Origin of the sequence: Actinoplanes sp. G11-F43 (genome assembly GCF_050589265.1) — a bacterium.
GTDB lineage: Bacteria > Actinomycetota > Actinomycetes > Mycobacteriales > Micromonosporaceae > Actinoplanes.
In genome coordinates this window covers 167257-207938 of the sequence record NZ_JBNZCE010000005.1, presented here as the reverse complement: position 1 = coordinate 207938, position 40682 = coordinate 167257, and the positions used below count along the sequence as shown (strand labels likewise).

41 protein-coding genes and 1 tRNA gene (1 of these 42 running past the window's edge) are annotated in these 40682 nt (G+C 70.5%); 18 read left to right on the top strand and 24 right to left on the bottom strand.

Features of this window, described 5'->3' with window-relative positions; all coding sequences use genetic code 11:
- Nucleotides 1-35 precede the first annotated feature (35 nt).
- Nucleotides 36-932 (bottom strand): TatD family hydrolase, encoded by an 897-nt coding sequence (locus ACQ0O7_RS06105; RefSeq protein WP_430780762.1) that lies wholly within the window; start codon nucleotides 930-932, stop codon nucleotides 36-38.
- Nucleotides 933-1008: 76 nt separating this feature from the next.
- Here ACQ0O7_RS06105 and ACQ0O7_RS06100 point away from each other — a divergent pair, with 76 nt between their 5' ends.
- The gene (locus ACQ0O7_RS06100; RefSeq protein WP_430780989.1) at nucleotides 1009-2037 is read left to right on the top strand and encodes a hypothetical protein; all 1029 of its coding nucleotides are present in this window, start codon (nucleotides 1009-1011) and stop codon (nucleotides 2035-2037) included.
- 59 nt (nucleotides 2038-2096) lie between these two features.
- Here ACQ0O7_RS06100 and ACQ0O7_RS06095 read toward each other — a convergent pair whose 3' ends face one another.
- Nucleotides 2097-3434, bottom strand: a complete 1338-nt coding sequence (locus ACQ0O7_RS06095; protein ID WP_430780761.1) for a PKD domain-containing protein — start codon at nucleotides 3432-3434, stop codon at nucleotides 2097-2099.
- A 220-nt stretch (nucleotides 3435-3654) separates the two neighbouring features.
- Nucleotides 3655-5460, bottom strand: a complete 1806-nt coding sequence (metG, locus tag ACQ0O7_RS06090; protein WP_430780760.1) for a methionine--tRNA ligase — start codon at nucleotides 5458-5460, stop codon at nucleotides 3655-3657.
- 186 nt (nucleotides 5461-5646) lie between these two features.
- On the opposite strand from metG, the gene ACQ0O7_RS06085 reads away from it, so the two are divergent.
- Nucleotides 5647-6321, top strand: coding sequence for a hypothetical protein (locus ACQ0O7_RS06085; RefSeq protein WP_430780759.1), 675 nt, complete (start codon nucleotides 5647-5649; stop codon nucleotides 6319-6321).
- Between the two features lie 383 nt (nucleotides 6322-6704).
- Here the strand turns inward: ACQ0O7_RS06085 and rsmI are convergent, their stop codons facing one another.
- Nucleotides 6705-7562: a 16S rRNA (cytidine(1402)-2'-O)-methyltransferase gene (gene rsmI / locus ACQ0O7_RS06080; protein ID WP_430780758.1), complete on the bottom strand. Its 858-nt coding sequence runs from the start codon at nucleotides 7560-7562 to the stop codon at nucleotides 6705-6707.
- Between the two features lie 75 nt (nucleotides 7563-7637).
- Here rsmI and ACQ0O7_RS06075 point away from each other — a divergent pair, with 75 nt between their 5' ends.
- The 3 genes from ACQ0O7_RS06075 (at nucleotide 7638) to ACQ0O7_RS06065 (ending at nucleotide 12550) form a co-directional block, all read left to right on the top strand.
- The gene (locus ACQ0O7_RS06075; protein WP_430780756.1) at nucleotides 7638-9218 is read left to right on the top strand and encodes a dolichyl-phosphate-mannose--protein mannosyltransferase; all 1581 of its coding nucleotides are present in this window, start codon (nucleotides 7638-7640) and stop codon (nucleotides 9216-9218) included.
- 441 nt (nucleotides 9219-9659) lie between these two features.
- Nucleotides 9660-10226, top strand: coding sequence for a hypothetical protein (locus tag ACQ0O7_RS06070; RefSeq protein WP_430780755.1), 567 nt, complete (start codon nucleotides 9660-9662; stop codon nucleotides 10224-10226).
- A complete protein-coding gene (locus ACQ0O7_RS06065; RefSeq protein WP_430780754.1) occupies nucleotides 10223-12550 on the top strand; it encodes a bifunctional polysaccharide deacetylase/glycosyltransferase family 2 protein in 2328 nt (775 codons plus the stop codon). The genes ACQ0O7_RS06070 and ACQ0O7_RS06065 overlap by 4 nt, the downstream gene beginning before the upstream one ends.
- Nucleotides 12551-12614: 64 nt before the next feature.
- Here ACQ0O7_RS06065 and ACQ0O7_RS06060 read toward each other — a convergent pair whose 3' ends face one another.
- On the bottom strand, nucleotides 12615-13862 hold the full coding sequence (locus tag ACQ0O7_RS06060; RefSeq protein ID WP_430780753.1) for a GAF domain-containing sensor histidine kinase: 1248 nt from the start codon (nucleotides 13860-13862) through the stop codon (nucleotides 12615-12617).
- A 131-nt stretch (nucleotides 13863-13993) separates the two neighbouring features.
- Between ACQ0O7_RS06060 and ACQ0O7_RS06055 the strand changes: the two genes are divergently transcribed.
- Both ACQ0O7_RS06055 and ACQ0O7_RS06050 read left to right on the top strand, forming a co-directional pair.
- Entirely contained in the window at nucleotides 13994-14497 is a 504-nt protein-coding gene (locus ACQ0O7_RS06055; RefSeq protein ID WP_430780752.1) for a DUF2199 domain-containing protein, read from the top strand.
- A gap of 9 nt (nucleotides 14498-14506) precedes the next feature.
- Entirely contained in the window at nucleotides 14507-14965 is a 459-nt protein-coding gene (locus ACQ0O7_RS06050; protein WP_430780751.1) for a GNAT family N-acetyltransferase, read from the top strand.
- A gap of 19 nt (nucleotides 14966-14984) precedes the next feature.
- On the opposite strand, the gene ACQ0O7_RS06045 is transcribed toward ACQ0O7_RS06050, so the two are convergent.
- The gene (locus tag ACQ0O7_RS06045; RefSeq protein WP_430780750.1) at nucleotides 14985-15959 is read right to left on the bottom strand and encodes a GlxA family transcriptional regulator; all 975 of its coding nucleotides are present in this window, start codon (nucleotides 15957-15959) and stop codon (nucleotides 14985-14987) included.
- A gap of 105 nt (nucleotides 15960-16064) precedes the next feature.
- On the opposite strand from ACQ0O7_RS06045, the gene ACQ0O7_RS06040 reads away from it, so the two are divergent.
- Nucleotides 16065-16445 (top strand): hypothetical protein, encoded by a 381-nt coding sequence (locus ACQ0O7_RS06040; RefSeq protein WP_430780749.1) that lies wholly within the window; start codon nucleotides 16065-16067, stop codon nucleotides 16443-16445.
- A gap of 123 nt (nucleotides 16446-16568) precedes the next feature.
- Here ACQ0O7_RS06040 and ACQ0O7_RS06035 read toward each other — a convergent pair whose 3' ends face one another.
- The 7 genes from ACQ0O7_RS06035 to ACQ0O7_RS06005 form a co-directional block, all read right to left on the bottom strand.
- On the bottom strand, nucleotides 16569-17039 hold the full coding sequence (locus ACQ0O7_RS06035) for a hypothetical protein (RefSeq protein ID WP_430780748.1): 471 nt from the start codon (nucleotides 17037-17039) through the stop codon (nucleotides 16569-16571).
- A 605-nt stretch (nucleotides 17040-17644) separates the two neighbouring features.
- Nucleotides 17645-17718: transfer RNA gene (locus ACQ0O7_RS06030), tRNA-Ala, on the bottom strand.
- 373 nt (nucleotides 17719-18091) lie between these two features.
- Complete coding sequence (gene sepX / locus ACQ0O7_RS06025) at nucleotides 18092-18850, bottom strand: divisome protein SepX/GlpR (protein ID WP_430780747.1); 759 nt, start codon at nucleotides 18848-18850, stop codon at nucleotides 18092-18094.
- A gap of 101 nt (nucleotides 18851-18951) precedes the next feature.
- On the bottom strand, nucleotides 18952-19590 hold the full coding sequence (locus ACQ0O7_RS06020) for a GNAT family N-acetyltransferase (protein ID WP_430780746.1): 639 nt from the start codon (nucleotides 19588-19590) through the stop codon (nucleotides 18952-18954).
- Nucleotides 19591-20904: a molybdopterin molybdotransferase MoeA gene (locus tag ACQ0O7_RS06015; RefSeq protein WP_430780745.1), complete on the bottom strand. Its 1314-nt coding sequence runs from the start codon at nucleotides 20902-20904 to the stop codon at nucleotides 19591-19593. It lies immediately after the preceding gene.
- Nucleotides 20901-21791: a UTP--glucose-1-phosphate uridylyltransferase gene (locus tag ACQ0O7_RS06010; RefSeq protein ID WP_430780744.1), complete on the bottom strand. Its 891-nt coding sequence runs from the start codon at nucleotides 21789-21791 to the stop codon at nucleotides 20901-20903. The genes ACQ0O7_RS06015 and ACQ0O7_RS06010 overlap by 4 nt, the downstream gene beginning before the upstream one ends.
- Before the next feature lie 63 nt (nucleotides 21792-21854).
- Nucleotides 21855-23951: a diguanylate cyclase gene (locus tag ACQ0O7_RS06005; protein WP_430780743.1), complete on the bottom strand. Its 2097-nt coding sequence runs from the start codon at nucleotides 23949-23951 to the stop codon at nucleotides 21855-21857.
- 81 nt (nucleotides 23952-24032) lie between these two features.
- Here ACQ0O7_RS06005 and ACQ0O7_RS06000 point away from each other — a divergent pair, with 81 nt between their 5' ends.
- From ACQ0O7_RS06000 to ACQ0O7_RS05990, 3 genes are all read left to right on the top strand, one after another.
- On the top strand, nucleotides 24033-24830 hold the full coding sequence (locus tag ACQ0O7_RS06000; protein WP_430780742.1) for a 5-formyltetrahydrofolate cyclo-ligase: 798 nt from the start codon (nucleotides 24033-24035) through the stop codon (nucleotides 24828-24830).
- Nucleotides 24831-25202: 372 nt separating this feature from the next.
- On the top strand, nucleotides 25203-25574 hold the full coding sequence (locus ACQ0O7_RS05995; protein ID WP_430780741.1) for an FmdB family zinc ribbon protein: 372 nt from the start codon (nucleotides 25203-25205) through the stop codon (nucleotides 25572-25574).
- 235 nt (nucleotides 25575-25809) lie between these two features.
- On the top strand, nucleotides 25810-26337 hold the full coding sequence (locus ACQ0O7_RS05990) for a hypothetical protein (protein ID WP_430780740.1): 528 nt from the start codon (nucleotides 25810-25812) through the stop codon (nucleotides 26335-26337).
- Nucleotides 26338-26664: 327 nt separating this feature from the next.
- Here the strand turns inward: ACQ0O7_RS05990 and ACQ0O7_RS05985 are convergent, their stop codons facing one another.
- Nucleotides 26665-26844: a hypothetical protein gene (locus tag ACQ0O7_RS05985; RefSeq protein ID WP_430780739.1), complete on the bottom strand. Its 180-nt coding sequence runs from the start codon at nucleotides 26842-26844 to the stop codon at nucleotides 26665-26667.
- A gap of 64 nt (nucleotides 26845-26908) precedes the next feature.
- Here ACQ0O7_RS05985 and ACQ0O7_RS05980 point away from each other — a divergent pair, with 64 nt between their 5' ends.
- Nucleotides 26909-27232: a translation initiation factor 2 gene (locus ACQ0O7_RS05980; protein WP_430780738.1), complete on the top strand. Its 324-nt coding sequence runs from the start codon at nucleotides 26909-26911 to the stop codon at nucleotides 27230-27232.
- A 264-nt stretch (nucleotides 27233-27496) separates the two neighbouring features.
- Here ACQ0O7_RS05980 and ACQ0O7_RS05975 read toward each other — a convergent pair whose 3' ends face one another.
- Complete coding sequence (locus tag ACQ0O7_RS05975) at nucleotides 27497-27946, bottom strand: DUF2231 domain-containing protein (RefSeq protein ID WP_430780737.1); 450 nt, start codon at nucleotides 27944-27946, stop codon at nucleotides 27497-27499.
- A 264-nt stretch (nucleotides 27947-28210) separates the two neighbouring features.
- Here ACQ0O7_RS05975 and ACQ0O7_RS05970 point away from each other — a divergent pair, with 264 nt between their 5' ends.
- Both ACQ0O7_RS05970 and ACQ0O7_RS05965 read left to right on the top strand, forming a co-directional pair.
- Nucleotides 28211-28648 carry a Fur family transcriptional regulator gene (locus ACQ0O7_RS05970; RefSeq protein ID WP_430780736.1) on the top strand — a complete coding sequence of 146 codons (438 nt, stop codon included), beginning with the start codon at nucleotides 28211-28213 and terminating at the stop codon, nucleotides 28646-28648.
- 39 nt (nucleotides 28649-28687) lie between these two features.
- The gene (locus ACQ0O7_RS05965) at nucleotides 28688-29536 is read left to right on the top strand and encodes an oxygenase MpaB family protein (protein WP_430780735.1); all 849 of its coding nucleotides are present in this window, start codon (nucleotides 28688-28690) and stop codon (nucleotides 29534-29536) included.
- Here ACQ0O7_RS05965 and ACQ0O7_RS05960 read toward each other — a convergent pair.
- The 7 genes from ACQ0O7_RS05960 to ACQ0O7_RS05930 form a co-directional block, all read right to left on the bottom strand.
- On the bottom strand, nucleotides 29498-30418 hold the full coding sequence (locus ACQ0O7_RS05960) for a RecB family exonuclease (RefSeq protein WP_430780734.1): 921 nt from the start codon (nucleotides 30416-30418) through the stop codon (nucleotides 29498-29500). The two genes, ACQ0O7_RS05965 and ACQ0O7_RS05960, sit on opposite strands and share 39 nt — an antisense overlap.
- 34 nt (nucleotides 30419-30452) lie before the next feature.
- Nucleotides 30453-31073, bottom strand: coding sequence for a MarC family protein (locus tag ACQ0O7_RS05955; RefSeq protein ID WP_430780733.1), 621 nt, complete (start codon nucleotides 31071-31073; stop codon nucleotides 30453-30455).
- A gap of 51 nt (nucleotides 31074-31124) precedes the next feature.
- Nucleotides 31125-31994, bottom strand: coding sequence for a PHP domain-containing protein (locus ACQ0O7_RS05950; protein WP_430780732.1), 870 nt, complete (start codon nucleotides 31992-31994; stop codon nucleotides 31125-31127).
- 30 nt (nucleotides 31995-32024) lie between these two features.
- Nucleotides 32025-32834: a PH domain-containing protein gene (locus tag ACQ0O7_RS05945; RefSeq protein WP_430780731.1), complete on the bottom strand. Its 810-nt coding sequence runs from the start codon at nucleotides 32832-32834 to the stop codon at nucleotides 32025-32027.
- 9 nt (nucleotides 32835-32843) lie between these two features.
- Nucleotides 32844-33002 carry a hypothetical protein gene (locus ACQ0O7_RS05940; RefSeq protein WP_430780730.1) on the bottom strand — a complete coding sequence of 53 codons (159 nt, stop codon included), beginning with the start codon at nucleotides 33000-33002 and terminating at the stop codon, nucleotides 32844-32846.
- A 130-nt stretch (nucleotides 33003-33132) separates the two neighbouring features.
- Nucleotides 33133-33795: a DUF6758 family protein gene (locus ACQ0O7_RS05935; protein ID WP_430780729.1), complete on the bottom strand. Its 663-nt coding sequence runs from the start codon at nucleotides 33793-33795 to the stop codon at nucleotides 33133-33135.
- 78 nt (nucleotides 33796-33873) lie between these two features.
- Nucleotides 33874-34521: a TrmH family RNA methyltransferase gene (locus ACQ0O7_RS05930; RefSeq protein WP_430780728.1), complete on the bottom strand. Its 648-nt coding sequence runs from the start codon at nucleotides 34519-34521 to the stop codon at nucleotides 33874-33876.
- 475 nt (nucleotides 34522-34996) lie between these two features.
- Here ACQ0O7_RS05930 and ACQ0O7_RS05925 point away from each other — a divergent pair, with 475 nt between their 5' ends.
- From ACQ0O7_RS05925 to ACQ0O7_RS05910, 4 genes are all read left to right on the top strand, one after another.
- Nucleotides 34997-35392: a thioredoxin family protein gene (locus ACQ0O7_RS05925; protein WP_430780727.1), complete on the top strand. Its 396-nt coding sequence runs from the start codon at nucleotides 34997-34999 to the stop codon at nucleotides 35390-35392.
- Nucleotides 35393-35474: 82 nt separating this feature from the next.
- Nucleotides 35475-37442: an intein-containing Rv2578c family radical SAM protein gene (locus tag ACQ0O7_RS05920; RefSeq protein ID WP_430780726.1), complete on the top strand. Its 1968-nt coding sequence runs from the start codon at nucleotides 35475-35477 to the stop codon at nucleotides 37440-37442.
- Between the two features lie 164 nt (nucleotides 37443-37606).
- Nucleotides 37607-38014 (top strand): CoA-binding protein, encoded by a 408-nt coding sequence (locus ACQ0O7_RS05915; protein ID WP_430780725.1) that lies wholly within the window; start codon nucleotides 37607-37609, stop codon nucleotides 38012-38014.
- A gap of 378 nt (nucleotides 38015-38392) precedes the next feature.
- Nucleotides 38393-39010, top strand: coding sequence for a DUF4190 domain-containing protein (locus ACQ0O7_RS05910; RefSeq protein WP_430780724.1), 618 nt, complete (start codon nucleotides 38393-38395; stop codon nucleotides 39008-39010).
- Between the two features lie 55 nt (nucleotides 39011-39065).
- On the opposite strand, the gene ACQ0O7_RS05905 is transcribed toward ACQ0O7_RS05910, so the two are convergent.
- Nucleotides 39066-40034 (bottom strand): SDR family NAD(P)-dependent oxidoreductase, encoded by a 969-nt coding sequence (locus tag ACQ0O7_RS05905; RefSeq protein WP_430780723.1) that lies wholly within the window; start codon nucleotides 40032-40034, stop codon nucleotides 39066-39068.
- Between the two features lie 78 nt (nucleotides 40035-40112).
- Nucleotides 40113-40682: the 3' portion of a hypothetical protein gene (locus ACQ0O7_RS05900; protein WP_430780722.1), read on the bottom strand. It continues 48 nt past the right edge of the window; the window shows 570 of its 618 coding nt (coding positions 49-618); the start codon falls outside the window, past its right edge; the stop codon is at nucleotides 40113-40115.

Below are 40682 nucleotides of genomic sequence, written 5' to 3'. Positions count from 1 at the left end.
CCCCCCCCCCCCGCGGCACACGGGCTGGCGGCCCCTCAGGCCCAGCCGCCGAAGACCTCGTCGCCGGTGGCGGAGACGGTGGCACAGAGGGTGTCCAGGTCCGCGCCGGCGGCGGTGGCCAGCGCCCGCATGGTCAGCGGCACCAGGTAGGACGCGTTCGGCCGGCCCCGGTACGGCGTGGGCGTCAGATACGGCGCGTCGGTCTCCACCATCATCTGCCCGGCCGGGGTGATCGCGGCCGCCGCCCGCAGGTTGTGCGCGCTGGCGAAGGTGACCGTGCCCGCGAAACTCAGGTAGTAGCCCCGGCGCACACACTCGGCGGCGAACTCGGCGTCACCGGAGAAGCAGTGCAGCACCACCCGGTCCGGCGCACCCTCCTCGTCGAGCACCCGCAGCACGTCGGCGTGGGCGTCCCGGTCGTGGATGATCAGCGCCTTCGAGTACCGTTTGGCGATCGCGATGTGCGCCCGGAAGCTGTGCTCCTGCGCGGCCCGGCCGTCCTCGCCGGTCCGGAAGGTGTCCAGCCCGGTCTCCCCGATGCCCCGGACCCGGGGCCGGGCGGCCAGCGACTCGATCACCCGCAGCGCCTCGTCCAGGTCGTCGAGCCGGGGCGCCTCGTTCGGGTGCAGGGCCACCGCGGCCAGCACCGCGCCGTTCCGCTCGGCCAGGTCGGCACCCCACCGGGAGGAGTCGACGTCCACTCCGACCTGGACCAGCCGGTCCACGCCACCCTTGGCCGCGGCGGCGATGAGCGCCTCGATCGGGTCGCCGGACCCGTCACCGGGCACCCCGGCCTCCTGAACGGTCAGGTCGAGGTGGGTGTGGCTGTCGAAGACCGGGACGGCGAGCGGTTCGGGCGCCGGCGGGAACTCTCCGGATCGACGGGAGTCCTTCTTCCGGCGCGAATCCGATGGTGAAGACATGTGAGACATTGTGCACGGCGGGTTTCTGCGTAACCGCGCGTTCACCCGCGGTCCACCACGGTCGCTTAGGTTGCGCCGCGTGACCATGACGGGCGAGGACAGTGAGATAGGCGCCGACCCGCTGGAACCACCGCTGACGGCTCCGCTGCGCCGGGACCTGAACTGGCATCAGGTGCAGGCGATGAGCCAGTCGGTGGGCTACCGGGACGATGCGGTGCTGCGCGGGATCCGGGCGACGGCGGCGATCCGCCGCGGCACCCGGATGACCAAGGTGATCTCGCCCGCCCAGGTCGCCGGACATCTCGGCGGCTGGCTGCCGTACGGGTTCTGCCACCGCTCCCGCGACATCGCCCACCTGCGCGAGCCCCGGGACCTGGCACTGTTGCGCACCGACGGGGCGACCGACGGCGAGGTGACGTTCTCGCTGCGCTGGCGGGCGGTGGACCCGCTGGACTACGAGATCCCGGGTGCGCCGGCCCACCCCGGGCTGTCCGCGCTGCCCGGGCACTCCCGGATCGGTGCGATGGTGCTCGGCACCGGGTTCACACCGAGCGCCGACGATCTGATCCCGGAGTACGTGACGGCCGGGTTCGCCGATCTGCCGCTGACCGCGAACGCCCAGATCCTGGCCAATGTGCCGGGTGGTGACGAGGTCATCCTCTACACGTACCAGCCGGAGCAGCACGGCTGGCTGCGGCTGGCCGGCCCGCGCTGGCGTGGCCTGCTCGCCGAGATCCCCGGCGGCAGCCCGGACCGGGAGTACGTCCCGTGCACCGCGGCCGGCACCGCGCGGCTGGTCGGCCGGATCGACGACAACGAGTACGAGGCGGTCGCCGACCCGCCGGGCGAGTTCCGGGTGCGGGCGCTGACCCGGGCCGCCCGCTATCCGGTGCAGACCCTGAGCCGCCGGGCCGAGCAGGCCCGCTGGCGCGGCGCCGCCTGCTGGGTGCTGCAACGGGACGAGACCTGGGCCCGGCTGCGGTTGCTCCGCCCGGACGCCGACACTCTCGCCGCGACCGGCGCCCGGTGCTACGAGCGGGGCATCTACGAGTCGTGGGCACCGGTCGACGAGCTGTCCGACCACCACATCGCCGACATCGCCTACCAGATCTAGAGAAACGGCGATGCCCGCCGGGCCGTCGGGCTCAGCGGGCAGCACACGGGAAGTGCGGGTCAGTTCCGGGTGAGCCAGGCCTTGCGGGTCTTGGTCCGGCCGTTGTCCGCGCCGTCCCAGGTCCACACGTAGGCCAGGACACCCTGGTTCTTGGTGACGCCGGACGGCACCTTGAACGAGTACTTGCCCTTGGAAACCTTCATCACGACCGGGTTCTGGAGGCAGAGCCGCCGCTGACCGGCCGGGCTGTAGTAGCGCTTCCACTGCTTCTTGCCGTTGAGGCAGTAGTCCTTGCCGCTGGCGGTCGTCCGGAGAATGGTGCCGTAGACATACCGGACCCCGGCGCCCTTGTCCGCAACCGTGCCCCTGATCGTGCGCCACGAGCTGGCCTTGTTGGCCGGGGACGGCTTGGTCATGGTCAGCGTCGGCTTCCAGGGGTCCTTCAGCAGGTTCACGGTGCCGACGGTTTGGTTGACGCTGTAGCCCTTGGCGTTGAACCAGGCGATCTTGATAGGCCGCTTGCCGCTCAGTTTGCCCTCGCCGACCTGAACGTATTCACCCTGGGCGGAATCCCACTTGTACCGGTAGAGAATCAGCCCGGTGATCGAGGTGCCGTTCGTGGCCTTGTGGCCCGACGCCCAGCCGTCACTCCAGTCGATCCGGAACCGGGTCGCCCCAGCCGGCACCTTCTTGACGTTGATAGTGAACAGCTGCCCCTGGTAGGCGGTCTTCCTGCTGATCGACACCGTGCCGGTCGCGGTGGTCACCGCAACCGTCTTGGCCGGAGTGACGAAGCGGTTGCCGGCCCGGTCGGTGACCGTGACGGTGACCTTGAAAGAGCCTTTCCGGCCGTACGTCTTCTGCACCGACTTCGTGCTCGGAGCGAGCTTGCTCGTGGTGCCGTCACCCCAGTTCACCACCCGGGTGAGTGTCGCCGGGTCGTCGGTGGGGTCGTTGACGTCCGACAGCGTCTGGGCGAACGTGATCTTCTGGCCGAGCCACACCGACGTGTGGTTCAGCTTGAAGTCGGCCTTGTCCGGGGCGGTGGTGTCCTTCGCCGGGGTCGAACTGACGCTCGGCGACGGCGACGCCGGCTCCTCGTCCTCATCCTCGGTCACCGACGGCGACGGGGAGGCCGAGGACGCGGACACCGACGGGGAGGCCGACGGCGACTCCGACGTGGAGCCGCTGGGCGACGGGCTGGACGACTCGGTCGAGTCGACGCCGGTGCCGGTGCCGGTGCCGGTGCCGGTGTCAGTGTCGGTGCCGGACTCGGTGCTGGCGCTGGCGGGCGTGGTCGGCTCGGCGGAGGCCGGGGCGGCGTAGACCGCGCCACCGGCGACGACCGCGCCGCTGATCAGGGCGACCATGGCCGGCCTGAGGAGGCGTGACTTCAACGGAGACTCCTTATGAGCGATGTGGAGCCACACGAAGAACCAGCGCCGTTACGAACCGGTACCGATGAAACGCCCCCGTTCCCCGTGGCGGAGTGACAGTACCCGGTCCACACACGACCATCAATACCTTTTTGATCACCCGAAGTGTTGTCCGCCACATCGACGACGATGCCCGCCGGCGCAAGTCGCGCCGGCGGGCATCGGGACGGATAACAGCAGGTCAGGACTCGTCGCCTCCGAGCCGGGCCAGCTCCTCCTCGACCACCGACGGGTCCAGCTTGCGGAACACCGGCTTCGGCGCGGCGAGCGGCGTCCCGGCCACCAGCGGCACCGACTCCCAGCGCGCACCCACCGTGTAGTCACCGGTGAGCACCGGGTAACCCGGGCCGCCGTCCAGGTCCTCGACCTCCTCGATCCGCGGCATCGGCGCGTGCACGCCCTCGCCGCCGAGCAGCTCGAACACCTTCTGCGCGGAATGCGGCAGGAACGGGGTCAGCAGCGTGTTCGCGTCACTGACCACCTGGAGCGCCACGTGCAGGATGGTCCCCTGACGCGGCTTGTCCTCCTCGGACTTCAGTTTCCACGGGGCCTGCTCGGACAGATATTTGTTGGCCTCGGCGACCACCCGCATCGCCTCACCGATCGCCGCCTTCTGCCGATGCTTGCCGATCAGCTCACCGACCGTGGCGAAACCGGCCTTGGCCACCGCCAGCACCGCGAGGTCCTCCGGCGTGAACTCGCCCGGCGTGGGGATCACCCCGAAGTTCTTCGCGGCCATCGAGACCGAGCGGTTGACCAGGTTGCCCCAGCCCGCCACCAGCTCGTCGTTGTTGCGCCGGACGAACTCGGCCCAGGTGAAATCGGTGTCGTTGGACTCCGGGCCGGCCGCGGCGATGAAGTAGCGCAGGGCGTCGGCGTCGTAGCGCTCCAGGAAGTCGCGCACGTAGATGACCACCCGGCGGGACGAGGAGAACTTCTTGCCCTCCATCGTCAGGTACTCGCTGGAGACCACCTCGGTCGGCAGGTTGAGCTTGCCGAACTCACCGGGCTGCCCGGCCTTGTCACCCTCGCCCGAGTAGCCGAGCAGCAGCGCCGGCCAGATCACCGAGTGGAAGACGATGTTGTCCTTGCCCATGAAGTAGTAGCCGAGCGCGTCCTTGCCCTGCGCGTCGGCCGACCACCACTGCCGCCAGGCCTCCGGGTCACCGCTGCGGCGGGCCCACTCGATCGAAGCCGACAGGTAACCGATCACCGCGTCGAACCACACATAGATCCGCTTGTCGGCGCGGTCCCGCCAGCCGTCCAGCGGGATCGGCACGCCCCACTCCAGATCCCGGGTGATCGCCCGGGGCTGGAGATCGTCCAGCAGGTTGCGGGAGAACTTCAGCACGTTGGGCCGCCAGTTCTCCCGGCGGTCCAGCCAGCCGCCGATCGCCTCGGCGAACGCCGGCAGGTCCAGGAAGAAGTGCTCGGTCTCGACGAACTGCGGGGTCTCGCCGTTGATCCGGGAGCGCGGGTTGACCAGTTGCTCCGGGTCGAGCTGGTTGCCGCAGTTGTCACACTGGTCGCCACGGGCGCCGTCGTAGCCGCAGATCGGGCAGGTGCCCTCGATGTAGCGGTCCGGCAGGGTGCGGCCGGTGGACGGGGAGATGGCGCCCAGCGTGGTCCGGGCCACGATGTAGCCGTTGCGGTGCAGGCCCTCGAACAGCTCCTGCACCACCGCGTAGTGGTTGCGGGTGGTGGTGCGGGTGAACAGGTCGTAGGAGAGGCCCAGCCCGTGCAGGTCCTCGACGATCACCCGGTTGTACCGGTCGGCGAGCTGACGCGGGGTGACCCCGTCCGCGTCGGCCTGCACCTGGATCGGGGTGCCGTGCTCGTCCGTGCCGGAGACCATGAGCACGTCGTGGCCGGACATCCGCATGAACCGGCTGAAAACGTCGGAGGGCACCCCGAAGCCGGAGACATGACCGATGTGGCGCGGGCCGTTGGCGTAGGGCCAGGCGACCGCGGCGAGAACGCGACTCATGGTGTACCAGCGTAGTGACCGCCCCGACCGGACCGCGAACGGATTGCCGCCCGGTCGAATTGTCCCGACACGCCCGATCAGTGACGTGCTCCCGACGGGTAGCGGGCGTTCAATGACCGAGTGACCGGAAACCTTCCACTACCAGGGGAAACACCGCCAGAGCCGGCGATCGTCACCGGTACGCCGGTGCCCGTCGAGCCCCGCCCGGGGATCACGCCCCTGCCGGAGGTGACCGCCTCGCCGGACGTGGAGGCCCGGCTGGAACGGATGGAGAACTCGCCGTTCTGGCTCACCGAGGAGGAACGCGCCGCCGTCACCGCCCGGATCGCCGAACCGCCACCGCACCGGCGCCGCCGCCCGCCACCACCCCGCAACCCGGTGACCGCGCTCGCCGCGCTGGTCCTGCTCAGCCTGGTGGCGGCCTTCTTCGGCTGGGTCAGCGCGGAACCGTTCTGGCTGGCCGTCGGGCACGGTGACCACGGGTACGCGACCACCGCCCGCTGCCAGGGCGACGGGCTCGCCCAGCGCTGCACCGGGCGGTTCACCACCGCGGACGGCAGCCTCATCGTCTCCCGGGTGACCCTGCTCGGCGTCTCCGGCGACGGACGGCAGCCGGGGGCGATCACCCCGGCCCGGATGGTCGGCCCGGAGAGCGATCAGGCCTACACCGCGCCGGCCGGGACGGTCATGCACCTGCGCTGGGGCCTCGGCTTCCTCCTGGTGCTGATCTGCGGATACGGCATCGCGGTCGCCACCGGCGCCCGCCGGATGCCGTCCCGCCCGGCCCGCCGGGGAGCCACCCTGGCCAGCTTCCTGTGCCCGCTCCTCCTGCTGGGCGGTTTCCTGGCCGCCGCCTACTGACGGTCCCCAACCCGTGTGCCGTCTTGTGGTGCGCTCCGCGCCACAAAACGGCACACGACCAGCAAATCCTGCCCGCGTGCCAACTTGCGGCGCGTTCCGCACCACAACGCGGCACACGAGCCGAGCCACCGCACTCCGTGCCGAACAACGGCGCACCCCGCGCCACAACGCGGCACACGAGCCGAGCCGCCGCACTCCGTGCCGAACAACGGCGCGGAACGCACCACAACGCGGCACGCGGGCTGCGGGGCGGGTGCGGCTTGGGCCGCGCAGGGTGCGGGGTGGCGGTGGGGGGACGCTCACGCCCGGCGGTCGCGGTGCGGTCTGGGCGGGCCGCCGGCCTCGCGGGGACGGGGCGGGACCGTTTTGTCGAGCGTACGAAATCAGGGTTTTTCGTGGACCAGCGTGTAGACCGCGCGTTTGCGCAGACCGTAAGCGTCGGCCACCGCCTGGATCGCGTCCCGCCGGGACTGCCCGCCGGCCTCCCGCTCGGCCACCGCCGCCCGCAGCTCGTCGTCGTCCGGCGCCGCCGGCGGACCGGCCGGCGCACCCGCCACCACCAGGGTGATCTCGCCGCGCGGCGGATCCTCGGCGGCCCCGGCGGCGAGCGCGCCCAGACCGTCCCGGCGGATCTCCTCGTACGTCTTGGTCAGCTCGCGGCAGAGTGCGGCCGGCCGGTCCGCCCCGAAGATCGACGCCAGGTCCTCCAGCGCCCCGGTGATCCGGTGCGGCGCCTCGAAGAAGACCAGGGTGCGCTGTTCGGCGGCGAGTTCACGCAGCCGGGAGCGGCGGTTCGAACCGGACCGCGGCAGGAAGCCCTCGAAGACGAACCGGTCGCTGGGCAGGCCGGACAGTGCCAGTGCGGTGGTCACCGCGCTCGGGCCGGGCGCGGCGGTGACCGGGAAGCCGGCGTCCAGGGCCGCCCGGACCAGGCGGTACCCGGGGTCGGAGACGCTCGGCATGCCACCGTCGGTGACCACCGCGACGACCGCGCCGGAGCGCAGCGCCTCGACCAGCTCCGGGGTGCGCCGCTCGTCGTTGCCCTCGAAATAGGAGACCACCCGGCCGGTGACCGTGACGTCGAGGTCCTTGGCGAGCCGGCTCAGGCGGCGGGTGTCCTCCGCGGCGACGACGTCCGCCGAGGCCAGCACCTCGCGGAGACGGGCCGAGGCGTCGCCGGTGTTGCCCAGCGGCGCGCCCGCCAGCACGACCCGGCCACCGTCTTCTTCTGCATCCGACATCGGAAAAGTCCATCACATGCCAGGACGCGCCGACGGCGGGCACCGGTTCTCAGCGCCAGGTCCTACGATCGCGGGGTGACGACGGCGGCGACAGCTGAGACAGACCTCACCACCGCGGACTCCCCCGCCGGGGCGGAGTCGCCGGGCGTGCGTGCCATCCCCGACATCGTCCGGCGGCGCCTGTCGACGCTGGACCGACGCTTCGACCCGTACTCCTGGCTGGTCACCGTGCTCATCACGGTGGCCGCCGGCATCATGCGGTTCTCCGGTCTCGACAAGCCCAGGGGCTACATCTTCGACGAGGTGTACTACCCGACCGACGCCTGGGACATGCTCCAGCACGGCGTCGAGTGGGACGAGAAGACCAACGGCGCGGCGTACGTGGTGCACCCTCCGCTCGGCAAATGGCTCATCGCGGTGGGCGAGTTCTTCTTCGGCAACAACGAGTTCGGCTGGCGGTTCTCCACCGCGGTGGCCGGAACCCTGATGGTGATGATCCTGATCCGGGTCGCCTATCGGATGTTCCACTCCATCGTGCTGGCCGGGACCGCCGGTCTGCTGATGACCCTGGACGGCTTCCAGCTCGTGCTCTCCCGCACGTCCCTGCTGGACATCTTCCTGGGCCTGTTCATCCTGATGACGTTCGCGGCGATGCTGCTGGACCGGGATCATTACCGGCGTAGCCTCCAGCGGGCCCTGGACCGCGGCTTCGACCCGGACAAGACACCGAACATGCCACGGATCGTGCCGTGGTGGCTGCTGGTCACCGGGATCACCTTCGGGATGGCCTGCGGCGTCAAGTGGAGCGCGCTGTTCTTCGCGCCGTTCTTCGCCGCGCTGGTGATCGTCTGGCGGGTGCAGGCGCGCCGGTCGGCCGGTGTGCACGGCCCGGTGCTGGCCGGCATCATCGGCGACTTCGGCTGGCTGTTCCTCAGCTTCGGCATCGCGATCCTGGTCTACCTGGCCACCTGGACCGGCTGGCTCGTGACCGACGTGGGCTACTTCCGGCACTACCGGGCGGACAACGGGTGGAGTGAGCCCCCGGTGATCGGCTCGCTGCTCAACCTGGCGCATTACCACTCCGAGGCGTTCAACTTCCACACCGGACTGACCCAGAAGCACACCTACCAGTCCTGGCCGTGGCAGTGGCTGCTGCTGGGCCGGCCGGTGGCGTTCTACTGGAGTTCGGCCGGCGGCTGCGGCGCGGCCAGCTGTGCCGCCGAGATCCTGCTTCTGGGGACGCCGATCCTGTGGTGGGCGTTCCTGCCCGCGCTGGGTGTGGTGGCGTGGTTCGGGGTGGCGCGGCGCGACTGGCGGGCCAACGCGATGCTGGTCGGCGTGGTGGCCGGCCTGCTGCCGTGGTTCTACTTCGCGGTCAAGGACGGCCGGACGATGTTCTCCTTCTACACGCTGCCGGCGCTGCCGTTCCTGATCCTGGCGGTGGTCTACGCCCTGGGGGCGATCATGACGCCACCGGCCGGGATGGTGGCTGGGGCGGCGAAATCGGATCGGCAGATCGTCGGGACCGTGGTGGCGGCGACCTTCGTGGTGCTGGTGGCGCTCTGCTTCGCCTACTTCTACCCGGTCTTCGTCGGGACGCTCATGCCTTACGACGACTGGTCGGTGCGCATGTGGCTGGGCGGGCGCTGGATCTAGCGCACTCGAGCCCGGAAATACAGGGCGCGCCCCGATCGCCTGCCACGGGGGAAGCGGGCGATTGGGGCGCGCATCTGAAGCTTAACGAGGTGAGATGGCGTGCACAACGGGTGGCGGGCGCGGATTGTCGTGTCGCTGCCACCATCTCACCGATTCGGACATTAGCCTCTTAATTCTCTTATGTGTTTAATCGATTCGCGAAGAATGCTCGATAAATGAGTCGGGAATGCGACAGTAAATAGTCGGGCATCAAGTCGTAACCTCTTTTGCCCGCACCCCGCACCGCAGCTCAGCGAAATCGCGAATGACCATCGGCGCACCTGTCCCCACCGGGTCAAACACTCCGCTTCGCCATTTCGTCCTATTTCATGTGATCAGTCGGCTGTCACCCTTGTGAGTGATGTGTGCCAAGATCGCAATAAATGTTCCTAAGCTCGCCGCGTGACTTCGCAGGAGCCTTCGCACCACATCGACCCCTACGCCTCGGCCACGGAAGTGATCGCCGTGCCGGAGCCCGCACCGGTGTTCGTGGACTCCACCGGACGGCGCAGCCGGCTACTCCGGCGGATCGCGCTGGCCTTCGGTGTCGTCCTCATCGGATACGCGGGCCTGGTGAGCGTCAGCCTGGCCGGTGGACCGATCAGCTCCAGCGCGGTGCTGCCGCTGCCCGGGCTGGACGACGACGAGGAGGAGGCCCCGGAGCCGCGCGCCGAGTCCACCCCGGCGCCGACCCCGGAACCGAAGACCACCACCAGCCCGGCCACCCGGATGATCGAGTCGGCCAACCGGGGGCCGGAGACCCGGCGGCCCGCCTCGGTCACGCCGGCTCCCCAGGCCTCGGTCTCGCGGTCCAAGTCCCCGGCGCCCAAGCCGTCGCCCTCGACGTCCGTCAGCCCGGTCCCGCCCAAGCCGGTCGAGTCGGGCACCACGAAACCGGTCGAGCCCGACCCCAAGCCGGACGACGTCCCAAGCACACCGGTTGATCCCGTCGAGAACGAGGCGAAGTGAGAGCCCGCCGACGCCGGGTCCTGCCCCAGCCCCGGGTACTCCTCGGCACCCTCTTGGCCGCCTCGTTCGTCGCGGTGCTGATCGTGCAGGCCTACATCAACGCCGAGTTCACCGGGGACCACCTGGAATCCGAGGTCGGCGACCAGGCCGGAGTGCCGAAGTCGATCCTCGAGGGCGGCCCGATCATCAACACCACCGGCGGGCAGGAGAGCACCAGCCGCCTGCCGGCCCGCACCATCGCCCTCACCTTCGACGACGGCCCCGACCCGGAGTGGACCCCGAAGGTGCTGGAGGTGCTGCGCGAGCACGACGCGCACGCCACGTTCTTCGTGGTCGGTTCCCAGGTGGCGCGGCACCCCACACTCGCCAGGGAGGTGGTGGCCGGCGGCAACGAACTCGGCCTGCACACCTTCACACACCCCAACATGCAGCGGCTCGCCCCGTGGCGGCGGGAGCTCGAGCTGTCCCAGACCCAGATGGCGATCGCCAAGGCGACGGGTGTGCGCACCAACCTGGCCCGGTTCCCGTACTCCTCCAAGAACGCCGCGATCGACGAGGTGAACTGGGGGCTGATCAAGGAGGCCGGCGCCCTCGGCTACCTGGTCGTCGTCAACGACACCGACAGCGAGGACTGGCAGCGCCCCGGCGTCGAGAAGATCATCCGGAACGCCACCCCGCCCGGCGACGAGCCGGCCGTCATGCTGTTCCACGACGCCGGCGGTGACCGCGCGCAGACGGTGGCCGCGCTGGACGAGTTCATCCCGCGCATGAAGGACCGCGGCTACCGGTTCACCACCATCACCGAGGGCCTCAACCTGACCATCGCCGAGCAGGCCGCGAAGGACGCCGCGGACCGGCCGGAGAGCGCCGAGGCGATCACCCCGCTGCCGCTCAACCCGGACGCGCCCGCCCACGACGAGTGGCGGGGCACCGCGCTGATCTGGACGGTCAACCTGGCCGACGGCATGGTCACGGTGATCGCCGTGCTGTTCCTGGTGGTGGGGACGCTGACCATCGGCCGTACCCTGCTGCTGCTCGTCCTGGCCACCCGCAACGCCCGGCAGCGGCGCAGCCCGGACTGGAGCTGGGGTCCGCCGGTGACCGAGCCGGTCTCGGTGATCGTGCCCGCCTACAACGAGAAAGAGGGAATCGAGGCCGCGGTACGGTCGCTGGCCTGCGGTGATCACACCCAGATCGAGGTGGTGGTGGTCGACGACGGCTCCACCGACGGCACCGCCGACCTGGTGGACCGGATGAGGCTGCCCAACGTGCGGGTGGTCCGGGTGCCCAACGGCGGCAAGCCGAACGCCCTGAACACCGGGGTCGCGATGGCCCGCCACGAGCTGATCGTGATGGTCGACGGCGACACGATCTTCGAGCCGGACTCGCTGCGCAAGCTGGTCCAGCCGTTCGCCGACCCGTCGGTGGGCGCGGTGGCGGGCAACGTGAAGGTCGGCAACCGGGAGACCACCGTCGCCCTCTGGCAGCACATCGAGTACGTGATCGGCTTCAACCTGGACCGCCGCCTGTACGAGGTGCTGAACTGCATGCCCACCGTGCCGGGTGCGATCGGCGCGTTCCGGCGCGAGGCGCTCACCCAGGTCGGCGGGGTCAGCGACGAGACCCTGGCCGAGGACACCGACGTCACCATGGCGATGTGCCGGGCCGGCTGGCGGGTCGTCTACGTGGAGGACGCGCGGGCCTGGACCGAGGCGCCGACCACGATGGAGCAGCTGTACCGGCAGCGCTACCGATGGAGCTACGGCACCATGCAGGCGATGTGGAAGCACCGGAAGGCGCTGTTCGACTCCGGGCCGTCCGGGCGGTTCGGGCGGTTCGGGCTGCCGTTCCTCGCGCTGTTCGGGCTGGCGCTGCCGATGCTGGCCCCGGTCGTCGACATCATGCTCGTCTACGGGCTGGTCTTCTGGGAGCTCAGCGAGACCGTGGCGGCCTGGCTCGGCATGCTGGCCCTGCAGCTGTTCACCGCGGCGGTGGCGTTCCGGCTCGACCGGGAGTCGTACAAACCGCTGCTGAAACTGCCGCTGCAGCAGTTCGCGTACCGGCAATTGATGTATCTGGTCCTGCTCCAGTCGGCGACCACCGCGCTGACCGGCGGCCGGCTGCGCTGGCACAAGCTCAACCGGGCCGGGCTGGCGCCCCGGTCACCCGAGCCGCCCCCGCCGCCGGGTCCGTCGGTGGCACCGGTCGTCGACACCTGGCCACCGACGTACGAGGAGACGCCGCGTGCCCCCATCGGACGAGCGGTCGCTCCACCGGCCGTACCGTCGCAGGTCAGTCCGCACGACGTACGCGAACGGCTGTGAGACTCCGCCCTCGACCGAACTGCAGCCGGTCGAGGGCGGGCTCGGGTCCGTTCACCCGGTTCTGTCAGGCCACCGCCAGATCCCGGATGATCTCGCCGGGGGCGGCCATCTCCGCGTACGGGAAGACCACGTGCAGGGAGGTGCCGTCGCCGGGACGGTCGGACAGGGCCACCGTGGCGTGGTGGGCGTCCAGGATCCGCTTCGCCACGGCCAGGCCGCGGTCCGGTCCGGGCACGTCCGCCGGATTGGCGATGGCCCCGTAGTAGAGGTGCGGGAACAGGTCGGGGCGCATGCCGTCGGGCAGGTCCATGTCGTCCAGGCGCACCGTCGGCCCGGACTCCATCTCGGTGCCCACCCGGACCCGGCCACCCTCCGGGGTGTACTTCACCGCGGCGAACAGCAGATGGGTCAGCACCTGTTCCAGCCGGACCGGGTCGGCGATGATCGGCAGCGACGGCCCGCCGGCCTGGTTCAGGATCCAGATGTGCTTGCTGGCCGCGATCGGGCGGACCGCCTCGACCGCCCGCTGGGTGACCCGGGTCAGATCGCACTGCCGCATGTGCAGGCTCTCCCCGCCCAGACCGGCGTCGGCCATCGTGGTCAGGTGGTCGATCAGCTCCCGGAACCCGCGCACGTGCGCCGCGGTGGCCCGGGCGACCAGGTCGCCCATCTCGGCGTCGTGGTAGCCGGTGTCACCGAGACGTTCCAGGTACGCCGACATCAGCCGCAGCGACGACCGCAGTTCGCCGCCGACCAGCCCGGCCAGGTCGTCCTTGCGCCGTTCCAGCTCCTGCAGCCGGGCCGTGGTGTTGGCCAGGGCGAACGCGTACCGCCGGAGCTCCAGTTGGGCGGTGACCTGGCGGGCCAGCGCGCGCAGTGCCTGCTGCTGTTCGACGTTCAGCCGGCGGGGCACGAAGTCCACCACGCAGAGGGTGCCGAGCGCGAACCCGTCGGTGGTCAGCAGCGGTGCGCCGGCGTAGAAGCGCACCCCTTGGTCGGCCGTCACCAGCGGATTGTCGGCGAACCGGCGGTCCTCCCGGGCGTCCGGCACCAGCATCAGATCCCGGCCGAGGATGGCGTGGGCGCAGAACGAGATGTCCCGAGACGTCTCCGCCACCTCGGTACCGGTCCGGGCTTTGGCCCACTGCCGGTCCGCGTCGACCAGGCTGACCATCGACACCGGTGTCTCACAGACACCGGCGGCGAGTGTGACGATGTCGTCGAAGTCCTTCTCCGTGGGGCTGTCCAGGATGTCGAGCGAGTACAACGCGGCCAACCGCTCGATCTCGTTGTCGGGCAGTGGTGCTTTCATGGGGCGTCACCTCCGAGACTTGATACAGAGGTACCACCCAAAAGTAGCAATATTCGTTTTTCGCCCGGATCTGCCGGTCTGGGCGGGCGCACCGCTGATCACACGCGGTCACGGCCGTATGCTTCCCGGCCATGAGCACCGAGCAGTTCTCCTGCGGCACGTGCGGGGACACGCACGACGGCCCGCCGCTCAGCTTCGCGGCGCCGGCCCCCGACTTCTGGCGGCCGGAGATGGCCGGCCAGGAGGGCTGCCTGCTGGACGCCGACCTGTGCGTGATCAGCGGAGAGCACTTCTTCGTGCGCGGCCTGATCGAACTGCCGGTGTGGGACACCGGAGACGTGTTCACATACAGCATGTGGGTGTCACTGAGCCGGCCCAACTTCACCCGGGCCGTCGACGTGTGGGAGCAGCCCGGACGCGAGACCGAACCGCCGTACTTCGGATGGCTCTCCAACATCATCGCCGGGTACGAGCCGTCCACGCTCAACCTGCGGACCAACGTGCACACCCGGGCCGTCGGGCAGTTGCCGTACATCGAACTGGAGCCCACCGGCCACCCCCTGGCCGTGGAACAGCTGGCCGGCATCACCCGCGCCCGGGTCGAGGAGATCGCCTCCTTCCACCTGCACCGCTAACCTGCCCCGATGGAACTCCGCAAGATCGATGCCTCGAACCTGGAGGCCGCCCTGGCCGTCACCGTCCGCCCCGACCAGGCGGATCTGGTGGAGCCGGTGGTCAAATCCCTGGCCGAGGCGTACGTGCATGCCGAGTACGCGTGGCCCCGCCTGATCGTCGACGGTGACCAGCCGGTCGGCTTCGTGATGGCCCACATCGCCATCCCGTGGTTCGAAGTGCCCGGCCAGGACCTGCGCTCCGGCCTGTGGCGCCTGAACATCGACGCCGCCCATCAGGGCAAGGGGTACGGCACGTTCGCCGTCGAAGCGGTCTGCGCCGAGCTGCGTGCCCGGGGCGAGACGCGCGCGTACGTCACGTGGGAGCCCCGGGAGGGCGGCCCGGCCCCGTTCTACCTGAACCTGGGCTTCCGCCCGAACGGCGAACTGGCCGAGAACCAGGTGGTAGCGGTCCGCGACCTGACCCGCTGATTCTTTCGGTTACCCGGGTCTACGGCCGGTGCTGGCGGAAGGTGTGGCGGTAGTCGCGTGGGGGCACACCGCGGCGCTGGACGAACCGGTCGCGGAGGGCGGCGGCGCTGGTGTAGCCGACACGGTGGGCGATGTGCTCGACGGACAGGTCGGTGGTTTCGAGCAGTTCCTCGGCCAGGTGCAGGCGCTGAGTGGTCAGCCAGGCATGCGGTGACGTCCCGGTCACCTGCCGGAACCGGCGCAGGAACGTACGGCGGCTGGTCATCGCCTGGGCGGCCAGCTGATCCACCGAAGGGCGGCGGCGCAGGTTCTCCCGGGCCCAGGCGAGCACCTCGTCCAGACGGTCGTCCCCGCTGGTGGCGGGTACCGGAGTGTCCAGATATTGCGCCTGGCCACCGGCCCGATGCGGTGGGGTGACCAGGTCCCGGGCGATCCGGTTGGCGACCGTCGCCCCGTGGTGTGTCCGCAGCAGGTGCAGGCTCAGGTCGATCCCCGCGGTGGCGCCGGCCCCGGTGGACACCTGACCGTGATCGATGTACAGCGCCTCGCGGCGCACCGTGACCTCGGGGTAGGTGGCGGCCATCTCGTCGGCGTACTGCCAATGGGTGGTCGCGTCCAGTCCGTCGAGGAGACCGGCGGCGGCCAGCAGGAACGATCCGACGCAGTGGCCGGCCACCATCGCCCCGCGCCGGTGGGCGGACCGTAACGCGTCCAGCAGCCCGTCGTCATGATCGTCGCGGAATCCGGTGCCCGGCAACACCATGATCAGTTCGGCGGTGGTGAACGCCTCCAGACCCCACTCGATCTGCAGGGGCACGCCGGTGTCGGTGCGCAGGGGACCGGAACGGCGGGCGCAGATCGTCAGGTCGAAGACCGGAAGACCCGGCCGGAGATCGAAGACACCGTTGGCGGCGAAGATCCCGGTCACCACGCCGAGGCCCAGGCCGGTCACACCCGGCGGGGCATAGGCAACGACGTTAGTGAATGCGTTCACCGCCGCATATTGGCACAAAAACGCCGACCAATGACCCTGGCGCTGCTTTTTTGTCAGTTCCGCGAACATGAGGCTCGGTGTCACGCCCACTCCCGAGGAGGAACCGTGAACCGCACCCGAATCCTGCGCACCGCACTCGCCACCACGCTCGCCTCAGCCGCCCTGACTCTGGGCATGACCACCCCCGCCCGGGCCGCGGACGTGGTGTGGTCGTGCACGAACACCAGCAGCGTCCACACCTGCTACGCCTACACCGGCGCGGCCGGGCACTACAGCGGCCGCATCGGTGTGACCGCCAACGGCAGCGGCTGGCAGGTCGTCAACGTGCCGGCCGGCGGCTTCACCACCGTCCTCCGGGTGTGGCCGACCAGCGGTGGCTCGATCGACTACCCGGCCGGCTCGAACGGCCGGGTCCTGTCCTACGGCATCAGCTCGATCCAGCTGGTCGTCGTCGGCCACGAGACAAGCAACCGCATCTTCATCTGAGCCACCCGTCGTGGGGGGGGGGGGGGGGGGGNCACGACGCAGTTGCTCGGAACTCCGAGGCCAGCCACCCGCACGACACACTCCGGCGATCACGAACCGGGCGGGCCCGCCGGGATTCCGATGTCAGAGCTCTTCCATCAACAGGACGCCGCCCGGGAGGTAGAAATAGTCACGCACTTGCCGGGCCCAGTCTTCGATGGTGGGGTCCTCGGCATGTGACAACCACTCGGAAAGGTGCGTGTGCTCTTCGGTGAACCCGTTCTCCGCGAGCCACTGCAGCGTTTCGTGCCGGCCCGCGCCGAAGATGGCCTGGGCATCGAAGCCGGTGCCGAGGTCCATGTCACCGGTGCGGAACTTCGCGGCGTACAGGCGGCACGAGTCAGCCGGATCACCGATGAGAAACAGCAGAAAAGCTGTCAGGTAGATCTGCTCGTACTCGTCGCTGTCGCCACTGTCCGGGCCTTCCCGCCAGGATCTTTCCAGGTCGAAGATCTCTCGTAGCATCGCGTGGTGGGGTCGGGGGCAGCCGACGTCCACCCTCCGGAGCGCTTCCCGACGCGCGGCCGAACTCGACAGATCAACGGACTCAGGCACGGTTGAACGGTAATCCAACCCGGCTCATCCCGGTGAACCGTCCAGAAGTAGCGTCAGACCTCCCCACCGTCACGCGCGCTTGCCTGCCCTTCGGCATCAGATCGATCCGGCCCGTCCGGGTCTCCATCGCGGCCCAGCTGCTGAAACTCAGCCGCAAGACCGTGGAGGCATGGGCTCGGGAGGGCCTCCTGACCGAGGCATCGGGCCGGCACCGCCGCCTGCTGCCGGCCCTCCAGCGCCTGCACGAGGTGCTACACCCGATGCGCGACCTGCGGGCGAACGGCCGAGACCGCAACCTGATCGAAGCCGTCCGGTGCTGCAGCGCTGACACGCGACAAAGAGGAACGAACCGATGCCGGAACGCACTCTCCTCGGCCGGCCGAGGTTCAGCCGGGCTACGCCGCTCCAGCTGGCGAATCGAAGCTGGCTGCCGTTGTACGCGATCTGGACGGCCGCCTCATGGGCTGGGCGCCACAATCCCCGCAACAGATCCGCGAGGCGTGCCCACCGTGATGCGGGTGTCCGGGGCTCGGCTTCCCGAAGCGGACATGCGAAAGGCGACCCGGCCCGCGCTTCACGCGGACACAGATCGCCTTAGCCTTACGTGGAGCTGTGGGGATTTGAACCCCAGACCCCCTCGATGCGAACGAGGTGCGCTACCAGACTGCGCCACAGCCCCCCAGTCCTTGGTGACTGTGTCACCTTGGGACCGAGGAAAGGTTAACAGGTCACCTCGCCGCCCCGCGAACCGCCCCTCCTTCAACATCACGAGGTGTGGGCTCCGCGGCGCGGAAGCACCTCACCCCGCTGGGAGGCCACGGCGCTGGTGCGTGATGGCCGGCCGGGTGGAAGCGCACGATCACACGATCGTGTCGGAGACTGGGCACGGGGTGCGGGTGGAGACTCACGATCGTGCGACGCGGGCGAGGGGTGGGCGTCTTGGGCCGGGGCTGCCCGGATGCCGGCGTCGGCGGGCGGGACCGGACGCCCACGTCGCCGGGATCCCACGGCCGGGGGCGAATTCAGCGGGGCCACGCTGACCCCGTACCGGATCAGGATGCGTTGTGGTGTCGCCCGCCGGCTTCGTAGGCACGTCCGCGCAGCCCGCCCCGGCGCCGGTAGGAGACGGAGCCGGCCGCGGCGGGGAGGTCGGTGGGCAGATCGGTGGGTTCGCGGTCGAGGCCCATCGCGGCGCGGCGGACGGCTTCGCGCTGGGCGGCGAGGCGGCGCTGGGCTTCCCGGCGGGCGGCGGCCCGGCGGGCCTGTTCGCGGCGGACCTCGGCCTGGCGGGCGGCGAGCCAGGCGGCTTCGCGGGCCTGGACGCGACGGCGGCGGCGGTCGGCGATGGCCCGGTTGCGCAGGTGGACGAGGTAGACGGCGAGGAGGCCGCCGGTGACGGCGAAGCTGATCCAGAAGCCGGGGCCGACGGCTACCACACCGACGAGTTCGATGGCGTTGAGCAGGACCAGGGCGGCGAAGACGCGGCGCCGACGGACGACGGCGGGGGTGCCGCGGCGTTTCGCGGCTCGTGGTGGGCGGCGGCCGGTGACGAGGCGGAGTCGCCGTTCCGGGGGTGAAGGATCACCCGTTGGGGCGGGCACCGTAACCGTGACCTGGCGGGCGGGGTTTATCGGTCGGCGTCCGGGCACGGTGCGCCGACGGCGTTGGCGCTGCAGCACCCGCGCCGTGGACGACGCCCGTTCCGCGGCGAGGCGCTCGGTGGCGTCGTACCGGCGCACGAGCGCCGGGGCGAGGGCGAGCAGCCCGGCCGCGGCCAGGACGGCGAGGAGCACCGAGGTCGGCACCCTCACCCCTCCGTTCCGCCACGGAAAAATGACACGACGAATGCGAGGTTACGGGCGGTAGCGACATTATTTCGCGCGCCGCGCCGGTAGCGACGCGACGTTCAAGATCATTTAGGCGTACGGATCCGGCGCCACCGTGCCAGCAGGCCACCCTCGGGCGCGATCTCCTCGCTGGTCATCGCGTAGCCGAGGTGATCCCGCCAACCACCGTCGATGTGCATGTAGCGCTGGTGGTAAGCCTCCTCGCGGAAACCCAGCTTCTCCACCACCCGGCGGCTCGGCCCGTTCTCCGGCCGGATGTTCACCTCGATCCGGTGCAGCCCGCCCGGCCCGAAGGCGTGATCGACGGCGAGCGCCAGCGCGGTCGGGATGACACCCCGGCCGGCCACCCGGTGATCCACCCAGTAGCCCGCGTAGGCCGACGCGAACGCCCGCCGCACGATGTTGCCCAGGTTGACGTGCCCGACCAGGCGTTCCCGGCCGTCCTCCAGCAGGCACACGGCGAAGGGCATGCTGTCGCCGTTGCGGGCGGCCCGCTTCATGTCCCGGTAGACGTATCCGAAGGCGCGCGGCGAGTTCATCTCCGCCCATGGGCCGGGCGGCGCCGACTCCCAGGGCGCCAGCCAGGCCTGGTTCGCGACCCGAACCTCGGACCAGGACCGGGCGTCGCTTCGTTTGTACGGCCGGAGCAGCACAGCCCCGTCCGCCAGCACGGCGGGCCATCCGGGTGTGGTGGCCCCGAGCATCTATCGCCTCCGGTCGAGCAGCAGCACGTCGACGGTCGAGCCGGCGGCCGCTGTGGTGACCCGTTCGCCGAGCACCAGCAGGCCGTTCGCCTCGGCCAAACCGGAGAGAGTGTAAGGCCCACCGGCGAGCGGCTGCACCGTGTAACCGCCACCACGCCGTTCCGCCACGTGGGCCGGCCGGAATTCGCGCAGCCCACCGGGTGACGAGACGGTCTCCAGCAGGTGCGCCTTGATCCCCGGCCGGAAGACCGGTTCCGCCCCGGCGAGCAGCTGGATCACCGGCCGGGCCAGCACCTCGAACCCGATCAGGGCGGCGCCCGGCTCACCGGGCAGGCACACCACCGGCACCTCCTCGCCGCCGACCGTGCCGAACCCGAGCGAGGTGCCCGGGGAGAGCGCCACATCGGTGAACTCGACGGTCCCCCGGCCCGGCCCCGGACGTGACAGGACCCGGCGCAACATGTCGCCGGGTCCGGTTCCGGTGCCGCCGGTGGTGATTATCAGGTCGGCGCGCAGCGTCTGGTCCTCCAGCAGGCCGCGCAGCCCCTCCGGGTCGTCGTCGCAGATCCCGATCCGGTACGCCGTCGCACCCGCCTCGACGGCCGCCGCGGTCAGCGCGTGCGAATTCGCGTCCACCACCTGACCCGGCTGGCTGGGCCGGCCCACGTCGACGAGTTCGTCGCCGGTGGCCACCACCACCACGCGCGGGCTCGGCCGGACCAGCACGTGCCCGATGCCGGAGGCGGCGAACAGGGCCACCGTCGGCGGGGTGACGTAGGAGCCGGCCGGGGCCAGAATCTGCCCGACGGCCACCTCCTCACCGGCCCGGCGCACCCCGGAACCCCGTTTCGGGGCGTGCTGGATCTCCACCGCGGCCATGCCCTGGTCGGTCCAGTGCACCGGGACGACCACGTCGGCCCCGATCGGCAGCGGCGCCCCGGCAGCCACCGAGAAACAGGTGCCGGGAGTGATCCGAACCGGTCGCCAGTGGGCCGCCCCCATGTCGCCGACCACGTTCAGCCGGACGGTGCGGGCGGTGTTCTCGAACTGCCCGAACGACGGATGCGACCCGATGCGCCCGGCACCGGCCAGGTCTTCCCATCGGGCCGCGTACCCGTCGATCGCGGCCTGGTCGAACGCCGGGAACGGGTGCGGCGCGATCACGTCGGCCGCCAGCACGTTCCCGTGCGCCTGGGTGAGATCGAGGTCGAGCGGAGGCAGCGCGCGGAGCCTGCGCAGGACACTGCCCAGGTACTCGGCGAGAGGCATCAGCTCGTTGGAAGCGGCCGCCTCGCGATCGGCCGTGGCGGTCATCCCTTCCGGCCGCCGATGAATTCGGTCAGCCAGGCCCGGAACTCCTCGCCCAGGTCCTCCCGCTGCACCGCCAGCTGCACGACGGCCTGCAGGTAGCCGAGCGGCATGCCGGTGTCGTAGCGGTGACCGCGGTAGACGATGCCGTGCACCGGTACGCCGTCGGCCAGCATCGTCGCCATCGCGTCGGTCAGCTGGATCTCGCCACCGTTGCCGGGCTTGGTGTCGGCGATCACGTCGAAGATCCGGCCGGGCAGAACGTACCGGCCGAGCACCGCCAGGTTGCTCGGGGCCTCGTCCGGCGCCGGCTTCTCGACCAGGCCGGTGACCTCGACGACGTCCGGGTTGTCGGTCTCCCGGACCGAGGCGATGCCGTAACGCGAGGTCTCGTGCGGGGCGACCTCCATGAACGCCAGCACGATGCCACCGGTCTCGGCCTGCAGGTCGAGCATCTGCGGTAGCAGCGGCTTGTCCTCCTCGACGAACTCGTCACCGAGCAGCACCGCGAAGGCGTTGTCGCCGACGTGCGAGGCGGCACAGCCGACCGCGTGCCCGAGACCGAGCGGCTCACCCTGCCGGACGGTGTAGATGTCGGCGATTTCGCTCGAACGGCGGACCGCGGCCAGCCGCTCGGTGTCACCCTTCTGCTCCAGCCGGGCCTCCACGTCGGGACGGCGGTCGAAGTGGTCCACCATGGCGGTCTTGCCACGCCCGGTCACCAGCAGGACGTCGTTGATGCCGGCGGCCGCGGCCTCCTCGACGATGTACTGCAGAACCGGCCGGTCCACCACCGGCAGCAACTCCTTGGGAACCGCTTTCGTGGCCGGCAGGAAGCGGGTGGCGAGCCCCGCCGCTGGGATCACAGCCTTGACGGCGCGTTTCGTCGTCATTCAGTTCACTTCACCTTCGCTGGTTCGTGCCCGGCTGGAACGGCCTCAAGCATGTCGCCGAGACTAGCGGCCACGGGCATGTCTCGCGGCATCCAGATGCCCTTCCGGTACGACATCGGAAACCCGCTCGGCCAATCGGTACGTGTCCCGGCCGGCATGCTTCGCCGCGTACAACGCCTCGTCCGCCGCGTCCAGCACCTGCTGTGCCGTCTCACCGTGCTCCGGGAAGACCGCGATACCGATCGAGACACTGATCGAGATCTGGTCGTCCAGGCCCGGCCGGCGCGGGTCGACCGGCACCGGCCACTCCCGCACCGCCGCCCCCAGCCGCTCCGCGACGATCGCCCCGCCGTACGCGTCGGTCTCCGGCAGCAGCACCACGAACTCCTCCCCGCCCTGCCGGAACGCCACGTCGACCTCCCGCAACCCGATCCGGATCCGCCTGGCGAACTCGCCCAGCACCTGGTCACCGGCGGTGTGGCCGTACGTGTCGTTGACCTCCTTGAAGTGGTCCAGGTCGAGGACCAGCACGGTGAGCATCCGGCCGAAACGGCTGGCCCGCTCCACCTCACGGCGCAGCACCTCGCGCAGGTATCGGTAGTTCCACAGCCCGGTCAGCGGATCGGTCAACGACAGCCGCTGCGCCTCCTCGTGCACCCGCACGTTGTGCACCGCGACTCCGGCCTGCCCGGCGAACGTCCGCACGGTACGCAGATCGGCGTCCTCGAACCCCGGCCCGCCCAACCGGTCGTAGAGCGCGAGCACCCCGAGCGTCCCCGGCTCCGGATCGGCGTCCTCGTTCGGCGGCGCGCAGATCGGCACAGCGAGATACGACTCACAGGCCGGCTCCTCGGCGATGGTGCCGGTGGTGCCCCGGACGGGTGAACCGGTCGCCGCCACCGTCCCGAGAATCCCGCGCCCGGTCGCCAGCCGCCGCTGCGGCAACTCCGCCACCGGCACATCCCAGTCGCCGGTGAGGCCCGAACCGTACCGGGCCGCCAGCCGCCCGTCCGCCGGATCGGTGAGCAGAATCAGACCGGCCCGGGCCCCGGTCGCGGTCATCGCGGTCCGCAGGATCACCGGCAGGATCCGGTCCAGGTCGTGGGTTCCGGACAGGGTGTCGCCGAGGATCGCCAGATGCCGGCGCAGCTGGTCCCGGCTCGCGGTCAGCGCCTGCACATAGGACTGCAGTTCGCGGGTCATCCGGTTGAAGGTGCCGGCCAGCCGCCCCAGCTCGTCCGGCCGCGGGATCGGCACCCTGGTGTCCAGGTCGCCGTTGGCCACCCGGTCGGCGGCCCAGGCAAGCTCACCGAGCGGGCGGGTGGTGGACCTGGCCAGCCAGCGCGCCGCCAGCACCGCGAGCGCTGCGGTGACCAGCACGATCAGCGGCAGCACGGCGTGCCGGAACGGGGACTCGACGGTGTGGACACTGAGCGTCAGAGCGAGCGGCCGGCCCGGTTCGGCGGCCAGTTCGCGCCTGGCGTTCCCGGCCGGTGGCGGCCCGCCACCGAGCACGACGGTCGCCCCGGCGGCCTGCCCCAGCCGCTCCAGGAGACCGTCGTCGATCCGCTGGGCGGCGGTCACCGTGACCTCTTGCCCGTACGCGCTGGCCGCGATCGCTTCCCCACCCGCACTGGCGGCACCCGCGTTCCCGGTCGCGACCGTCTCCTCGTCGGCGATCGCCTCCCCGCTCGGGGCGGCTTCCCCGCTCGGGGCGGCTTCCCCGCTCGTGTTTTCGGCGCTCTCGCCGGGCTGCCCCGGTGTCGATTCGGGCGCGGGCTCCGCGGTCGGCTTCGCACAGTCGCGCCAGGCGGTCCGATCCTGGCCGCCGGTCGCGTGCGCACCCGCCGACCGACCCATGATCGACTGATCCGGATCGGTCACTTTGATGGCGGTGGCCAGCCCCCGGGTGATCAGCTGGTCAGCGACCGCGGCGCGGCTTCCGGCGGGGACCACGGCGACCGCGTCGGCGGCGGCCTGCAGTTGACGGCAGATCGCGCTCACCGCGACGCCAACCGTCGTCTCGGCGCGGTCGAGACGCTCGGCGGTCCGCTCCCGGCTCACCGCCCCGACGGTCAGGGCGACGAAGATGGACCCGAGCAGGACCGGACCGAGCACGACCACCAGAAATGCGCTGGTCAGCCGGCCACGTAGTGTCACACATCCTCCCGGAGTGGCCCTCTATTCCAGCGATGCTGACATAGTGTGCGCCGTTTGCCGGTTTTCAAAAGGGGGTGTTGCATGTCGGATTTAACCGCTGATGCGGAAAAATCAGGCCAAAACAAGATCGCACTGCGTGCCCGACTGCTCACCGCACGTAGATCGCTCTCGGACGAGGCCCGATCCTCCGCAGCAGCCCAACTTCAAGATCAAACCCTTGCTCTGGTACGTCGTACGTCCGCCCGCACGGTGGCCGCCTACGTCCCTACCGGCTCCGAACCGGGCGGCCCTTCCCTCCCACACCTCTTGGCCGCGGCATTGCCTCCTGGCGGCCGTCTACTGCTGCCGGTCCTGCTCCCCGACAACGACCTGGACTGGGCGGTCTTCACCGGCGAGCTGAAGCCGGCGTCGAGGGGCCTGCACGAGCCCACCGGCCCACGCCTGGGGCCTGAGGCGATCCGAACCGCAGACCTCCTCCTGGTACCTGCCCTGGCAGTAGCCGACGACGGCACCCGCATGGGCCGAGGCGGCGGCTCCTACGACCGGGCCCTGTCCCGCCTTCTCCCCCACACCTCCGACTCCACCGGCCGCACGGACCTCACCGGCTCAGACCTCGCTCCCGGCATCACCTCCGACACAGAACTCCTTCCCGGCATCACCTCCGACACAAAACTCCTTCCCGGCGTCACCTCCGGCACAGAACTCCTTCCCGCCCTCGATCCCCCGGTCACGGGTCTCCCGCTCGGCACGCTGACGGTGGCCCTGCTTCATGACGGCGAGACTCTCGCCTCCGTGCCCACCGACCCGCACGACCGCACGGTCCAGGCCGTCCTGACGCCGTCCGGCGGCTTCTCCCACCGCCCTCTGAACCGCTCCTGAGCACCACCCTCGGACCACCTCCCGCAGCCACCGTCGGACCACCTCCCGCAGCCACCGTCGGGCTACATCCCGCAGCATCCATCGGACCGCCTCCAACAAACGCCGCCCGACCGCCTCTCATAAACGCCGCCCGATCGCCTCACAGCCACCGCCCAACCGCCTCTGACAACCACCGCCCGACGACGCCCCACAGCCACCGCCCGATCAGCCCTCAAGACCATCGCCGGAGCGCCTCTCACAGCCGGGTTGTGACAACAGCCACCCATGGGTTCCCCCTCAGGCCGAGCGCCGAGTGGACGAATTGACCTCCGATGCCGCAACATTGGCACTCGGAGTTGGCGAGTGCCAGCAGCCGATCGATCCGGAGGGGCCGTGCCTACCTACCAGTACGCCTGCACCGAGTGCGGTGAGCAGCTCGAAGCCGTGCAGTCCTTCTCCGACCCGGCACTCACCGAGTGCCCGAACTGCCAAGGCAAACTCCGCAAGGTCTTCAACTCGGTCGGCATCGTCTTCAAGGGCTCCGGCTTCTACCGCAACGACTCCCGCTCGGGCACCGTGAGCGCTGAGAAGTCCGCGCCCGCGTCGGGTGACGCCGCCAAGAAGTCCGACAGCACGCCGTCGACGTCCTCCAGCACGTCATCGACGGCCTCGGGCTCGACGACACCGTCAACGTCTTCGTCGTCATCATCCTCGTCGTCCTCCTCGTCGAGTAGCGGTGGCACGAAGGCCGCAGCCGCCTCCTGACACACCCGGAACATCCGAGTACGCGTCGAGCCGCCCGTGCGGCCCGGCGCGTACTCGTTTCTACCGGGCTCCCCTGAAAGATCCGCTCGTTATCCACAGCCGCCGGTTGTCCACAGGGCCTCCGGCAGCCGAACTCCAGGACGCCTAACGTCGGGCTCAGGTCGCTTCCACCTCGGACGGCAGTGCTGGTCTCTGCCCGCGACCCAGACACGCACCGGCAGATTCTGGAGACCTGATGTCCCGAAAAGTTTCCAGGGACCGCGACGAGCGCCTCGACCCGATCCGATGGCACCGGCCGTCCCGTGGCACCACGTTCCGCCTGTCCGCGGTGGCGGTGCTGTTGATCACAGCTGCGGGGGTCATCTGGCTCCAACCGGCCACCTGCGCCCCGGCCTCGACCGCTCCAGAGCCGTTCGTGTCGGGTTCGGGGAGTCCATCCACCCCGGCGTCCCCACCGGTCGCTCAGCCGACCACGCAGTCGACCGCGCGATCCATCCCACCGGGCAGCGTGGGCGTCCCGGTGCGGTTGGCCGATCCCACCGCCCTGACCGTGGTCCGCCCCGGCAACCGGGTGGATCTCCTCCGCCCGGCCGGCGACCGGAACCGGACGATCACGGTCGCCACCGCCGCGCTGGTCCTGGAGGTGACGGGTGCCGACGACCCGGTGACCGGCGGCCTGCTGCTGGCCTTGGACCCGGATTCCGCCGAACGCACGGTGGCAGCCTCAGGCCACGGCTTCGCGATAGTGATCCGCCCGGACTGACCGCGCTCCAGCCTCCGCACACGGCACCAGCCGATAGCGACTCCGCCGGAGCAACCGGGCCGACTGCCACCGCGGCCAGGCCGACTGACACCTCCGCCGCCGTGGCCAGGCGCCGACTGTCGCTTCCGCCACCGCGGCCAGGCCGACTGACACCTCCGCCACCGCGGCCAGGCCGACTGACACCCGCGCCGCCATGGCCAGGCCGACTGACGCTCCCGCCACCGCGGCCTGTCGCTTCCGCCGCCGCGGCGGGGCCGGGCTGATCGGGGTGGCTGTGAGAACGGACGGATTCGTCGCCTCCAGGACGTCGGGGCGTCGTCTGGCCGGTCAGCCCCAGTGCGGGGGACGGTCCTCCATCAGGCGGTCGTCGTTGGAGTAGGAGCGCTCGCCCCACCCGCGCTCGGTGTCGTCTCGAGTCTGCTCGGGCAGCACCGGGGCCTCTTCGGACTCGAAGTCGACCACGCGCTCGGCGTCGTTGTCCCGCTCGGGCTGGTCCAGGATGTCCACGCCTATGAGGGTAAGCGGACGGCACCGCAGCCGTCGTCCCCCTCCGGTTGTACCGTCGGTGAACGTGAGCTCCCCCAACCTCCCGGACGACGCCTACTGGCAACGGCCCGACCCGGCGGCCGAGTCTCTCGGCCGCCCCGAGCCGGCCCCGGCGGCACCCGAGCCGATCGGCTACGCCGGACCACCGCGCGCCGACCCTCCGCCGGCCGGCTGGCGTCCGCCGACGATCGCGAACCCGCCCCCACCGCGCAGCCTCCCGCGCCAGGACGATGACGCGCTGGACGAGGCCGAGGGCGCGGCACGCACGGTCACCTACGGCATCGGCCTGGTAGCCGGGGCCATCGCCCTGGTGGTCGTCTGCCTGCTCTGCTCCCGCCTGATCTTCTGACGCGGTAGACGGAAGCAACCGCCGGTAACCCGGTAGACGGAAGCAACCGCCGGTGACCCGGTAGACGGAGGCAACCGCCGGCGGGAAAACCGATAAGCGGGATAATCCGCCAGATAGAAACACCCGACGGACGGGGTCGGACTCGGCAGGACAGGCGGAAGAACTCGACGGGCGCCGGGGCAGGCTGGCGTCAAGGCCCGGTCGGCACCGAGCCCGGCAACTCGCGACCTGGCCGACCGTCAGGGCCGGCCAGGCGCCGGTAGGTCAGTAGGTGCCCCAGACGGCGGTCGCGCCGGAGTCGCCCGTCTCGAACAGGTAGTAGGCGCTCAGGCCGGCCAGCACCACCAGGACCAGGGCGATGCCCAGATCGGCGATCTTCGGCAGGGCGCGGGGGTTTCTGGTGGTGAGGGCCACCAGCGCCAGGGCGACCACCCCGAGGGCGAGGGTGAGCCAGAACGTGGTGGTCCCGTTCGCCATGTGGCCGTCGAGGATGACCTTGCCGGCCGGCGAGACGCGTTCCTCGCTGAGGAGGCGCTCGTAGAACTCGGTTCCGGAGAGCTTGGTGACCAGGGCGGACACCGGGGCGGCGATGGCCAGCAGCCCGACCGCCCAGCCCATCTTCGGGCGCCAGGCGGGGACCAGGCCGTAGACGATCGCGCCGAGGCCGAGCAGGGGCACGAAGATGACGGCGGCGTGAAGTACGAGGATGTGCACCGGCAATCCGTTGACCTGGTCTAACACCATTCCTCCTCGTTCGGGGCGAACACATTCGGGGCGAAGTTCGGGGCGAGATCGTTCCGGGTGGCCCGGGACGGACCGGCCGGCGGCGTGGTTCCGTCGACGGTTCGGCTCAGGGAAGCTTAGAAGTCATTGACTACGCAAACATCCTCGGACGTCAAGTCGTGATCGAACCGCGCCCGTAGCCCTTACCCCTACCGGACGGTTGGTGAATCGGTTTCGGCGTGCTGTCATGGACCGGTGTCGACCGGTGAGGAACTGCTGCGTACGCACGGGTTGCGAGTCACCCGTCCGCGGCTCGCCGTGCTCGAGATCCTCACCGGCGGCGGGCATCTGGAGGTGGACGAGATCGCCCGCCGGGCGCGGGCCCGACTCGATTCGGTCTCCACTCAGGCGGTCTACGACGTGCTGGGGGCGCTGTCCCGGGCGGGTCTGGCCCGGCGGATCGAGCCGGCCGGCAGCCCGGCCCGGTTCGAGGCCCGGGTGGGCGACAACCACCACCACATCGTGTGCCGCAGCTGCGGGGAGATCACCGACGTGGACTGTGTGGTCGGCCGGCGACCGTGCCTGATGCCGGACGAAGCGCACGGCTACGACCTGGACGAGGCGGAGATCACCTTCTGGGGCCTGTGCCGCTCGTGCCGGGCCCGCCGGGACGCGGAAGCAATGCACGACTGAGCCAGGAAGTAGTGCACGACTGAGCCAGGGAGTGGGGCGATGGCTGTGACCGAGGACGCCGGGCTGTTCGGGCCGGATTCGATCACCTGGAAGGTGCACAGCGAGCCGATCCTGTTCCTCGGCGGGCTGCGGTCGCTCTATCTCCAGGCGCTGCATCCCCGGGCGGTGGCCGGAGTGGCACAGAATTCCGGTTACCGCGCGGATCCATGGGGCCGGCTGGTGCGCACCTCGAACTATGTCGGAACGGTCCTGTACGCCCCGACCGCCGAGGTGGAACGGGCGGCGGGCCGGTTGCGCCGGCTGCATGCCGGGATGACGGCGACCGATCCGCGTACCGGCGAGGTTTTCCGCATCGACGACCCGGCCCTGCTGCGCTGGGTGCATGTGACCGAGGTGGAGTCGTTCGTGACCACCGCGGTCCGGGCCGGGATGCGGCTGACTCCGGACGAGGTGGACGGCTACTACACCGAACAACTGCGGGCGGCCGAGCTGGTGGGCCTGGATCCGTCGACGGTGCCGTCGACGGCGGCCGAGGTGGACGGCTACTACGAGTCGATGCGCCCTGAGCTGGGGCTGACCCGGGACGGGGCGGAGACGGCCCTGTTCCTGACCGTCCCGCCGGTGCCGGAGAACTGGGGCGGGTGGCCGTTCCGGCTGGGCCTGTCGCTCAGCCCGGCACGCTGGGCCTATCTCGGTGTTGCCAGCACGGCGATCGGCCTGCTCCCACCATGGGCGCGCCGGGCGTACGGCGGATGGGGGTGGTCCTCCACCGACATGGCCGCCGGGCTCTCCCTGCGTGGTCTGCGTGCCCTGACGGCCGCGCTCCCGGAGAAATATCGCATTCCGCCGTTACGCCGTGCCGCCCTGGAACGTGCCGGCCTCCGGTGAGCCGAGGTGCTCGACAGCGGTCCAGGGGTCCTTGGCGGCCACCTCAGCACCGGCCGGGCACACCTTCCGGAAGTCGCACCATCCGCAGAGCGTCCCGGGGTTCACCGGGAACTCGTCGTCAGCCGAGGCCCCGGCGGCGACCGCCTTCTCCGCGGCCATGATGTCGAGCGCGGTCTCCTCGGCGCGCCGCACCTGCCGGGCCAGCGACTCCTCGGTGTGCTCATGGACGGCGACCGTCCCGGTCGGCAGATGGTGCAGCTCGACCCGCCGGCATGGTCGCCGGAAGACACGCTGGGCGGCGAACGCGTACAGCGCAAGGGCCTGTGATCCTCGGGCGTCGTCGGCGGAGAGCCCGGACCGCCCGGTCTTGTAGTCGACGATGACCGCCTCGGATCCCTCGTCGCCGACCCGCTCGTCGATCCGGTCGGCCCGCCCGTTGAGCGCGAGCACCCCGGTCTTGGCGGCGACGACCCGCTCGACGCCGAGCGGCTCCTCCTCCGGGTCGAGGGTCGCCACGTAGGTGTCCAGCCAGCCGAGCGCCTTGCGGTAGACGGCTCGTTCCTGCTCGACGTCGCGGTATCCCTCACGCACCCAGGTGGCTTTGAGCAGGGTGGGCAGTGACTCGCGGACACGCCGTTCGGTGGGCAGCGCGTACCAGTTCTTCAGGGCGGTGTGCACGCTCGAACCGAGCGAGTTGTGCGCCCACGGCGGGCCTTTGGGCGGGCTGGGGCGCTCGACGTACGAATACCGATAGCGCCGTGGGCAGTCGGTGTAGGCCCCGAGTTTGCTCGGCGTGCAGACGAACAGCCGCTCGGGCATGCCGGCGAAGCCGAGCTGCTCGGGAACCACGGGCTTGGTGGCGCGGGATCGAGTGGGGGGCACGGAACCATCCTGCCAGCACCCCCCGACAGGAACCTCAGGCCTGTGCGGCGTACGACTGCACGAAGGCGAAGATCGCGTCGGCCATCAGCTGCACCGCGATGGCGGCCAGGAGCAGGCCGGCGATCCGGGTGAGCACCTCGATGCCGGCCGGTTTGAGCAGCCGGACGATGACGCCGGAGAACCGCAGCACCAGCCAGACGGTGGCCATCACGGCGAGGATGGCGGCGGCCAGGATCAGGTATTCGTCGGGGCTCTTGGCGCGCTGCACGAACAGCATGGTGGCGACGATGGCGCCCGGGCCGGCCAGCAGCGGGGTGCCGATCGGGACGAGGGCGACGTTGGTGGTGCCGCCGCCCTGGTCGGAGGGCTCGTCGGTCTTGCCGGTGAGCAGTTGCAGGGCGACCAGGACGAGGAGCAGGCCGCCGGCCGCCTGGAGGGCGGGGAGCTGGACGTGCAGATAGTCCAGGAGGGTCTGGCCGGCGACGGCGAAGCCGACGATCACACCGAGGGCGAGGAGGACGGCCTGGGTGGCGGCCCGGTTGCGGGCCTTCGCGGGCAGGGATCCGGTGAGGGCGAGGAAGACCGGGACCATGCCGGGCGGATCGACGATCACCAGCAGAGTCACGAAGAACTCGCCGAACAGCTTGAGGTTCACCCGAGCAGGTTAGGGGCCGTCACTCGCCGGCGCAGGCGGGTGCGGCGAGCGTCACCCGAGGACCGGTACTCCGGTCGCGACGGAGGCGATCTTCTCGTACGCCGCGGGCCCGGTGGTGAAGGCGCCGAGCCGGACCGTCTTGTGCGTACCGTGGAAGTCGGAGGATCCGGTGACGACCAGGCCGAGCCGTTCCGCCAGCGCCCGGATCTGGGCCCGCTCGGCGGGGCTGTGGTCCTCGTGGTCGGCTTCCAGGCCGAAGAGCCCGGCGTCGGCGAGTTCGGCGATCAGCTCGTCGGGCACCACCCGGCCGCGTTTGGTGGCCCGGGGGTGCGCGAAGACCGCGACTCCGCCGGCCGCCCGCACGGCACGAAGAGCATCGAAAACATCAAGATCCGATTTGGGTACGGAGTACCGGGCCCCGAGCCACGCCGAAGCGAACGCCTCGGTGGTCGAGCCGACCAGTCCGGCCCGGATCAGCGCCTGGGCGATGTGCGGCCGCCCGACCGACCCGCCGGCCGCGTAGCCCCGGACCTCGTCCCAGGTGATCGGCACCCCGTCGGCCCGCAGCAGTTCGACGATCCGCTCGCCGCGCTGTTCCCGGTCCAGCCGGAGCCGGAGCAGTTCGCCGGCGAGCACCGGCTCGGCCGGGTCGAAGAGGTAGGCGAGCAGGTGCAGCGGGATCCCCGGTTCGACACCGTGCCAGCGGCAGGACAGCTCGGCGCCGCGGACCAGACCGAGGCCTTCGGGGCGGGCAGCTTCGGCCTCGGCCCAGCCGCCGGTGGTGTCGTGGTCGGTGATCGCCATGACGGCCAGACCGGCGGCGGCCCCGGCCCGGACCAGGTCGGCCGGGGTCAGGGTGCCGTCGCTGGCGGTCGAATGACAGTGCAGGTCGATCTGACAGTGTGGGTCCGTATCGGTCATCACTGCCACGCTACCGCCGAGTGTCGACGGTCAGGCGTCGTCGCCCTCTTCTTCCTTGCCGAGCCGGGCCTCGACGGCCTGAGGTTCGTACATCTCCTCGACCACGCGCAGATAGAGCTCGTTCGGGTTCGGCAGGTGTTTGACCTCGCGCAATGCCTGGTCCTGACCGGCTGACTCGAGCACGAACGTGCCGTAGCTGAGCATCCGGCCGAGGGCGGACTGCTCGTACTTCATGTCGGTCACCCGGGCGAGCGGCATCATGGCCACCTTTCGGGTGACGATGCCGTTCACCACCATCACGCGCTTGTTGGTGAGGATGAACCTGTCGAAGTACCAGTCGAAGACCTCCCACGCCACCCAGCCGATCACGCCGAGCCAGATCAGCACGGCGACGGTGACCAGCCCGTTGATCTCCTGACGGGTCAGGAAGCCGGCGAGGTAGCCGAGGACCAGAGTGGCCCCGGCACCGATGGCGAGCGGCCGGGAGAGATGGATCCAGTGCCGTTTCCACTCGCCGCGGTAGCGCTCGGTGGGGAACAGGTAACGAGCGACCAGTGTGGTCGGCTCGTCCTCCAGCGGCAGGAAGCGGCGTGGGCCGCCCCCGCGGTCGAGGCCTTCCAGCTCTTCGGCGGTGAAACTGGGCGCCTGGTACTCGTCCGTGTCGTCGAAGCCGTCGTCCGGTGTGCGGCGACGGCGTGCGAACGCCGGATCGTCCTCATAGGCGTCTCGGTAATCAGGATCGTCGTCGAAGGCGGGGTCTCTGTACCCATAGCTCTCATCGTCGTCCCGAGGGTGACGTGCACCCTCACCTCGCGGGTCGCGCGGCGCACCAGGATCCATGTAGAGATGCTATGCGACGAGGTCGGTGAAGAAGCGGCCGAAGCCCTGTGCGATGTCGGCGATCGTACCGCCGAGTGACTCGAACACCGCCGCGGCGGAGCTCGGGTTGAAGGCGATGAAGAAGATCAAGAATGCAATACCAAGCCAGGTGAGGACCTTCTTGACCATGGGGGCCTTCTCCTCCGGTGCAGGTGTACGTTCAGCGCCGCAGCAACACTGACGGTATCAGCTTCGTCGCTTCGTGTGAACAAAGTGGCCAGAAAGTCGATTGCCATAACAGCTGGTCACACCTAGGGGTCTAGGCGCGTCCGTGCAGGTAGGGCGACGGCGCTCCGAACACGAGCTCGGGCGGCACACCCTCGGACAGGTCGTGCAGGACGACATGCTCCGCGAGAAGATAGCCCGCGCTCGCGGGCCACGCTACCGCATAGAGCCACATTCCCTTCGCCTCACTCACGTACGCGCTGCGGTCCTCCGGGGATTTCACACACCACAGTGGAGTGGGGTGCCCCGCGGCCTTGATCTTCGCGTGTGGACCGGCGTGCGCGCTCCGGTCCGCGAGCGCCTCGGCCAGCAGGTGCCCGGGGTCGATCCCGGGGATCCCGGCGAACCGGGTGCCCAGGCCGACACCCGGCTGCTCGGCGATCAGGATCAGGTCGGCCGGCCCGCCACCCAGCGGCTCGGGGCCACTGCACGCCAGGACCGTGGCCCGGACTCCGAAACGCTCGTCGCCGGACCAGCCCGCCCCGGTGACCATCCACCCGGAGGGCAGCGGCCAGGGACACCAGAGCGGTATCCGCTCCGCGCTCGACGCCGACTCCCGCAGCACCGTTCCGACTATCTCCGCGCTGATGTGCTCGGCGACGTGGAACGGCGGAACGTCGCCACAGTCGTCGCATCGCCAGCTGCTGTGCATCAGGTCCGGCCGCCGAACCTGAGCAGCGCATCTAGGGCAACTCACCGTGACACCCACACTTCATACCGTGCTGGTCGCGGGGTCCGCCGTCAAGCGGATCGGCCGAAGACGGGTCGATCCGGACTACCCCGGGGGAGGGCCGGCGTGGGCCCGAATCCACGCATGCATGGCGATCCCGCTGGCCACCCCCGCGTTGATCGAGCGGGTCGAGCCGTACTGCGCGATCGAGAAGAGCGCGGCACAGGCCGCGCGGGCCGGATCGGACAGACCGGGCCCCTCCTGCCCGAAGAGCAGCACACAGCGCCGCGGCAGGGTGGTGGTCTCCATCGGCTTCGAGCCGGGCAGGTTGTCGATCCCGATCACGGTCAGGCCCTCGGCGTCCGCCCAGCCGACGAACTCCTCGATCGTCGGGTGGTGCCGGACATGCTGGTACCGGTCGGTGACCATGGCGCCCCGGCGGTTCCAGCGGCGCTGACCGACGATGTGGACTTCGGCGGCCAGGAACGCGTTGGCGTTGCGTACCACCGTGCCGATGTTGAAGTCGTGCTGCCAGTTCTCGATCGCGACATGGAAGTCGTGCCGGCGGGTGTCCAGATCGGCGACCACCGCCTCCCGGGTCCAGTACCGGTAGCGGTCCACCACGTTGCGCCGGTCGCCATGCTCCAGCAACTCCGGGTCCCAGTGGTCACCGGCCGGCGGCTCACCCGTCCAGGGGCCCACGCCGACCTCGAAGGATCGATCCTCGCCGGATTGGACGTCGCCCGCTGTCATGGGGCGTTAGGCTACCGATTCGACCCGGGCCACCGGACAGGTGATCAAGGGATCGGCTGAACCTTCAGGAGACGCAATGAGCGGCGGGGCCCTCCCCGGCACCCGCCGCCCACGCTCTGTTGGGAAAGAGTTTGCCTCACCGTGCGTATCCATGTGAAGGACATTCAAATGTGAGCCAGGTCACATTTAGGTTACTTAACTATTACGCCGGTCTTTCGGGATCGCTCCCACAGCGGCTCCACAGGCAGGGCAAATCCCCCAGGACTGAAGATCTGGTACGGAAACGTCAACTCGAACGTGTCGGCAACCGGACACTGTCCGCCTACTTTCAGTTACTATGAGTTGCCCATGGTCGTTTGACGGAGCGAACCCGCCGAAGTGCCGCACGCCACGTGTCGGGACACACTGAGCGGGAATGACGAGTGGGTGCCCGGAGTTTCACCCGACGAAAGCGATTCCCGCAGACGGAGGCATCATGGCGACGGTTGCGCTGACAGCAGCGAACTTCGACGAGGTCACCAGTAAGGACGGCATCGTCCTGGTGGACTTCTGGGCCAGTTGGTGCGGGCCCTGCGTCCGCTTCGCGCCGACCTACGAGCGCTCCTCGGAGAAGCACCCGGGGATCACCTTCGGCAAGGTCGACACCGAGGCCGAGCAGCTCCTGGCCGCCAAGTTCGACATCCGCTCGATCCCAACGATCATGGCGGTGCGCGACGGCATCGTGGTCTTCTCGCAGCCGGGCGCCCTTCCCGAGTCGGCTCTGGAGAGCCTGATCGAGAAGGTCGAGGAGCTCGACATGGACGAGGTCCGCGAGCAGATCGCCGGGCAGGCCAAGGCCGGCGACGACAAGACGGCGGCCGCCCGCGGCTGACCCGCCGGAACGAAAGGCCCGTGGACCGGTTCGGTTCACGGGCCTTTTTCATGACCGATTTTCTCGTACGCTCGTTCGAGCGATGTCATGGACAGCCCATCGAACGTGTGTTCGAATAACCGCCATGCGATGGTCCCACCTGACGGCGCGGCCCGACGGCGACCCGCTCCTGGACAGGGCGGCGCCGGTGGCCTCACCCCTGCTGCCGGCGCCGCCCGGTGTCACCGTCCGGACGTTCGAGACGCCCGCCTTCGCGGGGATGACGTTCTACGAGATCCGGGCCAAGTCCCTGATCAACCGGGTGCCCGGCACGTCCCGGGTGCCGTTCGAGTGGACCGTCAACCCCTATCGCGGCTGCTCCCATGCGTGCACCTACTGCCTGGCCGGTGACACGCCGATCCTGCTGGCCGACGGCTCCACCCGGCCGCTGGCCCAGATCCGCCCCGGCGACGCCGTGATGGGCACGATGGGCGCCGGGGCCCACCGCCGCTATGTGCCGACCACCGTCCTGGACCACTGGGCGACCAGCAAGCCGTCGTTCCGGGTCACCCTGGCCGACGGCACCCGGCTGGTCGCCAGCGGCGACCACCGCTTCCTCACCGATCGCGGCTGGCGGCACGTCAGCCCCACCGAGCCGCATCTGCCGGCGCTGGCGGTGGGCGACCTGATGTTCGGGGTGGGCCGGTTCGCCGAGCCGCCCAAGGAGTCACCCGACTATCAGGCCGGTTTCATCTGCGGCCTGGTCCGCGGGGACGCCGCCGACGGTGGCGCCGCGGTCGAGAACGACGCCTGGATCCGCGCCGACGGCTACCTCGACGACGTCTCGCTCACCGAGGCGGTCCGCTGGCCGGAGACACCCACCGGTGACTGGTTCCGGGGCTTCCTGGCCGGGGCGTTCGGCGCGGTGGGCCGCACCGACCGGCTGGCCGTGGTCTTCGAGTGCGGCGACACCGCCTTTCTGCACCGGATCGCCGAGGCGCTCACCTGTCTCGGCCTGGTCGCCCGGGGCCCGGGCCGGGTCCGGCCGGGCGCCGTCGGCCGGGTGGAGACCGAGCGCCATCTGGAGGCCGCGCTGCGGTTCCGGCATCTCACCGGATCCTCGATGCGCCCGCTGGACGCCTCCGGGGTCGGGGTGCGCCGGGAGCGGCGGCTCACCGTCGTCGACATCGAGGATCTCGGCCTGACCCTGCCGCTGTTCGACATCTCGACCGGCACCGGCGACTTCATCGCCGACGGCGTGGTCAGTCACAACTGCTTCGCCCGCAACACGCACACCTATCTGGACCTCGACCCAGGGCACGACTTCGACAGCCGGGTGGTGGTCAAGGTCAACGCGGGCGAGCTGATCCGGCGGGAGCTGGCCGCCCCGCGCTGGTCCGGGGCGCCGATCGCGATGGGCACCAACGTCGACGTCTACCAGCGGGCCGAAGGGCGTTACCGGCTGATGCCGGAGATCCTGGCCGCGCTGCGCGATCACGCCAACCCGTTCTCCATCCTGACCAAGGGCACGCTGATCCTGCGTGACCTCGACCTGCTCCGGCAGGCCGCCGCGGTGACCCGGGTGGGCCTGTCCTTCTCGGTCGGCTTCGTCGACGAGACGGTCTGGGGCTCGGCCGAGCCCGGCACCCCGAGCCCACGGCGGCGGCTGGAGGCGGTCCGCCGGTTCACCGACGCCGGCTTCGCGGTGGGCGTGCTGATGGCCCCGATCCTGCCCGGCCTGACCGACTCCGAGGAGTCGATCGAGGAGACCGTCAGCGCGATCGCCGCGTCCGGCGCCACCAGTGTGACCCCGCTCCCGCTGCACCTGCGACCGGGCGCCCGGGAGTGGTATGCCGCGTGGCTCGGCCGGGAGCATCCCCGGCTGCTGCCGCGCTACCGGGAGCTCTTCGGCAACGGCTCCTATCTGCCCCGGGCGTACCAGGAGGAGATCGGCGCCCGGGTCCGGCTGGCCGCCCGCCGGCACGGCCTGCACCGCCCGGACGCGGCGGCCGCCCGCCGGGTTCCCGACGACAACCGAGCCCCGCGGTCCGACCAACTGACGCTGCTCTGAGGCCGACAGGGCTGGAGTAGAGGCGACGGCACGGCGATGGGCTGACAGGGGGCGATGGGCTGACAGGGGCGATGGGCTGGACGAGGCCGGCGCTGGTGCTGACTGCACGGGCGGTGCCGGTTGCACGGGCGGTGGAGCCGGCGGCGCGGGGATACAGTCGGGGTATGCGGAGCGCTCAGCAGATCCTGGCCGAGGCGAAGGTCATCGCGGTGGTCGGCGCCTCCCGTGACCCCGGCAAACCGGCCCACACGGTGCCGTTGCAGATGCTGCGGCAGGGCTGGCGGATCATCCCGGTCAACCCGTTCGTGGCCGAGGTCTTCGGGGTTCCCACCGTCGCCACGCTGGCCGATCTCGGCGAGCCGGTCGATCTGGTGACCGTGTTCCGGCCGGCCGAGGCCGCGATCGAGGTGGTCCGGCAGGCGGTGGCGATCAAGGCGCCCGCGGTGTGGCTGCAGAGCGGCATCGTGTCCGCCGAGGCGCGACAGATCGCCGAGGAGGCGGGCATCGACTACGTGGAGGACCGGTGCATGGCCGTGGAGCGGGCGGTCGGCCGGTTGCAGCCGCCGTCCTGACCCGCGACGCCCGACGGACCGGCCCGCGACGCCTGCCGTCCTGGCCGCGATGTCCGGCGGACTCACCCGCGACGCCTGCCGAGCTGATCCCGCAATGCCCACCGGACCTACCCACGACGCCTGCCGAGCTGATCCCGCGACGCCAGCCGAGCCGACCCGCGATGTCCGCGGGCCTGAGCAGCGATCTTTGTCGGCCGGATCACGCCTTCGAGGAGCGGTCCGGGCGCGCGGGAATCGACACGACCAGCGAGGATGGAAGGCTGCCGGGTTCGTAGCCAGCGAAGCCGGTGGAAACCAGGACGATCAAGACCAGCCACGCCTACGCTGACCGGCTTCTCACCTGGGCGGTACGGTGCGAGGACTTCTAGGAGGACGTCAATGAGCTATCCCCCGCCGCCGGCTGACGGCGCGCCGGACCCGTACCAGCCGCCGCAGCCCCCGCCCGCCGACCCGACCTTGCAGTACCCGCCGCCCTATTCACCGCCGACCAGCCCCGCGCCGACCAGTGGCGGTCCCGGCTATGGTCAGCCGACCAGTGGCGCCCCGGGCTACGGTCAGCCGACCAGTGGCGCCCCGGGTTACAGCCCGCCGCCCACCAGCGGTCCGGGCTACGGCGCCCCGACCAGCGGTTACGGCCAGCCCGGCTACCCGCCGCCGCCCGGCTACCCGCCCACCGGTGACAAGAACCCGTTCGGTGGCCCGGCGCAGTTCGGCCAGCCCGCCTACGGCTCGCCGTATGGCCCGCCCCAGGTGATGCCGACGAACACGATGGCGATCCTGTCGCTGGTGTTCGCGTTCATCTTCGCGCCGGTCGCGATCGTTCTCGGTCACCTCGCCAAGAAGCAGATCTCCCGCAGCGGCGAGCAGGGCGGTGGTCTGGCCACCGCCGGCCTGGTCCTGGGTTACATCTTCACCGGCATCATGGTGATCTATTGCGCGGTTGTCATCGCGGCGATCGTGTTCAGTGCCGGTACCAGTGGCACCAGCACCTACTGACGCGCGCAGCTGAGGTCGTGCCGGCCGACGGGGGTGCCGGCCGGCAGGACGACCCTCAGCGGAACTGCGCCTCACGGACGCTGTTGCCACCGTCGACCACCAGCATCTGGCCGGTGATGTACGACGCGGCCGGCGAGCAGAGGAATGCCACTGCTGCCGCGACCTCGTCCGGGGTTCCGGGGCGGCCGATGGGCGTACCCAATCCCTGTTTGATCTCGGTGACCGTCGAGGCCGCGGTGTAGATGGTCCCGGGGGCCACGCAGTTGACGTTGATCCCGTCGGCGACCAACTCCATGGCGAGCGCCCGGGTGAGACCCACCACGCCCGCCTTGGCCGCGGCGTAAGCCGCCTCGGTGGGCAGCGCGTTCACCGGCCCGGCGGTGGCCGCCAGGTTCACGATCCGGCCCCAGCCCCGCTCCGACATGCTGCCGCAGAACGCCCGGCTGCACAGGAACGCGGTGCTCAGGTTCCGATCGATCTCGGCCTTCCACTCGTCGTAGGTGAGCTGGGCCACCGGGCGGAGCACCTCGGGGCTGGCACGGCTCGCCAGACCGGCGTTGTTGACCAGCACCTCCACGTCGCCGAGCTGGTCGGAGATCGCGTCGGCGAGGGCGCCCACCTCGGACTCGTCGGTGAGGTCGGCCACAAAACCGGTCACGCCGAGCTCGGAGGCCCGCTCGTGGATGCGGCGGGTGGTGGACACGATGGCCACCCGGGCGCCGAGATCACGCAGCCGGCGGGCGATCGCGTAGCCGATACCGTCGGGGCTGCCGGCCCCGGTGACCAGGGCGACCTTCCCGTCCAGGCGGAGTGTCACCGGGCCGTCGGCGGCCGCCTCGATCTCCGCCTCGACGAGCTCCTGCATGTCGGTGGCCGGTGGCGGCACGATGTCGCCGGCCTCGGCGGGGACATCGGAATCGGCCGGGTTGTCGGGGACGCCGGAGCGTGGTGGCCGGCCGGCGGCGGGGCGTGTGGTGTCGCGCCGGGACGGACTGCCCCCGGTGGAACGGGCGTCGAAGACCATGCGGCGATCCTGCCTGCTCCGGAAGTCCTGGGCAAACATCGTGTCACTGTGGCGTACCGGACGTCCGCCGGAAAACGGTCAGCCGGAACCCAGCGGACGGAACGGGCCCTCCTCGACGAAAACGAGGGGAGCATGCTCACCGTAACGGGCCAGCAACTCCTGCCGGGTCCGTTCCAGCTCACGAGTGCCGACCTCGACGCCGGAACCGTCGTGCCGGCTGCCGACCGTGGTGATCGACAGCTCGCGGGCCGACCAGTAGGGCAGGTCGGCCACCAGCCGGTCGTGCCAGGTGGTGAGTTCGGACACGGCGTGGGCGGCGTCCCGGACGACCACACAGGTGTCCTCGGCACTGGCCCGGATGAAGTCGTCGAAGGCGGCGTCCGGCACCCGGAACACCACCGCCCGGACCTTCGCCTGGTCGACCTCCAAGCCGGCGAAGCTGTCCGCGAACCGCTCCCGCCCGGTCCGGTCGATCAGCTCCATCACGGCGGCCAGCCGCGGTGGGGTCACCGGCATCCGCCGGCCGCCGACCGTCGTGTACTGCGCGGGCCGGTTGAACTCGCAGCCGGGCGTCCGCCAGCCACCGCCCGGCACGTCGGCGGGCCGGGCGCCCGCGTCGTCGCCCTCGCCGCACGCCGGGGCGGTCAT

Excerpts from the sequence above, each read along its gene's own strand:
- ACQ0O7_RS05965 (WP_430780735.1), top strand. The coding sequence starts at position 28,688 with ATGGCTGTGACCGAGGACGCCGGGCTGTTCGGGCCGGATTCGATCACC.
- ACQ0O7_RS06055 (WP_430780752.1), top strand. The coding sequence starts at position 13,994 with ATGAGCACCGAGCAGTTCTCCTGCGGCACGTGCGGGGACACGCACGAC.
- ACQ0O7_RS05920 (WP_430780726.1), top strand. The coding sequence starts at position 35,475 with ATGTCATGGACAGCCCATCGAACGTGTGTTCGAATAACCGCCATGCGA.
- ACQ0O7_RS06015 (WP_430780745.1), bottom strand. The coding sequence starts at position 20,904 with ATGACCGCCACGGCCGATCGCGAGGCGGCCGCTTCCAACGAGCTGATG.
- ACQ0O7_RS05930 (WP_430780728.1), bottom strand. The coding sequence starts at position 34,521 with ATGACAGCGGGCGACGTCCAATCCGGCGAGGATCGATCCTTCGAGGTC.
- ACQ0O7_RS06105 (WP_430780762.1), bottom strand. The coding sequence starts at position 932 with ATGTCTCACATGTCTTCACCATCGGATTCGCGCCGGAAGAAGGACTCC.
- ACQ0O7_RS06100 (WP_430780989.1), top strand. The coding sequence starts at position 1,009 with ATGACGGGCGAGGACAGTGAGATAGGCGCCGACCCGCTGGAACCACCG.
- metG (WP_430780760.1), bottom strand. The coding sequence starts at position 5,460 with ATGAGTCGCGTTCTCGCCGCGGTCGCCTGGCCCTACGCCAACGGCCCG.
- ACQ0O7_RS05905 (WP_430780723.1), bottom strand. The coding sequence starts at position 40,034 with ATGGTCTTCGACGCCCGTTCCACCGGGGGCAGTCCGTCCCGGCGCGAC.
- ACQ0O7_RS06010 (WP_430780744.1), bottom strand. The coding sequence starts at position 21,791 with ATGACGACGAAACGCGCCGTCAAGGCTGTGATCCCAGCGGCGGGGCTC.
- ACQ0O7_RS06060 (WP_430780753.1), bottom strand. The coding sequence starts at position 13,862 with ATGAAAGCACCACTGCCCGACAACGAGATCGAGCGGTTGGCCGCGTTG.
- ACQ0O7_RS05925 (WP_430780727.1), top strand. The coding sequence starts at position 34,997 with ATGGCGACGGTTGCGCTGACAGCAGCGAACTTCGACGAGGTCACCAGT.
- ACQ0O7_RS06000 (WP_430780742.1), top strand. The coding sequence starts at position 24,033 with ATGTCGGATTTAACCGCTGATGCGGAAAAATCAGGCCAAAACAAGATC.
- ACQ0O7_RS05950 (WP_430780732.1), bottom strand. The coding sequence starts at position 31,994 with ATGACCGATACGGACCCACACTGTCAGATCGACCTGCACTGTCATTCG.
- ACQ0O7_RS06020 (WP_430780746.1), bottom strand. The coding sequence starts at position 19,590 with ATGCTCGGGGCCACCACACCCGGATGGCCCGCCGTGCTGGCGGACGGG.
- ACQ0O7_RS05945 (WP_430780731.1), bottom strand. The coding sequence starts at position 32,834 with ATGGATCCTGGTGCGCCGCGCGACCCGCGAGGTGAGGGTGCACGTCAC.
- ACQ0O7_RS05910 (WP_430780724.1), top strand. The coding sequence starts at position 38,393 with ATGAGCTATCCCCCGCCGCCGGCTGACGGCGCGCCGGACCCGTACCAG.
- ACQ0O7_RS05915 (WP_430780725.1), top strand. The coding sequence starts at position 37,607 with ATGCGGAGCGCTCAGCAGATCCTGGCCGAGGCGAAGGTCATCGCGGTG.
- ACQ0O7_RS06050 (WP_430780751.1), top strand. The coding sequence starts at position 14,507 with ATGGAACTCCGCAAGATCGATGCCTCGAACCTGGAGGCCGCCCTGGCC.
- ACQ0O7_RS05990 (WP_430780740.1), top strand. The coding sequence starts at position 25,810 with ATGTCCCGAAAAGTTTCCAGGGACCGCGACGAGCGCCTCGACCCGATC.
- ACQ0O7_RS05940 (WP_430780730.1), bottom strand. The coding sequence starts at position 33,002 with ATGGTCAAGAAGGTCCTCACCTGGCTTGGTATTGCATTCTTGATCTTC.
- rsmI (WP_430780758.1), bottom strand. The coding sequence starts at position 7,562 with ATGTCGGATGCAGAAGAAGACGGTGGCCGGGTCGTGCTGGCGGGCGCG.